Source organism: Stenotrophomonas sp. S49, assembly GCF_016624905.1.
Taxonomy (GTDB): Bacteria; Pseudomonadota; Gammaproteobacteria; order Xanthomonadales; family Xanthomonadaceae; genus Stenotrophomonas.
In genome coordinates, this window is the sequence record NZ_JACVUD010000031.1 from 1 (window position 1) to 42,883 (window position 42,883).

The window sequence follows — 42,883 nt, forward strand, 5'->3', positions numbered from 1 at the left end:
GTGGAAATGCTGACCACGTCCTAGGATCTGTCCCTTGCCCCCCGGGGGGGGGGGGGGGGGGGCGGCCGGGGGCCCCCCACGACCGATGCATTCATCCACGCATGGCGTGGATCTACGGTGGGGTAATGATGCGGTTGCGCCGTTGGCTGTTTACCGCGGCCAGGCGTTGGCGATGGTGCAGAACAGCCGTGCGGTCTGTTCGGTGTCGTACACCGCGCTGTGCGCTTCGTTGGCATCCCAGCCCAGCCCGGCGGCATTGGCCGCGCGTGCCAGCACGGTCTGCCCGTAGGCGATGCCGGCCAGGGTGACGGTGTCGAACACGCTGAAGGGATGGAACGGATTGCGCTTGTGGCCGGTGCGGGCCACCGCGGCGTTGACGAAGCCGAGGTCGAAATGCGCGTTGTGGCCCACCAGGATCGCGCGCTGGCAGCCGTACTTCTTCATGGCTGCGCGCACCGGGGTGAAGATGTGGTCCAGCGCAGCCTTTTCTTCTTTGGCCAGGCGGAACGGGTGATCCAGGATGATGCCGGTCACTTCCAGCGACTTCGGGTCGATCTCCAGGCCTTCGGCCGGGACCACGTGCGCGCTGGCGGTCTGGCCGGGGAAGAGCAGGCCGTTCTCGTCCATCTCGATCGGCACGGCGGCGATTTCCAGCAGCGCATTGCGCTGGCTGTCGAAGCCGCCGGTTTCCACGTCCACCACCACCGGCAGGAAGCCGCGGAAGCGCTGCGACATCGCGCGCTGCGCCGGCGGTGCTACGGAAACAGGGGCGACGTCAGGTGCGGGGGTGGGGTCATTCATGCGCGGATTCTAGCAGAGCGACCCTGAGCGCCCGGCCACGCAGTGCGTGACCGGGACGCTGCGGACAGGTCAGCGACGTGCCAGCACCACGTCGGCGATGACGCCGGTGGCCACGGCAATCAGCACGTAGCGGCCGTCCACCTTGCGCCATTCCTGGCCGCGGGCCGGGGCATGCAGGCCATGGTGGCGGTAATCGCGCACGTACTCGCCACGATGGTCGTGGGCGAGCTTGTGGCCGCGACGCGGCGGATCGCGACGGTCGTCGTGGTGATCCTTGTGGCCATGGTGGTCGTCGCGGCCACCGGCGCCGTAGGGTGCCGCCATGGCGGGCGAGATGGCGGTGGCCAGCAGGGTCAGCGAAAGGGTGGCGGCAATCAGGCGCTTCATGGGGCAACTCCGGGGAAAGGACGTGGTCGTCGAGGCCACGGATCCAGCATCGGATTTTTTTCATGAATAGGCGATTAAATCGGCCGTTTCTGCGGTTTCGGTGCGTATCGGCGTGTAACGTGTGCGACCTGGCCGACCCGGATTCCGGTAGGTGCCAACCTTGGTTGGCACCTACCGATCCGTGGCGCCCCAGCGTGCCATCCACGCATCCAGGCTCAACCGTCCCGCACCGCTGAACAGCAGCGGCAGCAGCATGGCCATGAACAGCACCGGCAGTTTGAAGTTGCCAAAGCCCTGGTCGCTGATCGCATAGCCCATGGCCAGGTCTGCCAGGGAATTCCAGTGCATTGGCCAGTGCACGGCGTAGGTGGCAACCGCGGTCAGCACCAGCAGGCTGACCGCGGCGAAGCGGGTGCCAAGGCCGAACAGCAGGCAGGCCGCGCCGACCAGTTCAAACCAGGTCGCCAGCTGCCAGTTCACGCTGGCCGGCAGCTGGTCGAACGGAAACGGGAAGGCCTGCTGCAGCTCGGCGAACCAGTTCTGGCCCTGCAGCTTCTCGCGGCCGGATTCGAAATACTCCCAGGCCAGCAGCAGGCGCAGGCCCAGCGGGGCCAACCACGGGCCGCAGCGGTCCAGCTGGCCGCGCAGGGCAGCCAGGGGCGAGGCTTTCATCGGGGAATCTCCTTGGGTGGATCAGGCCACGGTGGGCAGGGGGCCGATCACCCCGGCCTGCAGGAACTGCTGCAGCAGATGTGTGCCAGGTTCGATCAATTCACCGGCGTCGAGCTGGTGCAGGCGGGCCAGTTGCTGCAGGTGCTGCTGGCCGGTAGCGCCTGGTGCCTCGGCCATCAGCATCAGCAGATGTGCGGCCAACGGGCTGAGCTGGGCGAAGCGCACCGCACCGTCGGCATCGCGGCGGACCAGCAGCCCGGTGGGTTCGGCGGGCACTTCGGCAGGGGCATCATCGGTACCCAGCCGGTGTACCGGCCAGGCGTACAGCAGCGGCCAGGCCAGCGCGGAGCAGCGCAGCGGCACCCGCATCGGGTCAATGCCGGTGGCCGGTGGCAGCGGCTCGGCCGTGCGCTGGTAAAGCTCGGTTTCCACCCATTCGTAGTGCGCCAGCTCGGCCAGTGCGGGGTGGGGCAGCTGCGGCTGCGCCTGCAGCCATTGCACGAACTCGGCCGCCACCGCGGTGAACAGCGGTGTGCGCGCGTGATGGTGGGCGAAGTAATGCCGCACCAGATCGGCCCAGGCCGGTTCGCCGAGCAGGCGCACGCAGACCGGGAAGCCATTGCCGAGCAGGCCCAGCAGGTTGTTGAACAGCAACCGCTGGTATACCGCTACCCGTCGCGGATCCAGATCGGTGGGCGCGGGCACGTGCTGCGGGTCGCGCAGGTGCGCGGTGAGCGCGTGCTGCTGCGCGCGCAGGGTGGTTGGAGCGTCAGCCATGTGCAGCTCCCGCATGGCGGGACTGCAGGCGGCGGATGGTGTGCAGTTCGCCCAGCAGTTCGGCATAGGGCGGGAAGTTGAAGTCGCGCTCCAGCAGGGTGGGGCGCGGGCCGAAGCGGGCGTAGCTGCGTTCCAGCAGCGCCCACACCGGGTCGATCACCGCGCTGCCGTGGGTATCGATCTTCAGGTCCGGAGCCTCGTCCAGATGACCGGCCACGTGCAGGCAGACGATGCGCTGCGCCGGCAGGCCTGCAATGAACGCGTCGGCATCGTAGCCATGGTTGCAGGCATTGACGTACACGTTGTTGACGTCCAGCAGCAGGTCGCAGTCGGCCTCGGCCAGCACGGCGTTGGTGAAGGCCAGCTCATCCATCGCCGGCTGCGGAGCCAGGTAATAGGACACGTTTTCCACCGCGATGCGGCGGCCCAGAATGTCCTGCACGCGGGCAATGCGGGCGGCGGTATGGCGTACCGCTTCATCGGTGAAGGGGATCGGCAGCAGGTCGTACAACTGGCCCTCGTCGCTGCAGTAGCTCAAGTGCTCGCTGTACAGCGGCACGCGGTGGCGCTCGAGGAAACGGCCGACCTGCTGCAGCAGCTGGGTATCCAGCGCAGCACTGCCACCCAGCGACAAGGACAGGCCGTGGCAGCTCAGTGGATGGCGCCGGGCCAGTTCATCCAACGCCTCGCCGGCAGGGCCGCCCACGTTGATCCAGTTTTCCGGCGCGCACTCCAGGAAATCGAAATCGCCGGCCGGGGCATCGCGCAGGTCCTGCAGCAGCGCCCGCCGCAGGCCCAACCCGACGGCTGCCGCGGGCAGCGGCAACCGTGGGTGGACGACGCTGGCCGCAGCGTCAGTGCTTGCCACCGCACTTGCCTTCGCCGCACTTGCCTTCGGCCGCCTTCTTGCCGGCCTCGGTCTTGGCCTTGCTGTCGGCAGCGGTACCGGCAGCGGCCTTGCCCTTGTCACCGCCGCACTTGCCTTCGGCGCTCTTGCCGTCCGCGCCGCACTTGCCCTCGGCGTGCTTGGCGGCATCGGCCGCCTTGGCGTCGGTGGCCTTGGCATCGCCGGATTTGGCAGCCTGGCCGGCCACCAGATAGCCCTGGGCAAGGTCGGTCATGCTCAGGGCCGAAGCACTGGCAGTCACGCCCAGGCCTGCGGCCAGGGCAGTGGCGGTCAGCAGGGACAGGGTCTTGTTGGAACTGCTCATCGGTCGTACTCCTTGGGTGGTGGGCGGCTGCCCGGGGTGAAACGATGGTGCAGCGATCCTACTCAAGGAATCTTCGCCGAAAGCTAAAATTTTCGTGAGGAGTGGCGTGGATCTACCCGCGCGGGAGGTCGGGGTCGGATCCCTTTCCGCAGGAAAGGGCTCTGACCCCTGATCCACGCATGGCGGGGTGGGGCACGGGGCATCCACGCATGGCGTGGGCGGCGGTAGATCCACGCCATGCGTGGATGGCCGCCCGGAGCAAACCCCAAAGAAAAAGCCGCTGTCACATCGACAGCGGCCCCTTGCACCCCACTTCAGTGTTGCAGTGCGGGATCAGATTGCGTCGGTGCTGGAGGTCTCGTCGCGCTTTTCACGCGGCGGCAGCGGCTGTTCGCCATGCACCAGGAACCACACGTTCTCGGCGATGTTGGTGGCATGGTCGCCCACGCGCTCCAGGTTCTTGGCCATGAACAGCAGGTGCGTGCACGGGGTGATGTTGCGCGGGTCTTCCATCATGTAGGTCAGCAGTTCGCGGAACAGTGCGGTGTACTGCGCGTCCAGGCGGGCATCGTCCTGGCGCAGGGCGATAGCGGCCTCGGCGTCGTTGTCGCGGTAGGCGGCGATGGCGCGGCGCACCTGCTGCGCGGCCAGGCGGCCGAGGGCGCGCAGGCCCTGGATCTGCGGCAGCGGCGGCACCTTGCCCAGCGCGATGGAACGCTTGGCCACGTTCGCGGCGTAGTCACCGATGCGTTCGATGTCGGCCGGGATGCGCAGGCCGGCCAGGATCTCGCGCAGGTCGCGGGCCATCGGGCCACGCAGGGCCAGGCGCATCACATCGTGGCTGATCTGCTGTTCCAGCGCATCGATGGCTTCATCGTTGGCAATGATCCGGTGGGCGGCGTTCTCGTCGCGCTTCTCGATGACGTCCATCGACGCCTCCAGCTGGGCGACGGCCATCTCGCCCATGCGCACGATTTCGGCCACCAGGCGCTGCTGCTCTTCGTCGTAGCTCTTGACGATGTGGTCGTTGGGAAGATTCATGGTTGTTCCACTCTGTAGAGTCGAGCCATGCTCGACTGACGTTGTCCGTAGAGTCGAGCCATGCTCGACTGCCGTTTCAGCCGAAGCGACCGGTGATGTAGTCCTCGGTCTGCCGCTGCGAGGGCTGCGAGAAGATCACTTCGGTACGGTCGTGCTCGATCAGGTCGCCCAGGTACATGAAGGCGGTGTAGTCAGACACGCGCGCGGCCTGCTGCATGTTGTGGGTGACGATGACGATGGTGTACTCGTGCTTGAGTTCTTCCACCAGCTGTTCGATGCGGCTGGTGGAGATCGGGTCCAGCGCCGAGGTCGGTTCGTCCAGCAGCAGCACCGACGGGCGCAGGGCCACGGCACGGGCGATGCACAGACGCTGCTGCTGGCCGCCGGACAGGCCCAGCGCGCTCTGGTTCAGCTTGTCCTTCACTTCGTCCCACAGCGCGCCCTGGCGCAGGGCCTGTTCCACGCGGTCGGCCATGTCGGCCTTGCTCAGCTTTTCGTGGTGGCGGATGCCGTAGGCCACGTTCTCGAAGATGGTCATCGGGAACGGCACCGGCTTCTGGAACACCATGCCGACCTTGCTGCGCAGGCGGTTCATCGGGTACTTCGGCGACAGGATGTTCTCGCCGTCCAGCAGCACTTCACCGCGCGCTTCCAGCTTCGGGTACAGCGCGTAGATGCGGTTGAAGATGCGCAGTAGGGTCGACTTGCCGCAGCCGGAAGGACCGATCAGCGCGGTCACGCGCTTTTCCGGAATTTCCAGGTTGATGCCCTTCAGGGCATGGAACTTGTCGTAGTAGAAGTCCAGTCCGCGCGCGGCAAGCTTGACCGGAGCCGGCGTGTGCAGGCTCTCGTGCGAGGAAGGCACGGCGATGCGCTGCATCGGCACGGCGTTGGAAAGGTCGTTCATGGCGGTATCCACGGAAAGGTCAGTCATGGGAGATGCGGTTGCGCAGCAGGATGCCGCGGGCGGCAAGGCTGACCAGCAAGACGAAGACAGTCAGCACCAGGGCGCCGGCCCAGGCCAGCACCTGCCAGGATTCGTACGGGCTGCCGGCGAACTGGTTCATCACCACCGGCACCGAGGCCATCGGCTGGAATACGTTGCTGTTCCAGTACTGGTTGCCGAAGGCGGTGAACAGCAGCGGCGCGGTTTCGCCGGAAATGCGGGCCAGGGCCAGCAGGATGCCGGTGATGATGCCGGCCGAGGCACTGCGGTACAGCACCTGCACGATCACCTTCCACTGCGGGATGCCCAGCGACAGGGCTGCTTCACGCATCTGCGAAGGCACCAGCCGCAGCATTTCGTCTGTGGTGCGCACCACCACCGGCAGCACGATGAAGGCCAGCGACAGCGCACCTGCGAAGGCGGAGAAGCTGCCGCCGGTCTGCATCACGTACAGGGTGTAGACGAACAGGCCCAGCACGATGGACGGTGCCGACAGCAGGATGTCGTTGACGAAGCGGACCACGGTACCGGCCTTGCGGGCGTTGCCGTACTCAGCCAGCCAGGTGCCGGCCAGCACGCCCAGCGGGGTGCCGATGCCGATCGCCAGCGCACACATCACCGCGCTGCCGAAGAAGGCATTGGCCAGGCCGCCTTCCTGCATGGGCGGCGGGGTCATCTTGGTGAAAAGATCCCAGTTGATGCCGGCCAGGCCCTTGGCGGCCAGGGTGAACAGGATCCAGCCCAGGAAGAACAGGCCGAACAGCGCAGTGGCGCAGGACAGCGCGATGGCAACGACGTTGCCGACGCGGCGGCGCAGGTACAGCGAATCAGCGGTGGTGGACATCAGTTGCCCTCCTTGCGGGACAGGCGCATCAGCATCAGGCGGGCGATGGCCAGCACCACGAAGGTGACGATGAACAGGACGAAGCCGAGCAGCAGCAGCGCAGAGCGGTAGGTTTCAGTGGCTTCGCCGAAGTCATTGGCGATCAGCGCGGCGATGGTGGTGCCCGGTTCCAGCAGCGACGGCGACAGGCGCACGCTGTTGCCGATAACGAAGGCCACGGCCATGGTTTCGCCCAGCGCACGGCCCAGGCCCAGGAAGATGCCGCCGATCACCGCCGAGCGGGTGTAGGGCAGCACGATGTCCCAGCTCACTTCCCACTTGGTGGAACCCAGCGCATAGGCCGATTCCTTCAGGCGGGTGGGCACGGTCAGGAACACTTCGCGCATCACCGACGAGATGAACGGAATGACCATGATCGCCAGCACGAACCCGGCGGTGAGCATGCCGATGCCCAGCGGCGGGCCCTGGAACACCGGGCCGATGATCGGCCACTCGCCCAGGGTTTCATTGAGGAAGGGGGTCACGTACTCGGTCATCACCGGCACCAGCACGAACAGGCCCCACATGCCGTAGATGATCGAGGGAATGCCCGCCAGCAGTTCGATGGCGGTGCCGACCGGGCCGCGCAGCCAGCGCGGTGCGACCTCGGTCAGGAAGAAGGCGATGCCGAAGCTGACCGGTACGGCGATGACCATCGCGATGAGCGCGGTGACCAGGGTGCCGTAGATCGGGGCCAGCGCACCGAACTTGTTTTCGACCGGATTCCAGTCGGAAGAGAAGAAGAAGCTCAGGCCCTGCATCTGCAGGGCGTGGCGACCACCCCACAGCATCGACAGCGCGGCGCAGGCCAGGGCGATCAGGACGAAGATGACGGTGCCGACCAGCACCCATCGGAACAGTTTGTCGTTGCGGGCATCACGCGTGTCACGCGTGGACGGGGCGGCTACAGGCTGGGCGATGGCATTCATGGGGACGGCAGGGCCAGGAAAGGGCGGGGCGGCACGGCGTGGTAGAGACGGTGCCCGCACGCAGCGGGCACCGTCGGGTCCATCACTTCAGCTCGGTGCCCCAGTAGGCCTCGATCTGCTTGACCAGCTCGGCCGGCAGCGGCACGTAGTGCAGCTCGTTGGCCTGGGCCTGGCCGTTTTCGAAGGCCCACTTGAAGAACGCCAGGGCGTCCTGGTTGCGCTTGGCATCCTTGGGCTGCTTCTGCATCAGCATGAAGTTGGTGGCAGTGATCGGCCACGCCTGCTCACCCGGCGCATTGGTGATGACCAGGTTGAAGTCCTTGGCGCTGGCCCAGTCGGCGCTGGCGGCAGCCGCGGCGAAGGTTTCAGCGTTCGGCTGCACCCAGGTGCCGGCTGCGTTCTGCAGGGCGGTGTAGGGCATGGCGTTCTGCAGCGCGTAGGCCAGTTCGACGTAGCCGATCGAACCCTTGATCTGCTTCACGTACGAGGCCACGCCTTCGTTGCCCTTGCCACCCACGCCGTCCGGCCACTGCACCGAGGTGCCTTCGCCGACCTTGGTCTTCCACTCCGGGCTGACCTTGGACAGGTAGTTGGAGAAGTTGAAGGTGGTGCCCGAACCATCCGAACGGTGGACCAGGGTGATCTTGCCGTCCGGCAGGGTCACGCCCGGGTTGGCGGCGGCGATGGCCGGGTCATTCCAGGTCTTCACCTTGCCCAGGAAGATGTCGGCCAGCAGGGCGCCGGTCAGGCGCAGCTTGCCGGCTTCCAGACCTTCGATGTTCACCACCGGCACTACGCCGCCGATGGCCGAGGGGAACTGGGCCAGGCCGGCCTGGGCCAGTTCGTCGCTGGCCAGCGGCTTGTCCGACGAACCGAAGTCGACGGTACCGGCCTTGATCTGGGCGATGCCGCCACCCGAACCGATGGACTGGTAGTTGATCTTCGCGCCGGTGGCGGTGTTGTAGTCAGCCGACCACTTGGACACCAGCGGGAAGATGAACGAGGCGCCGGCGCCGGACACTTCAGCGGTCACCTTGTCGCCAGCAGCGGCCGGGGCGGCGGCGCTGTCGGCGGCCGGCTGCTGCGCGGCCTGCTTGTCGCCACCGCAGGCCGACAGGCCCAGGGCGATGGCCAGGGAAAGGGCGGCAAGGCCGGCCGAGTGCAGTTTCATGGTCACTCCATAGCGGGGTAGAGCCGACACCGTCGGCGGATGCGGCTATGAAATGATGTTTTTGTTACAGCCGTATGACGTCCATGACAGAGGTGTCGGACATCACGTTCTGACGGGGGTTTCACGGGTTGCGCGACCGCCGTGGGAGGGCCAGCGGCCCGCAGATTGCGCGGGCGCGGCCTTTGTAGAGTCGAGCTTGCTCGACTGCCTTTCGCCTTCGTAGAGTCGAGCTTGCTCGACTGAACATCCATGCCAGTCGAGCAAGCTCGACTCTACCCACACCCGGGCCCACAAACAGAAAGGCGCCGGACCCGAAGGTCCAGCGCCCGTTGGGGCCGGCGGGGGAGAGAGGACCCGCCGGCCCCCGTTCCTGCGGGGGAACGCCTTGCTACGCCACTCAGTACTTCAGGTTCTGGATCCAGTAGGTTTCGATCTGCTTGACCAGGGTGTCCGGCAGCGGCACGTAGTCCAGCTGCTTGGCCTGTGCATCACCGTTCTTGTAGACCCAGCGGAAGAATTCCTGGGTGGCCTTGGCGCCGGCCACGTTCTTGGGCTGCTTGCGCACCAGGATGAAGTTGGTGGCGGTGATCGGCCACGCTTCGGCGCCCGGGGCGTTGGTCATGACCAGGTAGAAGTCCTTGGCGCTGGCCCAGTCGGCGCTGGCGGCAGCGGCCGAGAACGAGGCGTCGGACGGCTGCACGATCTTGCCGGCGGCATTCTTCATCGCCGCGTAGGACATCTTGTTCTGCAGCGCGTAGGACAGTTCGACGTAGCCGATGCCGCCCTTGATCTGCTTCACGTAGGCGGCCACGCCTTCGTTGCCCTTGCCGCCGATGCCAGCCGGCCACTGCACCGAGGTGCCTTCACCGACCTTGCTCTTCCACTCCGGGCTGACCTTGGACAGGTAGTTGACGAAGTTGAAGGTGGTGCCCGAGCCGTCCGAACGGTGGACGATGGTGATCTTGGCGTTGGGCAGGGTCAGGCCGCTGTTCAGGGCAGCGATGGCCGGGTCGTTCCAGGTCTTGATCTTGCCCAGGAAGATGTTGGCCAGAGTCGGGCCGTCCAGCTTCAGCGCGCCCGGGGCAACACCGGCCACGTTGATCACCGGCACCACGCCGCCGATCACCGACGGGAACTGGGCCAGGCCAGCGGCCGCCAGTTCTTCCGGCTTCAGCGGGGCATCGGACGAGCCGAAGTCCACGGTGGCTGCCTTGATCTGGGCAATGCCGCCGCCCGAACCGATCGACTGGTAGTTCACCTTCTTGCCGGTGGCGCCGCTGTAGTCGGCCGACCACTTGGACATGACCGGGTAGATGAACGATGCGCCCGCGCCGGTCACATCGGCGGCATTGGCGGCAAACACGGACGATGCGGCCAGGATGGCGACAGCGGCGCGCGACTTGAAGGCGTGGATCACGGGAGAGACTCCTGGGGTGGTCGAAGGGCGGCTGCCCAACGTTTCGGTGCACATTCCATAACGGTTGCGTGACACCCCGGCGTCTGTCACATGACGCATCCATGACAGCGTGGGTGGCGGTGGCGGCAACAAAAAAAGGCACGGCCGAAGCCGTGCCTTGGGTACGCGCAGCGTGGGCGCCGCAGCGCTAGCCGCTTACCAGAAGAACTGGGCGCGGGCTTCCAGGATGTTCGGATCGTCATTGACGAAGCCGCGGGCGCTGGAGCTGTACTTCTTGCTGTCCACCATCACGTAGTTCAGCATCAGCTTGAAGTTCGAACGCCAGTACCAGTTGGCGCCGACGGTCCAGATGTCCATCTTGCCGCCCAGCACGCCATCGACGATCGGCGGACGGCCGGCCACCGGGTTGGCACTCAGGTTGCCGTCGTTCAGATCCATGTGGTCGTAGCGCACGCCCAGCTGCCACTGGCCGCTGGCCGGGTTGTCCGGCAGGCCGGTGCCCGGGGTGCCACCCTTGTAGCTCCAGGTTTCGCCGGTCACGTTCCACACGCCGCTGACGTAGTAGCCGTCGCTGGTGTAGTTGTCGTGGTCATAGCGCTTGGCCTTGCTGCTGTAGTACTCGGCCTGGGCCTTGAACGGGCCCTGGAAGTACATGGCTTCGGCGCCGACGGTGCTGACGCGGTCGGTGTCGGTCATGTTGCCGCTGTCGACCAGGCGCGCAGTGGCCAGGTCGGCGTTGGGACGCGCACGCACGCGCAGGGTGTCGGCGTCGGCGTCGTAGTCCACATAGCTCAGGCCGAAGTGCAGCACCTGGCCCTTGTCGTTGATCGGCGCCCAGGTACCGCGTGCGCCGTAGCCGCTGCCGTGGGCCAGGTTGCGGGTCAGTTCGCGGCCGAAGGCGCTGGCGGTGACCGACCAGTTGTCCTGGCCGTAGCTGTACGCACCACCCAGACGGCGGGCGACGGCGTAGGTGTTGGTCACTGCGGCCTTGGAAATGAAGTCGTTGTTCTTGGTGCTGGACAGTTCTTCCAGGCTGTTGGGCTGCTTGAACTGGCCCAGCTGCAGGAAGTGGCTGCTGTTGCCGGCCAGCTTGTACTTCACGTTGGTGTCGAGGAACTTGTCGGCCTTGGCGTCGTAGCCGACCACCCATTCCACGTTGCCCGGGCCCTTGCCCTTCAGCACCAGCTCGGCGCGGCGCAGTTCGAATTCGCTGTCCTTACCGTTGCCGGCGTCACCGCCGTTGAGGTCCACGACGTCATTGTCGAACCAGTTGCCGTCGGCCTGGACCAGGCCTTCGAAGGTGATTTCCGAACCGCCGATCACATCGATGGCGACTTCAGCGTGGGCAGCCGGCACATACAGCGCAGCAGCCACGGCCACCGTCAGGAGTTGGTGATGCAGTTTCATGGGAAGGAGCCTTGCAGGCAGGTGGGAAGATGCGCGCAGGCTAGAAGGTGAAGATTGCGTAAATGTGACAGTTCACGCACAAGTACACGCCCCGCCACGGCAGGGCCTGCCGATGTAAATGCTTGCGTGTGACGCTGCGGTTGCGCCCCGATTGCAGTAGATCCACGCCATGCGTGGATGCTTTTCGGCGGCGGGTCAGAGCCCTTTCTGCGAAAGGGATCCGACCCTGGCCCTCCCGCCTACGCGGCGGTTTTTTCCTTGAACCGGCACAGATCGGCAATCACGCAGCCCGGGCAGTCCGGTTTGCGTGCCTTGCACACATAGCGCCCGTGCAGGATCAGCCAGTGGTGCGCATCGAGCAGGAACTCGGCCGGAATGGCCTTCACCAGACGGTCCTCGACTTCGCGCACGTTCTTTCCCGGGGCCAGCCCGGTGCGGTTGGCCACGCGGAAGATGTGCGTGTCCACCGCCATCACCGGTTCGCCGAATGCGGTGTTGAGCACCACGTTGGCGGTCTTGCGGCCCACGCCGGGCAGGGCTTCCAGTGCGTCGCGATCGCGCGGCACTTCGCCGCCATGCTGTTCCAGCAGGATCGCGCAGGTGGCGATCACGTTCTTCGCCTTGGCGTTGAACAGACCAATCGTGGCGATGTACTTCTTCAGGCCTTCCTCGCCCAGTGCCAGCATCGCCGCTGGCGTATTGGCCACCGGAAACAGGCGACGCGTGGCCTTGTTCACGCCCACGTCGGTGGCCTGCGCGGACAGCGCCACCGCCACCAGCAGTTCGAAGGGCGTGCTGTATTCCAGCTCGGTCTTCGGGTGCGGATTGAGTTCGCGCAGGCGGGTGAACATTTCCACCACGTCGGCGCGCGGCATCGCGCTGCCGCGGCGCGCCGGTGCGCGCGGGGTCTTCTTCGCGGTGGCCATTACTGTTCCTTGCCTGCCGCGCGGGCCTTGGCCCGGGCCAGGATGGCGGCCGCGGCGGAGGGCAGGGCGGGTTTCACGTCCGGCGCCGGTGCCGGCATGCGCCGGGCATCGCGCTCGGCTTCGCGGCGGGCCAGGCGCACGGCACGGTCGCGATAGCGCTCGCGTGCGGCCCAGGCACGCTGCAGCTGCTGCTGGGCGTGCAGCAGGCGCTGCGCAAGTTCGGGGTGGTCGGGCAACAGGCGCGCATCGTCTGCGCTGGCCACGTAGTCCATCAGGCCTGCCTGCAGGGCGCCATCGAGATCGTCTGCCTGGACCCGGGCAAACAACTGCACGGGGTTGGGTCGGGATGCCATGGCGTCAGCGGTTCTGGAAGGCCGGCGGGCGGCGCTGCAGGAACGCGCTGGTGCCTTCGCGCATGTCCTCGGTGGCGAACAGCAGGCCGAACTGCGCGCTCTCGTATTCCAGGCCGGATTCCAAGCTGCACTCGCCCCCCACGTGTACCGCGTCCAGCAGGCCACGCAGGGCCAGTGGCGCCGACTGCGCCAGTTGCCGCGCCACGGCCTGCACGCGGGCATCCAGCGCATCGGTGGGCACCACTTCGTTGACGATACCCAGCGCCAGCGCACGGGCGGCGTCGATGGGGGTGCCCAGCAGGCACAGTTCCAGGGTGGCGGCGCGGCCGCACAGGCGCAGCAGGCGCTGGCTGCCACCGAAACCGGGAATCAGCCCCAGGTTGATCTCCGGCTGGCCGACCTTGGCGGTATCGGCCGCGATGCGCAGGTGGCAGGCCATGGCCAGTTCCAGCCCGCCGCCCAGTGCGAACCCGTTCACCCGGGCAATCACCGGCTTGGGCATGCGCTCGATCTGCCGCATCAGCTGCTGGCCCAACAGCGAGAAGTCACGTCCCTGAACCGCACTGAGCGTGTTCATTTCCGCAATATCGGCCCCGGCCACGAAGGCCTTGAGGCCGGCCCCGGTCAGCACCACCACCCGCACCGAAGGCTCGGCGGCCGCGGCGCTGAACGCCTGCGCCAGGGCCTGCAGGGTGGCCGCGTTCAGTGCATTGAGCTTCTCCGGGCGCTGCACGGTGAGGGTGCGGATGGCACCGTCGTCGGCCACGGTCACGGGGTGATCGGCGGGGGCTGGGGCCACGGAAGACTCCTGAAACGTTAAAAAAAAGTGAGATTGAACTCTTGAAACGCAGACAGGTCATAGCCTGCGTGGTCAGTGGCGGTTCCACCTTATGGCCGCTATCCTAACCCGTCGCCTCAGGGCGGCGCAGAACGTCCCTGAGTTACCACCCCTGGAGAACTGTTTGATGAAGTTGCGTTCTATCGCGGTCGCCGTCGCGGCCCTGGCCCTGACGGGCAATGCCTTCGCCCAGGACGTTTCGTCCGAAAAGGGCAAGCTGAGCTACTACTTCGGTTACGACTACGGCAACAACCTGGCAGAGCTGACCGCCCGCGGTGAGCAGCTGGACATCAACTCGGTGGTGAAGGGTCTGCAGGACGCCTACGCCAAGAAGCAGCCGGCGATCACCGCCGACCAGCTGAAGCCGGCCGTTGAAGCGTTCCAGAAGCGCGAGCAGGGCCGTGCCCAGGCTGCCAAGGCCGAGTACGAAAAGGCTGCTGCCGAAAACAAGACCAAGAGCGACCAGTTCGTTGCGGCCAACAAGGCCAAGGCGGGCGTGCAGTCGCTGCCGAGCGGTGTGCAGTACCGCGTGATCGAAGCCGGCAAGGGCGCCAAGCCGACCCAGGCCAGCACCGTGCAGCTGGAAGTGGCCGGTCCGTACCCGTTCGGCCAGCGTCCGACCGAAGCGCGTCCGGCTCAGCAGATTCCGTCGATCAAGGTCAGCGAAGTCGAAATGAAGGCCATGCGCGAGACCCTGCTGCAGATGCCGGCAGGCTCGAAGTGGGAAATCACCCTGCCGCCGGACCAGGCGTACGGCGCCGACCCGCGTACCGGCTTCCCGCCGAACGTGGCGGTGCAGTTCGAAGTGAAGCTGGTCAGCGTCAAGTAAATCGAAGTAGTGAACCGAACGCGCCGGTGGCTTCCACCGGCGCGTTTTCATTTGTGCGCCACACGGTGGCCGACGCCGCCCCAAACATGGCCATTCGCGCTACTGTTGCAGGGGTGCAAACTATGGAAGAAACGTCGCGTGTTGTCGCAAGCCCCTGCATCGGCGTGTGCAAGCTGGACCTGGCCCGGCACTGTACCGGTTGCGGGCGGACCCTCGATGAAATCGCGCGGTGGTCGTCGATGAGCGACGCCGAACGCGACCACGTGCTGCATCGGCTGCTGCCGCTGCGCGAACAACTGCAGCACTCCCTGCGGGGCTCGCTGGCCGACCACGAACGCCTGCTGCGCGCGCTGCACCCGCTGGCCGAGCCGCCGCAGGGCGATGGCTGGAACCGCAGCGAACTGATCGATCTGCTGCCGCCGGGCCCGGCGGTGGAGGCGGCCGTGCTGGCCGGCATCGTGCCGCGTGCCAATGGCGCGCAGGTCATCCTGACCCGCCGCACCGAAACCCTGCGCCAGCATGGCGGCCAGGTTGGTTTTCCCGGCGGGCGCACCGAACCGGATGACCGCGACGCACTGGCGGCTGCGCTGCGCGAAAGCCAGGAAGAGATCGCGCTGGCGCCCACCCAGGTGCAGGCGCTGGGCTACCTGGACCCGTTCGTCACCATTACCGGTTACCGGGTCACCCCGGTGGTGGCGGTGATCGATCCGGACTTCGTGCCGGTGGCACAGCCCAGCGAAGTGGCCGAAGTATTCGAAGTGCCGCTGGATTACCTGATGGCGCCGGACAACCTGCACCAGGTCGAAATCAACCATCGTGGGCGCGTGCGCCACGTGCTGGAATACGGCTGGCCCGGGCATCGGATCTGGGGCGCCACGGCCGCCATTCTCTACAACCTGCGCCGCCGCCTGGAGCAAGTGACATGACGCCGAACGACACGACGTGGACCACCCTGGTCGATGTGCCCCGCCTGGCCGCTGCACTGGGCGAATCCATCCGCGTGGTCGATGCCCGCGCCACTGCCAGCACCGCCGTGCGCGTGGTCGATGCACGTGCATCGTTGGCCGACCCGCAGGCCGGGGCAGGGCAGTACGCCGCCGGCCATATTCCCGGTGCGGTGTACGCCGATCTGAACCACGATCTGTCCGACCTGGGCCGCAGCGGCCACGGCCGCCACCCCCTGCCGGACAGCGATGCCTTCGCCGCAACGCTGGGGCAGTGGGGCATCACCCCCGAAACCCAGGTGGTGGTGTACGACGGCAGCGATGGCAGCATGGCTGCCGCGCGCCTGTGGTGGCTGCTTCGCTTGATCGGGCACAGCCGCGTGGCCGTGCTCGACGGCGGCATGGCGGCCTGGCTGGCGGCCGGCCAGCCGGTGGTGACCGGGCGCAGCGAAGTCGCCGCCCAGCCGCCCTATCCGGGACGCTTCGACAGCACCCAGGTGGCCAGCGCTGATGAGATCGCCGCGCGCCTGAAGCACGCCCCTGGCTGGCTGGTGGACGCCCGTGCCGGCGAGCGCTTCCGCGGCGAAGTGGAGCCCTTGGATCCGGTGGCCGGGCATGTGCCCGGTGCGGTCAACCGCCCCTTCGCCTTGAACGTGGCCGACGGTCGCCTGCGCGATGCGCAGGAACTGCGCGCCGAACTGCAGAGCGTGATCGGCAACCAGGACCCGCAGCGGGTGGTGCTGATGTGCGGCTCGGGCGTGACCGCCTGCCACCTGCTGCTGGCGATGGAAAGCGCCGGCCTGAACGGCGCGCGCCTCTACGCCGATTCGTGGAGCGGCTGGGTAAGCGACAGCAGCCGCCCGGTCGCCACCGGCGCGTAACGCCGCGGGGTCGGATCCGTTTCCCGGCGGGAAACGGCTCTGACCCCAGCGCAGCAACGCAGTCGAGCATGGCTCGACTCTACAAGAGTACGTTCCGATCGATTCGACCCCCGTGCCGTTCCGACAGCACGCGGGGAACTGTCGAAGGCGAGGTGGACCCACCTCGCCATTCCATGGAAAGCAGGCTTTTGACGTTGCTTCAGTCGAGCATGGCTCGACTCTACAGGGGGTAGGGCGCAGCCCTGCCAGCTACTCCCCCAACCCCTGCAGCGGCACCTTGGCCAGCACCCGTGCCCAAGGGAACAGCGGGCCGGGATCGCGCTTGCGCGCCACCGTCAGCGTTGGATCATCGCTGGCCGGTACCTGTTCCAGATCCAGCTGGTCATGCCCGGCAATCTGCCGCAGCGACGGATAGCGTGCCACCAGCGCCTGCAGCAGGGCCTCCAGCGCCTGCAGCTGCGCCTCGGTATACGGCTCGTCCATCGCTTGGTGGCGGCTGTCGAACCAGTCCGGGTAACGCCCGGTATTGACCAGTTCGATGCCCACCGTGTCCACGTTCATGCCGCGCACGTGGTGGGCGATGCGTTCGGGCGCCACGTACTGCACCACGCTGCCGTCGCGATCGATGTAGAAATGGCCGCTGTTGCCGGCGCCACTGTCATACAGCACGCGCTCACCGTACTCGCGGGCCATGGTCAGGTCCGGCAGTTCGGTGCAGTGGATGACCACCATGCGCAGGCTGGCCGGGTCACGCAGGGGCAGGCGGTCGTGGTAGGGCAGCGGCTGCAGCTGCAGGCCGGGCAGGAGCGGGTTGGGCATGCGGCGATGCTAGCATTGCACGATGTACCTGCCTTCCCGATCGACCTCGAACCGCCTCGCGGGCGTGCGCGCATGAGCCGCGGCCACTGCATCCTGTCCCACGGCTTCGAGAGCGGCCCGGAGGCGACCAAGGTCACTGCGCTGGCCGAAGTCGCCCAGCGCCTGGGCTGGACCCACGAGCGCCCCGACTACACCGACCTGGACGCCATGAGCGAGGTCAGCCGCGTGGGCGACGTGCGTACCCGCCTGCAGCGCCTGGTGGAACGGGCCGCCGCGGCCGCCGCGCAGGGGCCGGTGGTGCTGGCCGGCTCAAGCCTGGGCGCCTACATCTCCGCCATTGCCTCGCTGCAGGTGCCGGTGGCCGGCCTGTTCCTGATGGTGCCGCCCACCACCATGGGTCCGATGCCGGCGCTGGACGCCGCTGCCGTGCCGACCAGCGTGGTCCAGGCCTGGCACGATGATGTGGTGCCGGCCGCCGGGGTGATCGCCTGGGCGCAGGCGCGCTCGGCGCAGCTGCTGCTGGTGGACGATGGCCACCGCCTGGAACATCACGTGGAGGCCTCCGCACAGGCCTTCGAGCGCCTGCTGCGGCAGCTGTGAAGCCCGGGCGCACGGCGCGCCCGCCCGCATTGACTACAATGGCAGCCCCGGCGCCCCCGGCGCGGGCCTGCTGGCCGTTTCCGCGGCCCTCCCTTCCGAAAGGCCTGGCGCTCGCGCCGCGCCCGTCCACCTGCGAACCGATCCCGTGAAATTCTTCGTCTCCTGCGCCAAGGGCCTGGAATACCTGCTTGCCGACGAACTGTCGGCCCTGGGCCTTGGCAAGGCCACCGCCACCATCGCCGGCGTCAACGCCGAAGGCGAGCTGGCGCAGGCCCTGCGCATCGTGATGTGGTCGCGCCTGGCCAGCCGCGTGCTGTGGCCGATCGACGAGTTCGACTGCCCGGACGAGCAGGCCCTGTATGACGGCGTGCGCGCCCTGCCGTGGCACGAGCACATCAAGCCGGAGATGACCCTGGCGGTGGACGCGCACGTGTCCGGCGACAAGATCACCCACGCGCGCTTTGCCGCGCAGCGGATCAAGGACGCCATCGTCGACCGCATGCGCGATGAGGGCCTGGAACGGCCGTCGGTGAACACCGATCTGCCCGATGTGCGCGTGAACCTGTCGCTGCGCAAGGGCCGTGCGTCGCTGTCGATCGATCTGGGCGGCGGCCCGCTGCACCGCCGTGGCTGGCGCGGTGCCGCCCACGAGGCGCCGCTGAAGGAGAATCTGGCCGCCGCGCTGCTGCTGCGCGCGCAGTGGCCGCGCCTGCATGCCGCAGGTGGTGGCCTGCTGGACCCGATGTGCGGCAGCGGCACGCTGCTGATTGAAGGTGCGCTGATGGCCGCCGACGTCGCCCCCGGCCTGATGCGCCACGGCAGCCTGCCGCCGAGCCGTTGGCTGGGCTTTGACAAGGCGGCTTGGAAAGCCATCCAGACCGAAGCACGTGACCGCGAAGCGGCCGGCCTGGCCGCTTTGAAGCCGGTCATCCACGGCAGCGACATCGACCCGGTAGCTATCCAGGCCGCGCGCGAGAACGCCGAAGTGGCCGGCGTGGCCCACGCGATCCGCTTCACCCGTGCCGACGTGGCCGACCTGGCCGCGCCGGAACAGGAGATCGGCGCGGTGGTCTGCAATCCGCCGTACGACGAGCGCCTGGCCGCCGACCCGGCCCTGTACCGCGCGCTGGGCAACGCCCTGCAGAAGGCGGTGCCGCAGTGGCGCGCCAGCCTGTTGTGTGGCAACGATGAACTGGCCTTCGCCACCGGCCTGCGCGCGTCCAAGAAGTACCAGATGTTCAACGGTGCGCTGGAATGCGCGCTGATCGTCTGCGACCCGATTGCCGTGCCGGGCCGTGACCCGGCGCAGCCGCGCGAGCTGAGCGAAGGCGCGCAGATGGTGGCCAACCGCCTGCGCAAGAACCTGAAGAAGTTCAAGAGCTGGCGCGCGCGCGAGGACATCACCTGCTTCCGCGCCTACGATGCCGACCTGCCGGAATATGCAGCGGCCATCGATGTGTACGAAGAAGATGGTGGCCAGCGCCGCACCTTCCTGCATGTGCAGGAATACGCGGCACCGGCGGCCATTCCGGAAAACGACGTGCGCCGCCGCCGCAACGAACTGCTGGCCGCCGCGCGCGAGGTGTTCGGCGTACCGCCGGAACAGGTGTCGATGAAGTCGCGCGAGCGCGGCAAGGGCGGCAGCAAGTACGGGCGTTTCGAGCAGCGCGATGAGTTCATCGTGGTGCGCGAGAACAACGCGCTGCTGCAGGTGAACCTGTTCGATTACCTCGATACCGGCCTGTTCCTGGACCACCGCCCGCTGCGCCGCATGATGGCCGAGCAGGTGCGTGGCAAGCGCTTCCTCAACCTGTTCTGCTACACCGGCGTGGCCAGCGTACAGGCCGCCGTGGCCGGTGCGGCCAGCACCACCAGCGTGGACCTGTCGGCCACCTACCTGCAGTGGTGCTACGACAACCTGGCGCTGAACGGGCAGGGCGGCAACCAGCACCTGCTGGTGCAGGCCGATGCCATGGCCTGGCTGGAAGGCGATCGTGGCCAGTACGACGTAATCTTCTGTGACCCGCCGACGTTCTCCAACTCGGCCCGCGCCGATGACTTCGACGTGCAGCGCGAGCAGTTGAAGCTGCTGCGTGCGGCCGTGACGCGGCTGGCGCCGGGCGGCGTGCTGTATTTCTCCAACAACTTCCGCCGCTTCAAGCTGGAAGAGAACGCCATCGCCGAATTCGCCCAGTGCCGCGAGATCACCGCGCGCACGATCGGTCCGGACTTCGAGCGCAATGCGCGCATCCACCGTGCGTGGGAACTGAAGCGGGTGGGATGAGCCCCCGCTTGGGGTCGGAGCCCCTGCGCTGCGCGCACGGGATCCGACCCCAGGATGATCGCGGAGCCCATCGGAACCGGCTTCTGTAGAGTCGAGCCTGGCTCGACTGCGCCTTGCAGGGACCCTTGTGGCCAGTAGATCCACGCCATGCGTGGATGGCGCCGTCTATGGGGTCAGAGCCCCCGCGCTGCGCGCGGGGGATCCGACCCTGGGGCGCGGTTACAGCAACGCCACCAGCAGGCCCAGCAGCGGCAGGGCGATGGCCAGCGGTGCGATCCACTGCGGGCGATACGGGTACAGTCCGAAGGCCAGCGGCACGCCGGCCAGGGTCAGCGCACCCAGCCACAGCACCGGGCCCATGGCCCAGCCGTGGTCGACCACGCACAGCACGAACGCCACCACCAGCAGCGCCCAGCCCAGCACGCGCCATTGCGTGCGCCGTGCCGGGGCCGCCGCAGCCTTCCCATGCAGGTCCTGCTGGTGTTTTTCCATCGCCAGCGACAGCGCGGTGAACGCAGCGAAGGACAGGGTCAGGGCCAGCAGCATCATGCGCCGGCCTCCACTTCGGCCGGCGCAACCGGCGCCTTGGTCGCCGCAGCCGCTGCCGCGCGCTTCTTTTTCTCGGCCGCGCTCAACGGCGGCGTCCAGCGCTGCATGCGCCAGCCGCACATCGCCAGCATCGCGCCAAACGCAAGCATCGACAGATCGAACCCGGCCAGCACCCAGTCACCGCTGCGCAGGGTCACGCCCAGGTGCGCGTGGGTAGTCAGGGCATTGACCACCGGCACCAGCGCGAACAGGGCCGCACCCAGGTACAGCTGCCAGGCCCACATCATCCGCTTGGGCCAGATGAAGGCCGCCAGCAGTGCCGCACCCCACGCGTAGAAGAACACGTTGGCTTCGGCGCTGGAGCGTTCGGCCAGGTCCAGCGGCAGCAAGCGGTTGCCCCAGAAATACGCAGCGAAGGCGATCGGCAGGCCAGCCACCGCGCCGATGTTCAGCGCATCCACCAGGCGCAGGCCGAAGCCGATGCGGCCACTCTTGGCATGCTTGGGCCGTTCCTTCACTGCCCACAGCACCACGCCGCTGGCCACCATCAGGCAGCCGGTCAGGCCGGACAGGAAGAACAGGGCGCGCAGGCCCCAATCGGCAAAGCGCGCCAGGTGCAGGCCGTACAGCACGCCGCGGGTAGCCGTGGCACCCCCGGAAGGCGGGCTTTCCTGCAGCAGCGTGCCGTTGACCATGTCGTAGCGCAGCGACGGGGTGTCGATGGACAAGCGCTTGCCATCACGCTGGCGGATGTCGATCACCGCATTGCCCGCACCGGGGTTGGAAATGGTGAAGCCGGCCACCTCCACGCCGTGCCAGTGCGCGCGGGCGCTGTCGAGCAGGCGTGCGATGGCCACCGGTGCGGCCTTGCCCTGGGCCGGCTCGCTCACCTCGGCCATGCCACCGAACGCTTCGGCGAAGAACTTGTCCTCATCCTGCGGGTAGGCCACCTTCACCCCCCACGGCAGGTACATGATCATCAACGTGACGATGCCGGTGTAGGTGATCATGGCGTGGTACGGCAGCGCCATCACCGCGCTCACGTTGTGGAAATCCAGCCATGAGCGCAGGCCCTTGTCCTTGCGGAAGGTGAAGAAGTCCTTGAAGATCTTCTTGTGGGTGATCACCCCGGTGATGATCGCCACCAGCATGAACATGGCGCAGAAGCCGACCAGGTAGCGCGCCCAGGACACCGGAATGTAGTGCAGGTCGAAATGCAGGCGGTAGAAGAAGTCACCGCCGCGGGTTTGGCGTGCCTTCAGTTCGTTGCCGGTGTTCGGGTCCAGGGTGGCATCGCCGAACGCGCCGCGACGGCCCTTGGCCGGGTCGGCCTGGTCGGCAGGCACGCGCCAGAAGGTGCTCATGGCCGGGTTGCGCGGCTGCGGCAGCGTCACGTACCACATCTCGGCATTGCCGGCGTTGGCCTGCAGGAAGTCGACGGCGCGCTGCGCGGCCACGTCGGTGCTGACCCGCGCGCTGGGCAGTTCCGGGCGCATCCAGCGGCTTATTTCTTCGCGGTAGTAGCTGGCGGTGCCGGCCATGAAGATCAGCAGCAGCAGCCAGCCCACCAGCAGGCCGGTCCAGGTGTGCAGCCAGGCCATCGATTGGCGGAATCCGTTCTTCATGCCCAGGCCCCCAGCAGGCGCGCGATCGCGGCCATCAGCAGGATGGGCAGCAGGATGCCGACCCAGGCGCGCAGCGCACTGCGCGTGGCAAATGCCCACAGCGCGGCGCAGGCGGCCATCAGGATGCCCAGCATCATGCCGGTCAGCACGGTCTGCCCGCGCGCGCCGGGCAGGACGACCACGCAGAACACACTGGTGACCGACGCCAGCGCGTAGCCGCCGAAGATGGCGGCCAGCGAACGGGACAGCACTCCCCAGCGTGAGCTGGCGAAGAAGGTGCTGAGGCGGGAGCTGGCAATAGCGGGCGAGCGATCCACGGCAATCCTGCAGGTTGGTTGAAAGAAGGCCGGCGCACCGAAGTGCGCCGGGGGGGCCATCCCTGGCCGGGGGGGGGGGGGGGGGCCCGGCGCCCCCCCCCCCCCCGGGGAGCCCCCCCCCCCCCCCCCCCCCCCCCCCCCCCCCCCGGGGGGGCCATCCCTGGCCGGGTGCCGGTCGCAGAACCGGCACCATCCATCCGGTCATCAGAGCTTCCAGCGCAGGGTCATGGTGACGTTGCGCGGTTCGCCCCAGTACACGCCGTTGTAGAAACCGACGTTGTTGTAATACTTCTTGTCCAGCAGGTTGTTGACGTTCACCTGCGCACTGAAGTTCTCGTTGAAGCGGTAGCCACCGCCCAGGTTCAGCAGATAGAACGCGTCCTGGGTGATGCGTTCGCTCTGCGTGCCACCGGTGGCGACCGGCTTGGTGCTGTTGTTCCAGATGCTGCTCTGCCAGGTCACGCCGCCGCCCAGCCAGAAGCGGCTGTCGGCACCGCCGGGGCGCCAGCTGGCGTTGAGGCGGAAGGTGTCCTGCGGGGTGGTGGTCCGCTGCAGCACGCCGGCGGCGTTGCGGATCTTGGTATGGGCGAAGCCGGCCGACACGTTCCACTGCTCGCCGATGCTGCCCTGGGTTTCGATTTCCCAGCCCTTCACCTTGTTGCCCTGGCCGGTGGAGCGGTAGGCCTGGCCACCATCGGGCAGCGAGTTCAGCGGCACCGAATCATCGATCTCGGCCACGTTGTCCTGCTTGCCTTCAAACACCGCTGCCGAAGCATTGAGCAGGCCGCCGAAGAACTCAGCCTTCACGCCGGCTTCGTACATGTCGCCGACCACCGGCTCCAGGTAGTTGCCGTTGCGGTCGCGGTAGTTCTGCGGCTTGAAGATGTCGGTGTAGCTGACATAGCCGCTGAAGATGTCGTTGAAGTCGTAGACCAGGCCGGCGTACGGGGTCAGGGTGTCATCGGGCTTGTAGCCGGTGCGGGTGGTGCGGTTGCGGTTGCCATTGGCATCGTAGCCGTAGGCCCACTGGCGCGTTTCCCAGCTGCCGTAGCGGGCGCCGACCACGGCCAGCAGCGGGTCGGCCAGGCGCAGGCGCGCGGCCACGTACGCGGCGCGCTGGCGCAGCTCGTTTTCCGAGGCCAGGCGGCCGTAGCGGGTGACCGGCAGCACCGGCACGTCGCCGGTCCAGTGGCGCCAGTCGGCAACCTGCATGTAGCCCGGCGCGCTGGTATCGAACGAGGTCGCCTCCGATTCGCCCTTGCGCACCGCCTGGCCCAGGCCGAACACCAGTTCATGCTCGCGCCCGAACAGCTGGAACGGGCCGCCGACATTCAGGTCGAACACGTCCATGGTGCTGTGTTCGTTGAAGTGCGAGACATAGGCGGTCACGCCGGTGCCGTCCGGGCGCGGATTGCCGGCCGCGCCGTACCAGACGCTGCCGTCGGTATCGCGCACGGCATGGGTCACGTTGCCCTTCAGCGACCAGCCATTGCCCAGCTGCTGTTGCAGGCGGGCGAAGGTGGTCTTTTCCACCATCGGCCAGCTGCTCCAGGACGCCGACAGGTTGGTCGAGCGCGGCAGGTTGGCCGGGTTGCCATCGGCGCCCCAGTACGGCACCACGCCCCAGGTCACGCCGGTGGTGCGCGGCGACTGGTATTCGTAGCCCAGTTCGAACAGCGTGCTGTCGCTCAGGTCGGCCTGCACGATGCCGTAGAACACGTCCTTGTCGAGCTTGTAGACATCGCGGAACGAATCGCTCTGCTGCTTGGCGGCGACCACGCGCGCACGGATGCGGCCGTCCCAGGCGATCGGGCCGCCCAGGTCGACTTCCATGCGCTGGTTGCCCCAGCGGCCCAGGATCAGGTTGGCGCCCATCTGTACGGTGTCGGTCGGGCGCTTGCGCACCATGCTGATGGTGCCCGACGGATCGCCGGCGCCGGTGGTCAGGCCGGTGGCGCCGCGGATCACTTCGATGCGCTCGTAGATCACGTTGTCGGTGTTGGTCTTGATCGAGCCACCGAAGGTGTTGAGCATGCCATCGATCTGGAAGTTCTCGATGGTGTAGCCGCGCGAGACATAGTTGATGCGCTCGCTGTCGGTGACCGACACGGTGACGCCGGTCACCTGGCCCATCACATCGGACAGCGAGAACAGCCCCATGTCGTCCAGGCGCTGGCGGGTGATGACCGTGACCGACTGCGGCGTCTCGCGCAGCGACAGGTCCAGCTTTGTCGCGCTGCGCGTGTTCTTCACCGTGTAGCTGTTCTGGATTTCGCCGTCGGCGGTCACCTTCACCGTGTCCAGCGTGCGTGCATCAGCGTCGGCCGGCACATCGGCGTGGGCCAGCGGCGCGCAGAACAGCATGGCCAGCGCCAGCGCCAATGGGGAAACAACGGGAACGTTCGGTCGGGACATACGGTGCGATTCCATGCAGGAGAAAAACATCAGCGATGGAATCCATGCGTGCGGGCGCCCGCGCGTAATCGCGCGATCCGAGGCATCTCCCATCGCCACGCGCTGACGGCCAGGGCCGTCGGCGCACGAGGAGCCGGGGATGTACACGGGCGGAAGCGCGGTGGGGGCGCCGGGTGGCTGAGCGTACAACCGATCAGTAAATGATAGGCATTCGCATTTCGTTAATCAAGTGTGTATGCGCGCGCCGCGGCGTGGCCGCGCTTCAGCGTGAAGCGCAGCTGCGGGTGACGTCGTCGTTGAGCTGGCGCGCGGGCGTGCGCGAGCCGAACCACTCGGCCAGCTCGCGGCGCGTGCGGGCCTTGTCGCAGGCTTCGGCATTGCTGGCCGCCTCGATTACCGTGCCGGTCACCGGCGCGGCACCACGGCCGGCATTGGCCTGCAGTTCGCGCCGCGCAACGCGCAGCTCGCGGTCCACGCGCTCGGCCTCCTGCCAGCTCAGTTTCGGGTCACGCACGATCGGTCGGGTCACCCCGGTATCCTGCCCGGCCGGGCAGGGCGTGCTCTGGTAGATGGTGCGGCCACCGTCGTTGCACTTGTACACGCGCTGCGCGCATGCGTCACCAGCCGCCAGCAGCAGCGGCAGCAGAACCAACATCCTTTGCATGGATCCCCCCGTGGGCCACCCTGGCCCACATGGCGCGGGAGCATACGGAGTGTGACCCCCGTCGCGCAATACGCCTGCGCCATCCACCACAGCTGGGGTCAGAGCCCGTTGCTGCGCAACGGGATCCGACCCCGTGCCGTTCGGACAGATCGCGGGAAACTGTCGAAGGCGGGGTGGGTCCGGTTGCGGGGGCGTGAGCCGCATGGATGCGGCTACCGAGCTTACATGGGTGAGGGCGCTTTGCTTGCGAAGCACTGCTTCGCAAGCGCCCGAACGCACAGCCGCCAGCGGCTGGGCCGGGCCCCGGAGGGGGACTTGCAGCGTCCCCCGCAACCGGACCCACCCCGCCATCCCACGGAATGCCAGCTTTTGACGTTGCTTCAGTCGAGCATGGCTCGACTCTACAGGGGTACAGGGCGCAGCCCTGTCGCCCTCCCTCAGAACCGGAATACCACCGTCGCGGCATGCAGCAACAACCCGATCAGCCCGCCCACCAGGGTGCCGTTGAAACGGATGAACTGCAGGTCGCGGCCCACGCTCAGTTCCAGCTGTTCCACCAGGTGGCGCTCGTCCCAGCCCTTCACCGTCTGCGCGATGTGGCTGGTCACCCCTTCGCGCAGGCGCCCGGTCAGGCGCTGCGCACCTTCCAGCAGATGCTGGTTCAGCGCATCGCGCAGGGCCGGGTCGGCCTGCAGCGTCTGCCCCAGCGACGCCAGGCTGCGCTGCAGATGCCCCACCAGCGCCGAATCGTCGCGCTGCAGGTCGGCGCGCAGCGTGGCGTGGATGCGCGACCACAGGCCCTGCACGTACTCCTGCAGGGCAGGGTGGTCGATCATTTCCTGCTTCAGCTGTTCGATGCGCTCGGCCAGCGCCGGATCATCGCGCAGGCGCTGTACGTAGTTCTGCAGCCAGGTTTCGTAATCCTGGCGCAGCGGATGCTGCGGCTCGGCCAGTACCTGCTGCAGTTCCTCCAGCACCGCCCGCGCCAAGCGCTCGGCCAGGCTGTCGCCGATCTCGTCGATCGGCTTCACCCAGTTCACCGTGCTGGACAGCGTGGGCCACTCGCGTTGGATGTAGCGCACGATCAGCTGCGAGGCGCGTTCTTTTACTTCCGGCTGTTCCAGCCAGCGGCCCAATCGTTGCAGGCCTTCGTCCAGCACGCGCTGGTGGCGGCCATCGGCGGTCAGCAGGGCCAGCAGTTCGCCGGCAGTGGCCGCCGCGTTCCACTGCCGCAGCTGCTGCACCACGAAGCCATGCAGCTGCCGGCGCACCGCGCCTTCATCGAAGAAATCCAGCGCCTGCAGGGCCCAGCCACGGGCCATGTCGGCCAGCATGCGCGCGCGTTCGGGTTCGGCCAGCCAACTGCCCAAGCGGCTGGCCGGGTCGAACACCTGCAGGCGGGCCAGCAGCACGCCCGGTTCCAGGAACTGGTCGCGCACGAACAGGGCCAGGCTGTCGCCGATGCGTTCCTTGCTGCGCGGAATGATGGCGGTATGCGGAATGGGCAGCCCCATCGGCCGCCGGAACAGCGCGACCACCGCGAACCAGTCTGCAAGTGCGCCCACCGCGGCGGCTTCGCAGAAGGCCGACACCCAGGCCCAGATGCCCCGTTCACCCTGCCAGTGGCTGACCGCGAAACCGGCCAGCATCAGCAGCAGCAGGCCCAGGGCCAGGGCTTTCAGGCGCCGCAGCTGGGCGCGACGCGGATCGATGGCAGAGGTCATGGCCGCAGTCTAACCGGCACCGGATGACGCCAACGCAACGGTGGCGCCGGGCAGGGCCCAGCGCCAGCCGATCACAGGGCTTCGAGCTGCTTTCGCAGTGCGGCCAGCTGCGCGCGCAGGGTGTCGTTCTCGCGGGTCAGCGCCACCACCCGGCGGCGCAGTGTCGGCGCGTCTTCGCCCAACTGCTCCAGCGCCGACAGCACCTCGGCATCGCGGCTGGCCACCTCTTCGTCGCTGGGCTCTTCGAAATCCATCTCGGCCGGTTCGGGCTTCGGCGCGCGCGGCTTGCGCTTGGATTCGCGCACGCGCTTGGCGGCCTGCTTCAGTTCGTCCTTGCCACCGGCCGCAGCCGCGCGCTGCTCTTCTTCCGGCAGGTCGGCCACGGCGGCGGCCGCGCTGATCGAAATCACCCCGGCCTTCACTGCCTCTACCACTTCAGCCGCGGCCTGGGCGTGGATGCGCTCGATCATGCCCACCTGGCTGGTGCTCAGCTTGGCTTCGCGGGCCAGTTCGGCGCGGCTGACCTTCGGTGCCGGTTCCCACGGCGGGCTGTCTTCGCCCGCGTCGTCGGCCGGGTCGGCCGTGCCATCGCTTTCGCGCTGCAGCTGCGCCTGTTCCACCTGCTTGCGTGCGGACAGGATGTCACGCTTGCGCAAGGCCAGCACACCGCGCTGGAAGTCGGACACGCTGCGGCGGCCCAGGTGCTGCTCGATCATCCACAGGTGTACGTCTTCCATGGTCTGGAAGCGGGTGTTCTGCACGGTGTTGAACGGCAGGCCGTGTTTCTGGCAGATGCCAAAGCGGTTGTGGCCGTCCACCAGCACATCGCCCCACAGCACCAGCGCATCGCGGCAGCCTTCGGCCAGGATGCTGCGCTCCAGCGCGTCATGCTCGTCGGCGGTCAGCGGGTCGATGTAGGCCTTCAATTCTTCTTTGACGACGATATCCATAGGCACGGCAACAGGCAGGAGCGGAACCGACCATTGTACCCGCTCGCCCGGTCCGGCCCCGGCTCAGGCGGTGGCCCGGATCATCTCGCCCAGGATGGTGGTGATCTGGTCGATCTGTGGCTTGTCCACGATCAGCGGCGGTGACAGCGCGATGATGTCGCCGGTGCAGCGCACCAGCAGCCGGCCATCGTGGAAGCAGCGCCGGAACACCTCGTAGCCGCGGCTGCCGGGAGCATCGCGGCGCGGCGCCAGTTCCACCGCGCCAACCAGCCCGAAGTTGCGGATGTCGATCACGTTGGGCAGGCCCTGCAGCGCATGCAGGCGTTCCTGCCAGTACTCGCCCAGCTCGATGGCGCGCTCGAACAGCCGCTCTTCGGCGTAGATGTCCAGTGTGGCCAGGGCCGCGGCGCAGGCCAGCGGGTGGCCCGAATACGTATAGCCATGGAACAGTTCGATGGCCTGCGCCGGGCCCTGCATGAAGCTGGCATGCACCGCGTCGCTGACCAGCACCCCGCCCAGCGGCACGGCGCCGTTGCTGGCGCCCTTGGCGAAGGTCAGCAGGTCCGGGGTGACCCCGAAGCGCTGTGCCGCGAAGGGCATGCCGACCCGCCCAAAGCCGGTGATCACTTCGTCGAACACCAGCAGGATGCCGTGCTGGTCGCAGATCTCGCGCAGCCGCTGCAGGTAGCCGGGGGCCGGCAGGATCACCCCGGCCGAGCCGGCCACCGGCTCGACGAACACCGCGGCAATGGTGGACGGGTCGTGCAGTGCGACCAGCCGTTCCAGGTCATCGGCCAGTTCGGCACCCTGCCGCGGCAGGCCCTTGCTGAAGGCGTTGCGCTCCAGGTCCAGGGTGTGCCGCAGGTAGTCCACGCCGCCCAGTTGCAGGCCGAACTGTTTGCGGTTGTTGGGCAGTCCGCCCAGCGCCATGCCGCCGAAACCCACCCCGTGGTAGCCCTTTTCGCGGCTGATGAAGCGGGTGCGCTGGCCTTCGCCGCGCAGGCGATGGTGGGCCAGCACGATCTTCATCGCGGTATCCACCGCTTCCGAGCCGGAACTGGTCAGGAACACATGGTTCAGGCTGGCCGGGGCCAGTGCGGCCAGGCGCTGGGCCAGGGCGAAGGCCGGCGGCGAACCCATCTGGAAACCGGGCGCGTAGTCCAGCGTGGCGGCCTGGTCGGCGATGGCCTTGATGATGCCGGGACGGGCGTGGCCGGCATTGCAGCACCACAGGCCGGCCGTGCCATCGAGGATGCTGCGCCCATCCACATCTTCGTAGTGCATGCCGGCGGCGCGCACCAGCATGCGTGGCGCACCCTTGTATTGGCGGTTGGCGGTGAACGGCATCCAGTACGCATCGAGCGATTCGGGGCGCTGGGTCGCCAGCGCGTGCGGGTCGATCGCGGGATTCTTCATGCCGCCTCCGTCGGGTCCGTTGCGCTGACTGTAGCGCAGCCGGTGGGCGCGATGCCCGCTCACGGGCGGAATGCGGGCGTGGCGGTATAACCGGGGCAGTTCTCCACCCGGAACCGGACATGGCCGACTTCCCCGACCGCAGCCATTGGCAGGCACTGGCCGGCCAACTGGCCCTGCCATCGCAGGCCTTCATCGATGGCCGCTACGTGGACGCAGCCAGCGGCGCCCGCTTCGACTGCATCAGTCCCATCGATGGGCGCGTGCTGGGGCAGGTGGCCGACTGCGATGCACACGACGTGGACCGTGCGGTACTGGCCGCGCGCCGCGCGTTCGATGCGGGCCACTGGTCGCAGGCCAGCCCGTCCCATCGCAAGCGCGTGCTGCAGGCGCTTGCCGCGCTGGTGGAACACCATGCCGACGAACTGGCGCTGCTGGAAACGTTGGACATGGGCAAGCCGGTGCGCGATGCGCGGCGCATCGACCTGCCCGGCGTGGTGCGCTGCCTGGGCTGGACGGCCGAGGCGGTGGACAAGCTGTACGGCGGGATAGCGCCCACCGGGCCGCACGAACTGGGCCTGGTCAGTCGCGAGCCTGCCGGCGTGGTGGGCGCCATCGTGCCGTGGAATTTCCCACTGCTGATGGCCTGCTGGAAGATCGCGCCGGCACTGGCGATGGGCAATTCGGTGGTGCTGAAGCCGTCCGAGCGCTCACCGTTGAGCGCGCTGCGGCTGGCCGCGCTGGCCGCCGAAGCCGGGCTGCCGGACGGTGTGCTGAACGTGCTGCCGGGCCATGGCGAACGCGTGGGCGAACCGCTGGCCCTGCACATGGACGTGGACGTGCTGGCCTTCACCGGTTCCACCGCCACCGGCGCCCGGCTGCTGCAGTACGCCGGTCGTTCCAATCTGAAGCGGGTCTGGCTGGAGTGCGGTGGCAAGAGCCCGCACCTGGTCTTTGCCGATGCACCGGATCTGGATGCTGCGGCCAAGGGCGTGGCGCAGGGCATCTTTTTCAATCAGGGTGAGGTCTGCACGGCGGGCTCGCGCCTGTTGGTGGAGCGCTCGATCCGTGATGATTTCGTGCACCAGGTGCTGGCGTACGCGCGGCACATGCAGCCGCGGCACCCGCTGGAAGCGGACGCGCCGATGGGCGCGCTGGTGGATGCGGCGCACGTGGAAAAAGTGCTGGCCGATATCGCCCGCGGCGAGGCCGACGGTGCGCGCCTGCTGCTGGGTGGGCAACGCGCGCAGGTCGAGGCGGGCGGATGCTACGTGCAGCCCACCGTGTTCGACCAGGTGCGGCCGGAACAGGCGCTGGCCCGCGAAGAAGTGTTCGGGCCGGTGCTGGCAGTGTTGGGTTTCGACGGCGAAGCCGAGGCCGTTCGCCTGGCCAATGACAGTCGCTATGGATTGGCCGCCGGACTGTGGACGCGCGATCTGGGCCGCGCCCACCGCGTGGCCCGCCAGTTGCGCGCGGGCAGCGTGTGGGTGAACGGCTGGGATGGCGGAGACATGACCGCGCCGTTTGGCGGCTACAAGCAGTCGGGTAATGGCCGCGACAAATCGCTGCAGGCCTTCGACAAGTACAGCGAGATCAAGGCCACCTGGATCCAGTTGTAGAGTCGAGCTTGCTCGACTGCTCTTCGCTTTCTGTAGAGTCGAGCTTGCTCGACTGCTCTTCGCGAACGGCAGTCGAGCAAGCTCGACTCTACAACGGCCGGGCCGTCGAGCAGGCTCGACGCTACCGGCAACGTGCGCTGACCACGGCCACGGCGTCACGCAGTGCCTGCCGGTCCACGTCCTTCACCGCGCCCTGGAAATAGGCCATGTCCTGCTTCCCCAGTTCGCATGGATCGATCATGTAGCCCGGCGGCCACAGCCCCAGCAGTTGCGCCACGCCCTGCACGATCTGCTCGGGCGACATCTGCGGGCGCATGTGGAAGTAGTTCCGGCGCGGGGCGAATGCCGCGTGTACTTCGCGGCGACCCAGCAGCCTGGGGGCTACCCCGGCGGCAGTGATGCCATCACCTCCCTCGATGCCGCCGGCTGGCAGGCCCAGCGACAGCGGTGCCGTCGTTGGCGCCTCGTCGCGCTCCATGGCGACAACGCGCGGCGCTGCGGAGGGCGGACGCTGCTGCATGGCAGGCCGTGCCGTGGATGCCGCAACAGGTTCAGCGCGCAGCGGCACGGGCGGTGGCAATGCCGGCGCCGCTGGCAGCCAGCGCAGATTGATGCGTGCTTCATCGGCAGGCGGCGGGTCGATGCGGCCGCTGTGCCACAGCCAGGCACCCAGCAGCGCATGCAGCAGCACCACCAGCAGGCAGGCCACGCCGCGCGGCAGCAGTGGCGAATCGGACCAGCGCAACACCACAACAGGGGCCATCGGCAGCGCATCCATGCAGTAACCGGTGGCGCAGCGTAACGCGCGGTCAGAAAAATTCCGTTGTCTTGGTGTCGGCTGAAACCATCGTCCCGTCAGGCCGTCCGCGCGTGGCAGAATCGGTCGATCCACCTTCCACGCCTCGCCGATGTCCACGCTCTCCGCTGCCGCTGCCCCCGTGAATTCGCCCCGTCGTGTGCTGCTGGCCAGCCTGATCGGCACCACCATCGAATTCTTCGACTTCTACATCTACGCCACCGCGGCGGTGCTGGTGTTCCCGCACCTGTTTTTCCCGGAAAGCAGCGACCAGGCGGCCCTGCTGCAATCCCTGGCGACTTTCGCGGTGGCCTTCATCGCGCGGCCGGTGGGCTCGGCGGTGTTCGGCCACTTCGGTGACCGCATCGGTCGCAAGGCCACGCTGGTGGCGGCCCTGCTCACCATGGGTCTGTCCACTGTCGCGATCGGCCTGCTGCCGACCCATGCGCAGATCGGCCTGTGGGCGCCGGCGCTACTAGCCCTGTGCCGTTTCGGGCAAGGGCTGGGGCTGGGCGGCGAATGGGGCGGGGCGGTGCTGCTGGCTACCGAAAACGCACCGCCGGGCAAGCGCGCCTGGTACGGCATGTTCCCGCAGCTGGGGGCACCCTTGGGCTTCCTGTTGTCGGCCGGCATCTTCCTGCTGCTCGGCCGCTGGCTCAGCCAGCAGGATTTCCTGCAGTGGGGCTGGCGCATTCCGTTCGTGGCCAGTGCGCTGCTGGTCACCCTCGGCCTGTGGGTGCGCTTGAACATCCACGAAACACCGGATTTCCAGAAAGCGCTGGACCGCAAGGCGCCGGTGCGCCTGCCGATGTGGACGGTGCTGCGCCACCACGCGCTGCCCATGCTGCTGGGCACGCTGGGCGCCTTTGCCACCTTCGTGCTGTTCTACCTGATGACGGTGTTCAGCCTGGGCCATGGCACCGCGGTGCTGGGCTACAGCCGCGAGCAGTTCCTGCTGATGCAGATGGTGGCGATGCTGTTCTTCGCCGTTGGCATTCCCTTGTCGGCACGCTACGGCGACCGTTGGGGCACGCGGCGCACGATGATCATCGCCAGCGTACTGATCCTCGGCTTCGGCGTACTCTTCGCGCCGCTGTTCCAGGCCAACAGCCCGTGGCTGGTGCTGGTCTTCCTGTGCCTGGGCCTGTTCCTGATGGGCCTGACCTACGGCCCCTGCGGCACCTTCCTGGCCGAAATCTACCCGGTGGAGGTGCGCTATACCGGCGCCTCGCTGTCGTTCAACCTGGCCGGCATCCTCGGTGCCGCACCGGCGCCGTACTTGGCCACCTGGCTGGCCGAACGCTTCGGCCTGGTGGCTGTCGGCTACTACCTGTGCCTGACCGCGGTGGCCACGCTGTGCGCGCTGGTGGCGCTGCACCGGCGCGGCCGTTGATGGCCTTCAGCCGAAGATGCGCTTGAGCGTGCGGCCCAGCCAGCCGCCGCTCTGATGCTCGCGGGTGAACTGGTTCAAGTGCGCCTTCACCTGCTCGGCATAGGCCTGGTCGTCGCCACGGATGTGGTTGAACAACCAGCGCGACAGCATGGTGCGCAGCTCGTCGCTGACATCCTCGCCGGCCTGGAAACGCAACCGGTACTCGGCCACGCGCTTGATGAAGATTTCATGCACGCGCTTGTGCGCCGCGCAGAACGGATAGCCCGCTTCCTCCATCAACTCCTCTTCGAACGCGAAGTGGGACATGGTGTAGTCCACCACCTCGTCGATCACCTCGGCCACCGCCACGCGCTGCAGGCTGGACTGTGCCACGTGCAGGTGGTTGAGCATTTCCACGATGCGCCGATGCTGCTGGTCGATCACATCGATGCCCGTGTTCAGATCGTCCTGCCAGAGCAGTAGTGCCATCCTTGCGCCCCCTTCATGCTGATGTCGGGTGCGACTGTAGGCGCGCGCCCAGCAGGCGGCGTTGATCTGGATCAAAGCATGCGTGTCAGGATAAAGCAGGCTCACGCGCGCGCTGTGGCGCGGCCACGGTGGTGCTGCTGACCCGGTTGCGGCCGCCGGCCTTGGCCAGGTACAACTGCCGATCCGCTTCGGAAATCAGCCGGTGCAGCGAATCGCGCTGCGGCTGCAGGCAGCACAGGCCAATGCTGACCGTCATGCGCAGGGTGGCCGTGCCGATGTCCACCTCCAGCGCGGCGATGCGCTGGCGCAGGTCTTCGAAGTACTGCAGCGCTTCGTCCTGCCCCATGTCCGGCACCAGCAGGCAGAATTCCTCGCCGCCGAAGCGCGCGATCAGGTCCTGGCTGCGCGCATGGTCGCCCACCGCGCGGGCGACGGCGCGCAGGGCATCGTCGCCGGCTTCGTGGCCGTAGGTATCGTTGATGTGCTTGAAGTGGTCGATGTCGATCATCGCCACCGCCACGCTCTGGCCATGCAGCTGCAGCTGCGGCAGCTGGCGCTGGCTCTGTTCCAGGAAACAGCGGCGGTTGGGCAGGCCGGTGAGGAAATCGCGGGTGGCCAGATCCTGCAGGGTACCGATCAGTTCCAGCTGGTCCACGTTCTGCGAGACGCGGCAGAAGAATTCTTCGCGCGAGAATGGCTTGCGCAGGAAATCGTTGGCGCCGTTCTTCAGGAAGCGCGGAATCAACGAGGCGTCGGTGTTGCCGGAAATGCCGATCACCGCCACCTTGTCGCGCGAGCGCAGGGTGCGCAGGCGGCGGGTGAATTCCACGCCCTGCATGCCCGGCATTTCCTGGTCCACCACCGCCAGGCGGATGGCCGGATGGGCCTCGATGGCCGCCAGACCTTCGCTGCCGTCGGCCGCTTCGTACACTTCATGGCCGTACATGCGCAGCAGCGCGGCCGCATAGCCACGTGCGGACGGCGAATCGTCCACTACCAGCGCGGCGATGCGCCGGTTGCGTTCCAGCCGCTGTACCAGCCATACCAGGTAATCGATGCTGCCCGGGGTGTTCTTCAGCACATAGTCGATGATCTGCTGCTGCAATACGCGCTTGCGCAGATCTTCGTCATACACGCCGCTGACCACCACGGTCGGCAGATCGCGCTTCAGGAAGAACTCGACCACCGCATCGCGGTCACCATCGGCCAGCACCAGTCCGGTCAGCACCAGGAACCAGCCGTCTTCCTCGCTCAGTAGGCGGCCGGCTTCGGCCAGGGTGGATGCCACCACCACAGGCAACTCCAGGCGCTGTTCGATCGCCTCGCGCAGCATGCCGGTGAACGCACGTGAATTTTCCACCAGCAGGATCCGCTGCGGCAGGGGATCGGCCAGGTCGCCATCGACAACGACCTGCGGCAGGACGGGCATGGTGCGGTGGCTCACGTGGGAGGGCTTGGCCGGGGTAGCGGCCGTTGCAGCCGAAACTTTAGCCCAGGGTGGCCGGTGGCAGCGGGGGGCGGCACATGGCTGCGCTGGCCCCGGACCGGTATGCTCGGTGCCGCTACCCGACCGTCCTGGCCGGGGGCCCTCGGAGTTCCTGGGCACCGCCGGTGCCCGCGCCGATGCACACCGGTTGTGCCAGGCGAACGCGGCAGTGCCTGGCCGCCCATCAACATTCAATCCACAAGGGGGTTGCCCGTGCGTTTTTCCCGTATGCGTATCGCAATTGCAGCGGCTGCGCTGCTGTCCACGCCGATGATTGCTGCAGCCGCCTGCTGCCCCAGCGACGGCAATGGTATCCAGCTGGCCAAGAGTGGTCTGGGCGAAGCGCTGCCCGCCGCACTGAACCTGAGCCAGGATCCGGCCTGGCAGGTCTATGGGTTCCAGCGCGATGGCATCACCTATTTCCAGGTGAATGACCTGACCGGCCAGGTGAAGTTGATCGTCGGCACGCTGGACAACGTGTTCTGGACCCTGCCGGCCGGCAAGTCGCCGGCCAAGACCTCGCTGCCCTCGCAGCGTCTGGTGATTCCGGCCAACGCATCGCGCCAGGTGGTGTACCGCCGCGCCGAGTTCTCGCTGGTGGTCTACGGCAAGGGCGCCGATGCGATCTGGTCGGTGGAACTGCCGGGCGAAGGCCAGTAAGCACGGTGCATGACCGGCCCTGCTGCATGCGGGGCCGGTCGTTGCTGCGCTCAGCCCAGGCCGTGTGGCGCCAGCCGTGCCCGCAGCGGGGCGTCCTGTTCCACCTGCGCCGGTGAATCCAGCAGCAGCATGCGGATGCGGTTGCCACGGCAGTCCACGCGGCCGCCGTAGGCGATGGCCCGCGCGCTCAACCGGCGCCGCGCCAGCGCCATGGTTTCCTCAGACAGCGTACGGTGGCGGTCCAGCAGACCCACCGTTACTACGATTCCGCGCTGCGCGCCGCGTCGACCGCAGCGTGCGCGCACCTGGATCTGCCCACGCTCGCCGTTCAGCAGCAGTGACACGGCCTCGGCCAGGGTGCGGTAGGTGGCCAACTGCAGGCCCAGGTTCAACTGGCAGGGGTCGCCCTGCAGCTGGTGACGGCCCAGGCGATCTGTCGCGTCCCAGGCCTGGTGGATGCCGCTGGCCTGCAGGGCCAGGTACAGCCCCAGCTGCTCCAGCTCGGCCGGGTAGACCATGCTGGTCAGCTCGCGGAACTGTCGTGAATGGCTCGTCGCTGTGCCCAGCAGTTGCCGCGCGGGTTCGTGGTGGCCGTGCAGCTTCAGCAGTTCGGCGGTCTTGCCCAGCGATGCTTCAATGTCATCGGCAATCCGGCGCAGCGCCAACGCACGCTGGCGCAGGTCCATTTCGTTGGCGATGTGCGCGTTGCGGGAAAAGTCGGCGGCCTGCCGACCGGCCTGGTCGTGGTGCGCGTACTGGTGGTAGTGCTGGCTGATGCGCGAGCCCAGCGCCAGCAGCGCGGTACCGGCTACTGCCACGATCTGCACGGTCATGAAGGTGCGCTCGTCGAACGAGCCGGGCAGGCCACTGCTGGGCGTGCCCACGCTGATCAGCATGTTCAGCAGCGGCACGGCCACCGCCGCGCCACGCCAGCCGTGCATGCAGGTCAGAGCCACTGCAGGCAGGGCCATCAGCAGCTGCAGGCTGGTCTTGGCCGGATCGGAACTGGCGCCGGCCCAGATTGCCGCGCCGCCCAGCAGCAGCATGGCTGCCAGCGATGCCAGCGTCGGCCACTGCCGCCAGCTGGACCAGTCATGGCCCGCACTGCGCTGCGACCACAGCAGAGCCAGCGGGACCACGGTGATGATGGCGATGTAGTCGCCCAGCACGTAGCGCACGGCGGTGCCCAGCACCGGATCGGACGGCGGGGTGGGCCACAGCAGATGGGCCAGGCCCAGCTTCAGTACCACGGTGGCCAGCGCGGCCCACGCGGCGATGGACAGTACCCAGCCTTCACCGGCCGTGGCCAGGCGACGACGGTGCAGGCCCACCACCAGGGCGACCGCCGGTATCAGGCAGGCCGATGCCAGCACCACCCACGGCAGGCCATAGCGGTCGACCATGGGGTAGCGCATCTGCGCGAAGTAGGCGTATTCGCCCAGGATCAGATAGCCCCACAGCCGGGGCGGGCACAGCAGCAGCGCGGCCACGCGGATGCCGGCCGGCAGGTAGAACTGGTCCAGCGAAATCTGCCGGGTGGCCCAGCAGGCAAGCGCATACAGCGCCGCCAGAGCAAGCCCCGCCGGCCGGATACGCACATCCAGGCGAATTCCATTCGTCCACCAGTTCAATCGCAAGCCTCCCTTGCTGCTGCGCGTAAGCGCCACCCAGGCATCGCACCTGGCCCCAGTCCGCGACAGTATCGGCTGACGCGGATGCTTGCAATTGCCTGCAACCGGCGTGCCGCGGCGGCCGGTGCCCACCGCGGGACGCAGGTGCTGACCGGGTTCACACTTTCACATCAGGCGGTTACCACAGGGCGTCGCGCAGCTTGTACCAGGACATGGCCGCCACCAGCAGCGGGGTCCGCAGCAGGCGCCCGCCCGGGAAGGGGGCGTGGTGCAGGCGCTGGTAGACGTCCAGGCGTTCGCTCTGGCCGGCGATCGCCGCGGCGATCACTTCGCCGGCCAGCCCGGCCGCGGCCACGCCGTGGCCGGAAAAGCCCTGCGCGAAGTACAGGGTGGGGTCCAGCCGGCCCCAGTGCGGGGCGCGGTTGCGGGTGATGTCCACGAAGCCGCCCCAGACCTGTTCCAGGCCTACATCGGCCAGCTGTGGGAAGACCTGCTGCATGCGCCGCTGCATCACCCGGCGCAGGCCCGGCGGCGGCAGCGCCGAATAGCTGGCGCGGCCGCCGAACAGCAGGCGGTGGTCGTGGCTGAGGCGGAAGTAGTCCAGCGCCCAGGCGGTGTCTGCCACCGCCATGTTGTTGGCGATCAATGCGCGCGCGCGTTCGGCGCCCAGCGGTGCGCTGGCGCCCACGTAGGTGCCGACCGGCATGATGCGGCGCTCCAGGTCGGGCAACAGGCCCTGCAGCAGCGCGTTGCCCGCCACCACCAGATGGCGGGCGTGCACGCTGCCGGCGGCCGTGTGCAGGGCCGGCGCCGAACCGCGCTGCAGCCGCACCACCGGTGAGCGTTCGTGGATGACCACCCCGGCCGCACGCGCCGCGTCGGCCAGGCCGCGTGCGTAGGCCAGCGGGTGCAGGTGGGCACTGAGTGGGTCGAACATGGCCGCGCGGTAGCGCGGGCTGTCCAGCTGGGCGGCAAGGGTGGGGCGGTCCCACCATTGCATGGGGTAGTCGTAGTGGCGCTGCAGGTGTTCGCAATGCCCCAGCAGCTCGCGCTCGTGGCGGGCGCGGATGGCCACGCTGGCGTGACCTTCCACCCAGTGGCAATCAATGGCATGGCGATCGATGCGCCGGCGCATTGCCTGCACGGCCTCGCGTGACCAGTCGAACAGAAGGCGGGCGTCGGCGCGGCCGACCTCGCGCTCCAGCGTGTCCACTTCGCAGCCGTAGCCCACCAGCGCCTGGCCGCCGTTGCGGCCCGACGCTCCCCAGCCGATCCGCTGCGCTTCCAGCACCACCACCCGGTAGCCGCGTGCGGCCAGTTCCAGCGCGGCGGTCAGGCCGGTGTAGCCGGCGCCCAGCACCGCCACGTCGGCCTGCACCTGGCCTTGCAGGGGTGGCAGTGGCGACGGCTCGGGCAAGCTGGCCGCGTACCAGCTGGGCGGGAAGGCCGCGCTCACAGAGGCCCTCGCAGGCGTACGGTGGGCGGTTCGGACGGGGCAGGGGAGGCGCTGTTCACCCGCGTAGTTTCGCCCAGCGGCGTGCCCGTGGACGTGATGGCGACGGCTTGCCGCCCTGGCCACGGCGCAGGTACCGTGCAGGCACGCCAAGGAGTCCTGCATGCGCCGCCTGCCCGCGGTGGGCCTGCCCACCGACAGCACCGTCATGGGCCACCATCGTTTCGCGGTGGCTGGCGAAAAGTACGTCCGCGCACTGGTGGACGCCGCCGAGGTGACGCCGTGGCTGCTCCCCAGCCTGCAACCGCCGTTGCCTGCCGCAGACTGGCTGCAGGATCTGGACGGGCTGCTGCTGACCGGCGCGGTCAGCAACATCGAGCCGCAGCACTACGAAGGCGGGCGCACCTGGCCGGGAAACCCGCATGACCCGGCGCGCGATGCCAACGCGTTCGCGCTGCTGCAGGTCGCCCTTGCGCTGGACCTGCCGGTGCTGGCGGTCTGCCGTGGCTTCCAGGAACTGAATGTCAGCCTGGGCGGCAGCCTGCACCCGCAGGTACATGCCGTGCCGGGCCTGGCCGACCATCGTGAAGATCCGCAGGCCGCGGTCGAGGTGCAGTACGGGCCGGCGCACAGCGTGCAACTGGTCGCCGGCGGCTGGCTTTCACAGTGGCACGGCGGCGACACGGCGCAGGTCAATTCGGTGCACGGGCAGGGCATTGCGCGGCTGGCACCGGCGCTGCAGGTCGAGGCCACCGCCAGCGATGGTCTGGTCGAAGCCGCACGCAGTGGCCACCACCGCTTCGTGCTGGGCGTACAGTGGCACCCGGAGTGGCGTGTCACGCAGACGCCGTTCTATCACGCTATTTTCCGTGCTTTCGGCCAAGCTTGCCGTCAGTACCAACAGAAACGACTGGATGCCCGATGAGTTCCCGACCGCGCCCGCGCAAGACGGCCACGCCCCACGAGCCGCAGGAAAGCAGCCTGCTGCGCTGGCTGAAGGAACGGCGCATCACCGAAGTGGAATGCCTGGTGCCGGACATCACCGGCAACGCGCGCGGCAAGATCATTCCCGCCGACAAGTTCTCGCACGACTACGGCACGCGCCTGCCCGAGGGCATCTTCGCCACCACCGTCACCGGCGAATTTCCCGATGACTACTACGACCTGACCTCGCCGTCGGACTCGGACATGATGCTGCGCCCGGACCCGGACACGGTGCGCATGGTGCCGTGGGCGGCCGATGCCACCGCGCAGGTCATCCATGACTGTTACACCAAGAGCGGCGAGCCGCACGAGCTGGCCCCGCGCAACGTACTGCGCCGCGTGCTGGCCGCCTATGCCGAACTGGGCCTGCGCCCGGTGGTGGCACCGGAACTGGAATTCTTCCTGGTGCAGAAGAACACCGACCCGGACTTCCCGCTGCTGCCGCCGGCCGGCCGCTCCGGGCGCCCGGAAACGGCGCGGCAGTCGTACTCGATCGATGCGGTGAACGAATTCGATCCCATCCTTGACCTGATGTACGACTACGCCGATGCCATGAAGCTGGACGTGGACACCTTGATCCACGAATCCGGCGCGGCGCAGCTGGAGGTCAACTTCACCCATGCCGATGCGATGGACCTGGCCGACCAGGTATTCCTGTTCAAGCGCACCATGCGCGAGGCGGCCATGCGCCACGGCGTGTACGCCACCTTCCTGGCCAAGCCGATGGAAAACGAACCGGGCAGTGCCATGCACATCCACCAGAGCCTGGTGCGGGTGAGCGACGGCAGCAACGTGTTCGCCGGCGAAACCCACGCCGAAGGTGAGTTCAGCCCGGTATTCGGCCACTACCTGGGCGGCCTGCAGAAATACGTGCCGCAGGCGATGGCCTTCTTCGCCCCCAACGTCAATTCCTACCGTCGCCTGGTGTTCGGCGAAGTCTCGCCCAGCAATGTGCACTGGGGCTATGACAACCGCACCTGCGGTCTGCGCGTGCCGCTGGACACGCCGGAAAACATGCGGGTGGAAAGCCGCTTCGCCGGTTCCGATGCCAACCCCTACCTGGCGATGGCCGCGACCCTGGCCTGCGGCCTGCTCGGTATCCGCGAGCGGCTGGCCCCGGACGCGCCGGTGACCGGCAGCGCCAAGGAGCTGGGCTACAACCTGCCGCGCTCGCTGGGCGAAGCGCTTGATGGGCTGGAACAGTGCAGTGAGCTGCAGGCCCTGCTGGGCGAGCGCTTCTGCCGCGCCTACATCTCGGTCAAGCGCAAGGAATACGAGACCTTTTTCCGGGTGATCAGCTCCTGGGAGCGTGAGTTCCTGCTGTTGAACGTGTGAAGACCCGCAATTGATGAATGAGCCGCCGGGGGGTAGGCTGGCACCCGTCGCCGGCCCGGCCGGCCCCCCACCCGCATTCTGGAGCACCCGATGAAGCTGCGTATCCTCACGCTCGGCCTGGCCTCCGCCTTGCTCGCCGCCTGTGGCGGCGGTGGCAACGGTGGCGCGCAGGACAGCAAGGTCCTGAACGTCTACAACTACAGCGACTACATCGCCGAAGACACCATCCCCAACTTCGAGAAGGAGAGCGGGACGAAGGTCACCTACGATGTGTTCGACAGCGACGAGATGGTCGAAACCAAGCTGCTGGCCGGCAACAGCGGCTATGACGTGGTGGTGCCCACGCTGAACTTCTTCGGCCGCCAGATCCAGGCCGGCGTGTTCCTGCCGTTGGACAAGAGCAAGATTCCGAACCTGGCCAACCTGGACCCGTCGGTGATGCAGCGCATCGCCACCCAGGACCCGGACAACAAGTACGGCGTGCCGTACATGATCGGCACCACCGGCATCGGCTACAACGTGGACATGCTGAAGGAGCGTTTCGGCGGCAGCGCCGACATCGCCAACAGCTGGGACCTCATCTTCAAGCCGGAAAACATCGCGAAGATGAAGGACTGCGGCGTGACCATCCTGGACACGCCGGCCGACATGATCCCGATCGCCCTGCATTACCTGGGCCTGGACCCGCACAGCGGCGACCCGGCCGAACTGCAGAAGGCCGCCGACCTGCTGAAGTCGATCCGCCCGTACGTGCAGAACTTCCACTCCTCGCAGTACGTGGGCTCGCTGGCCAACGGCGGCACCTGCCTGGTGGTGGGCTGGTCGGGTGACATCATCCAGGCCCGCGACCGCGCCGAAGAAGCCAGCAACGGCGTGCACGTGGCTTATTCGATCCCCAAGGAAGGCGCCCCGCAGTGGTTCGACATGCTGGCCATCCCCAAGGACGCCAAGCACCCCGAAGCCGCCTACGCCTTCATCAACTACCTGCTGGAACCGAAGGTTGCCGCAGCCAACACCAACTTCATCCACTACGCCAACCCGGTGACCGCCGCCACCCCGCTGGTGGACGAAGCGATCCGCACCGACCCGACCATCTACCCCCCGGCCGACGTCGCCGCGAAGATGTTCACCTACTCGATCAACACCCCGGAAACCGACAAGCTCTACACCCGCCTGTGGACCGAAGTGAAGACCGGCAAGTAGGTGCCAACCGTTGGTCGGCACGCTTTCCAGGAGGGCCGCCCAACGGTCGGCCCCCCCCAGATAAAGAAAAGGGAGGGCAAGG

At 67.7% G+C, this 42,883-nt stretch carries 41 protein-coding genes; 11 read left to right on the forward strand and 30 right to left on the reverse strand.

Annotated elements, in window-relative coordinates:
- Positions 1 to 150: 150 nt before the first annotated feature.
- The 16 genes from rnt to IAE58_RS08990 all read right to left on the reverse strand — a co-directional run bounded on the left by rnt (position 151) and on the right by IAE58_RS08990 (position 13,720).
- Positions 151 to 735, reverse strand: a complete 585-nt coding sequence (gene rnt, locus IAE58_RS08915; RefSeq protein WP_199933629.1) for a ribonuclease T — start codon at positions 733 to 735, stop codon at positions 151 to 153.
- Positions 736 to 870: 135 nt separating this feature from the next.
- Positions 871 to 1,188 carry an RcnB family protein gene (locus IAE58_RS08920; RefSeq protein WP_108752627.1) on the reverse strand — a complete coding sequence of 106 codons (318 nt, stop codon included), beginning with the start codon at positions 1,186 to 1,188 and terminating at the stop codon, positions 871 to 873.
- Between the two features lie 171 nt (positions 1,189 to 1,359).
- Positions 1,360 to 1,860 carry a DoxX family protein gene (locus tag IAE58_RS08925; RefSeq protein ID WP_199933624.1) on the reverse strand — a complete coding sequence of 167 codons (501 nt, stop codon included), beginning with the start codon at positions 1,858 to 1,860 and terminating at the stop codon, positions 1,360 to 1,362.
- A 21-nt stretch (positions 1,861 to 1,881) separates the two neighbouring features.
- Complete coding sequence (locus IAE58_RS08930; RefSeq protein WP_199933623.1) at positions 1,882 to 2,637, reverse strand: putative DNA-binding domain-containing protein; 756 nt, start codon at positions 2,635 to 2,637, stop codon at positions 1,882 to 1,884.
- Positions 2,630 to 3,505 carry a DUF692 domain-containing protein gene (locus tag IAE58_RS08935; protein WP_199933622.1) on the reverse strand — a complete coding sequence of 292 codons (876 nt, stop codon included), beginning with the start codon at positions 3,503 to 3,505 and terminating at the stop codon, positions 2,630 to 2,632. Before IAE58_RS08935 ends, IAE58_RS08930 begins: the two co-directional genes overlap by 8 nt.
- Complete coding sequence (locus IAE58_RS08940; RefSeq protein WP_108761637.1) at positions 3,492 to 3,848, reverse strand: hypothetical protein; 357 nt, start codon at positions 3,846 to 3,848, stop codon at positions 3,492 to 3,494. Before IAE58_RS08940 ends, IAE58_RS08935 begins: the two co-directional genes overlap by 14 nt.
- A 333-nt stretch (positions 3,849 to 4,181) precedes the next feature.
- Positions 4,182 to 4,889 (reverse strand): phosphate signaling complex protein PhoU, encoded by a 708-nt coding sequence (gene phoU / locus IAE58_RS08945; protein ID WP_199933621.1) that lies wholly within the window; start codon positions 4,887 to 4,889, stop codon positions 4,182 to 4,184.
- A 76-nt stretch (positions 4,890 to 4,965) separates the two neighbouring features.
- Positions 4,966 to 5,796 carry a phosphate ABC transporter ATP-binding protein PstB gene (pstB, locus tag IAE58_RS08950; RefSeq protein ID WP_108757682.1) on the reverse strand — a complete coding sequence of 277 codons (831 nt, stop codon included), beginning with the start codon at positions 5,794 to 5,796 and terminating at the stop codon, positions 4,966 to 4,968.
- A 19-nt stretch (positions 5,797 to 5,815) separates the two neighbouring features.
- The gene (pstA, locus tag IAE58_RS08955) at positions 5,816 to 6,679 is read right to left on the reverse strand and encodes a phosphate ABC transporter permease PstA (protein ID WP_108755802.1); all 864 of its coding nucleotides are present in this window, start codon (positions 6,677 to 6,679) and stop codon (positions 5,816 to 5,818) included.
- Positions 6,679 to 7,647: a phosphate ABC transporter permease subunit PstC gene (gene pstC / locus IAE58_RS08960; protein WP_108749106.1), complete on the reverse strand. Its 969-nt coding sequence runs from the start codon at positions 7,645 to 7,647 to the stop codon at positions 6,679 to 6,681. Before pstC ends, pstA begins: the two co-directional genes overlap by 1 nt.
- 82 nt (positions 7,648 to 7,729) lie before the next feature.
- Positions 7,730 to 8,818 carry a phosphate ABC transporter substrate-binding protein PstS gene (gene pstS, locus IAE58_RS08965; protein ID WP_108755803.1) on the reverse strand — a complete coding sequence of 363 codons (1,089 nt, stop codon included), beginning with the start codon at positions 8,816 to 8,818 and terminating at the stop codon, positions 7,730 to 7,732.
- Positions 8,819 to 9,215: 397 nt separating this feature from the next.
- Positions 9,216 to 10,235 carry a phosphate ABC transporter substrate-binding protein PstS gene (gene pstS / locus IAE58_RS08970; RefSeq protein ID WP_199933620.1) on the reverse strand — a complete coding sequence of 340 codons (1,020 nt, stop codon included), beginning with the start codon at positions 10,233 to 10,235 and terminating at the stop codon, positions 9,216 to 9,218.
- Positions 10,236 to 10,430: 195 nt separating this feature from the next.
- The gene (locus tag IAE58_RS08975) at positions 10,431 to 11,642 is read right to left on the reverse strand and encodes an OprO/OprP family phosphate-selective porin (RefSeq protein WP_108755804.1); all 1,212 of its coding nucleotides are present in this window, start codon (positions 11,640 to 11,642) and stop codon (positions 10,431 to 10,433) included.
- Between the two features lie 239 nt (positions 11,643 to 11,881).
- Positions 11,882 to 12,568, reverse strand: a complete 687-nt coding sequence (gene nth, locus IAE58_RS08980) for an endonuclease III (protein ID WP_199933619.1) — start codon at positions 12,566 to 12,568, stop codon at positions 11,882 to 11,884.
- A complete protein-coding gene (locus IAE58_RS08985; RefSeq protein WP_108761642.1) occupies positions 12,568 to 12,921 on the reverse strand; it encodes a hypothetical protein in 354 nt (117 codons plus the stop codon). The genes nth and IAE58_RS08985 overlap by 1 nt, the downstream gene beginning before the upstream one ends.
- A gap of 4 nt (positions 12,922 to 12,925) precedes the next feature.
- Positions 12,926 to 13,720, reverse strand: a complete 795-nt coding sequence (locus tag IAE58_RS08990; protein ID WP_199933618.1) for an enoyl-CoA hydratase-related protein — start codon at positions 13,718 to 13,720, stop codon at positions 12,926 to 12,928.
- A gap of 166 nt (positions 13,721 to 13,886) precedes the next feature.
- On the opposite strand from IAE58_RS08990, the gene IAE58_RS08995 reads away from it, so the two are divergent.
- The 3 genes from IAE58_RS08995 (at position 13,887) to IAE58_RS09005 (ending at position 16,413) form a co-directional block, all read left to right on the forward strand.
- On the forward strand, positions 13,887 to 14,588 hold the full coding sequence (locus IAE58_RS08995) for an FKBP-type peptidyl-prolyl cis-trans isomerase N-terminal domain-containing protein (protein ID WP_108752639.1): 702 nt from the start codon (positions 13,887 to 13,889) through the stop codon (positions 14,586 to 14,588).
- A gap of 122 nt (positions 14,589 to 14,710) precedes the next feature.
- A complete protein-coding gene (locus IAE58_RS09000; protein WP_108752640.1) occupies positions 14,711 to 15,514 on the forward strand; it encodes a CoA pyrophosphatase in 804 nt (267 codons plus the stop codon).
- Entirely contained in the window at positions 15,511 to 16,413 is a 903-nt protein-coding gene (locus IAE58_RS09005; protein WP_199933617.1) for a sulfurtransferase, read from the forward strand. The genes IAE58_RS09000 and IAE58_RS09005 overlap by 4 nt, the downstream gene beginning before the upstream one ends.
- Positions 16,414 to 16,662: 249 nt before the next feature.
- On the opposite strand, the gene IAE58_RS09010 is transcribed toward IAE58_RS09005, so the two are convergent.
- Positions 16,663 to 17,232, reverse strand: a complete 570-nt coding sequence (locus tag IAE58_RS09010; protein ID WP_199933616.1) for an N-acetylmuramoyl-L-alanine amidase — start codon at positions 17,230 to 17,232, stop codon at positions 16,663 to 16,665.
- 72 nt (positions 17,233 to 17,304) lie between these two features.
- Here IAE58_RS09010 and IAE58_RS09015 point away from each other — a divergent pair, with 72 nt between their 5' ends.
- Positions 17,305 to 17,832: a hypothetical protein gene (locus IAE58_RS09015; RefSeq protein WP_108763373.1), complete on the forward strand. Its 528-nt coding sequence runs from the start codon at positions 17,305 to 17,307 to the stop codon at positions 17,830 to 17,832.
- Between the two features lie 145 nt (positions 17,833 to 17,977).
- Positions 17,978 to 20,116, forward strand: coding sequence for a bifunctional 23S rRNA (guanine(2069)-N(7))-methyltransferase RlmK/23S rRNA (guanine(2445)-N(2))-methyltransferase RlmL (gene rlmKL / locus IAE58_RS09020; protein WP_199933615.1), 2,139 nt, complete (start codon positions 17,978 to 17,980; stop codon positions 20,114 to 20,116).
- A 219-nt stretch (positions 20,117 to 20,335) separates the two neighbouring features.
- On the opposite strand, the gene IAE58_RS09025 is transcribed toward rlmKL, so the two are convergent.
- The 8 genes from IAE58_RS09025 to IAE58_RS09060 form a co-directional block, all read right to left on the reverse strand.
- Positions 20,336 to 20,665, reverse strand: coding sequence for a DUF3325 domain-containing protein (locus IAE58_RS09025; RefSeq protein WP_199933614.1), 330 nt, complete (start codon positions 20,663 to 20,665; stop codon positions 20,336 to 20,338).
- Positions 20,662 to 22,290, reverse strand: coding sequence for a PepSY-associated TM helix domain-containing protein (locus IAE58_RS09030; RefSeq protein WP_199933613.1), 1,629 nt, complete (start codon positions 22,288 to 22,290; stop codon positions 20,662 to 20,664). Before IAE58_RS09030 ends, IAE58_RS09025 begins: the two co-directional genes overlap by 4 nt.
- On the reverse strand, positions 22,287 to 22,607 hold the full coding sequence (locus IAE58_RS09035) for a DUF3649 domain-containing protein (RefSeq protein ID WP_199933612.1): 321 nt from the start codon (positions 22,605 to 22,607) through the stop codon (positions 22,287 to 22,289). The genes IAE58_RS09030 and IAE58_RS09035 overlap by 4 nt, the downstream gene beginning before the upstream one ends.
- A 204-nt stretch (positions 22,608 to 22,811) precedes the next feature.
- Positions 22,812 to 25,022 carry a TonB-dependent siderophore receptor gene (locus tag IAE58_RS09040; RefSeq protein WP_199933964.1) on the reverse strand — a complete coding sequence of 737 codons (2,211 nt, stop codon included), beginning with the start codon at positions 25,020 to 25,022 and terminating at the stop codon, positions 22,812 to 22,814.
- A 262-nt stretch (positions 25,023 to 25,284) separates the two neighbouring features.
- Complete coding sequence (locus IAE58_RS09045) at positions 25,285 to 25,677, reverse strand: DUF4124 domain-containing protein (RefSeq protein ID WP_199933963.1); 393 nt, start codon at positions 25,675 to 25,677, stop codon at positions 25,285 to 25,287.
- A gap of 446 nt (positions 25,678 to 26,123) precedes the next feature.
- Positions 26,124 to 27,410, reverse strand: coding sequence for a DUF445 family protein (locus tag IAE58_RS09050; RefSeq protein ID WP_199933962.1), 1,287 nt, complete (start codon positions 27,408 to 27,410; stop codon positions 26,124 to 26,126).
- A gap of 71 nt (positions 27,411 to 27,481) precedes the next feature.
- Positions 27,482 to 28,360 carry a plasmid replication/partition related protein gene (locus IAE58_RS09055; RefSeq protein ID WP_199933961.1) on the reverse strand — a complete coding sequence of 293 codons (879 nt, stop codon included), beginning with the start codon at positions 28,358 to 28,360 and terminating at the stop codon, positions 27,482 to 27,484.
- A gap of 63 nt (positions 28,361 to 28,423) precedes the next feature.
- A complete protein-coding gene (locus IAE58_RS09060) occupies positions 28,424 to 29,776 on the reverse strand; it encodes an aspartate aminotransferase family protein (RefSeq protein ID WP_199933960.1) in 1,353 nt (450 codons plus the stop codon).
- Positions 29,777 to 29,895: 119 nt separating this feature from the next.
- On the opposite strand from IAE58_RS09060, the gene IAE58_RS09065 reads away from it, so the two are divergent.
- On the forward strand, positions 29,896 to 31,392 hold the full coding sequence (locus tag IAE58_RS09065; protein WP_199933959.1) for an aldehyde dehydrogenase: 1,497 nt from the start codon (positions 29,896 to 29,898) through the stop codon (positions 31,390 to 31,392).
- A 121-nt stretch (positions 31,393 to 31,513) separates the two neighbouring features.
- Here IAE58_RS09065 and IAE58_RS09070 read toward each other — a convergent pair whose 3' ends face one another.
- A complete protein-coding gene (locus tag IAE58_RS09070; protein ID WP_233614948.1) occupies positions 31,514 to 32,155 on the reverse strand; it encodes a hypothetical protein in 642 nt (213 codons plus the stop codon).
- A gap of 145 nt (positions 32,156 to 32,300) precedes the next feature.
- Between IAE58_RS09070 and IAE58_RS09075 the strand changes: the two genes are divergently transcribed.
- Positions 32,301 to 33,581 (forward strand): MFS transporter, encoded by a 1,281-nt coding sequence (locus IAE58_RS09075; RefSeq protein ID WP_199933957.1) that lies wholly within the window; start codon positions 32,301 to 32,303, stop codon positions 33,579 to 33,581.
- 6 nt (positions 33,582 to 33,587) lie between these two features.
- On the opposite strand, the gene IAE58_RS09080 is transcribed toward IAE58_RS09075, so the two are convergent.
- The gene (locus IAE58_RS09080) at positions 33,588 to 34,049 is read right to left on the reverse strand and encodes a bacteriohemerythrin (protein WP_108749130.1); all 462 of its coding nucleotides are present in this window, start codon (positions 34,047 to 34,049) and stop codon (positions 33,588 to 33,590) included.
- An 85-nt stretch (positions 34,050 to 34,134) separates the two neighbouring features.
- Positions 34,135 to 35,478, reverse strand: a complete 1,344-nt coding sequence (locus tag IAE58_RS09085; RefSeq protein ID WP_199933956.1) for a diguanylate cyclase — start codon at positions 35,476 to 35,478, stop codon at positions 34,135 to 34,137.
- Between the two features lie 285 nt (positions 35,479 to 35,763).
- Here IAE58_RS09085 and IAE58_RS09090 point away from each other — a divergent pair, with 285 nt between their 5' ends.
- On the forward strand, positions 35,764 to 36,195 hold the full coding sequence (locus IAE58_RS09090) for a hypothetical protein (protein ID WP_108749131.1): 432 nt from the start codon (positions 35,764 to 35,766) through the stop codon (positions 36,193 to 36,195).
- 50 nt (positions 36,196 to 36,245) lie between these two features.
- Here the strand turns inward: IAE58_RS09090 and IAE58_RS09095 are convergent, their stop codons facing one another.
- Complete coding sequence (locus IAE58_RS09095; protein WP_233614947.1) at positions 36,246 to 37,826, reverse strand: MASE1 domain-containing protein; 1,581 nt, start codon at positions 37,824 to 37,826, stop codon at positions 36,246 to 36,248.
- 178 nt (positions 37,827 to 38,004) lie between these two features.
- Positions 38,005 to 39,243, reverse strand: coding sequence for an FAD-binding oxidoreductase (locus IAE58_RS09100; RefSeq protein ID WP_233614949.1), 1,239 nt, complete (start codon positions 39,241 to 39,243; stop codon positions 38,005 to 38,007).
- A gap of 199 nt (positions 39,244 to 39,442) precedes the next feature.
- Between IAE58_RS09100 and IAE58_RS09105 the strand changes: the two genes are divergently transcribed.
- The 3 genes from IAE58_RS09105 to IAE58_RS09115 all read left to right on the forward strand — a co-directional run bounded on the left by IAE58_RS09105 (position 39,443) and on the right by IAE58_RS09115 (position 42,801).
- Positions 39,443 to 40,204 carry a gamma-glutamyl-gamma-aminobutyrate hydrolase family protein gene (locus IAE58_RS09105; RefSeq protein ID WP_199933953.1) on the forward strand — a complete coding sequence of 254 codons (762 nt, stop codon included), beginning with the start codon at positions 39,443 to 39,445 and terminating at the stop codon, positions 40,202 to 40,204.
- Positions 40,201 to 41,598, forward strand: coding sequence for a glutamine synthetase family protein (locus tag IAE58_RS09110; RefSeq protein WP_199933952.1), 1,398 nt, complete (start codon positions 40,201 to 40,203; stop codon positions 41,596 to 41,598). The genes IAE58_RS09105 and IAE58_RS09110 overlap by 4 nt, the downstream gene beginning before the upstream one ends.
- A 90-nt stretch (positions 41,599 to 41,688) precedes the next feature.
- Entirely contained in the window at positions 41,689 to 42,801 is a 1,113-nt protein-coding gene (locus IAE58_RS09115; protein WP_108761659.1) for a polyamine ABC transporter substrate-binding protein, read from the forward strand.
- The last annotated feature ends 82 nt before the right edge of the window (positions 42,802 to 42,883 follow it).

Coding starts and splice junctions, on each gene's coding strand:
- rnt (WP_199933629.1), bottom strand. CDS start 735: ATGTCGCAGCGCTTCCGCGGCTTCCTGCCGGTGGTGGTGGACGTGGAA.
- IAE58_RS08920 (WP_108752627.1), bottom strand. CDS start 1,188: ATGAAGCGCCTGATTGCCGCCACCCTTTCGCTGACCCTGCTGGCCACC.
- IAE58_RS08925 (WP_199933624.1), bottom strand. CDS start 1,860: ATGAAAGCCTCGCCCCTGGCTGCCCTGCGCGGCCAGCTGGACCGCTGC.
- IAE58_RS08930 (WP_199933623.1), bottom strand. CDS start 2,637: ATGGCTGACGCTCCAACCACCCTGCGCGCGCAGCAGCACGCGCTCACC.
- IAE58_RS08940 (WP_108761637.1), bottom strand. CDS start 3,848: ATGAGCAGTTCCAACAAGACCCTGTCCCTGCTGACCGCCACTGCCCTG.
- phoU (WP_199933621.1), bottom strand. CDS start 4,889: ATGAATCTTCCCAACGACCACATCGTCAAGAGCTACGACGAAGAGCAG.
- pstB (WP_108757682.1), bottom strand. CDS start 5,796: ATGAACGACCTTTCCAACGCCGTGCCGATGCAGCGCATCGCCGTGCCT.
- pstA (WP_108755802.1), bottom strand. CDS start 6,679: ATGTCCACCACCGCTGATTCGCTGTACCTGCGCCGCCGCGTCGGCAAC.
- pstC (WP_108749106.1), bottom strand. CDS start 7,647: ATGAATGCCATCGCCCAGCCTGTAGCCGCCCCGTCCACGCGTGACACG.
- pstS (WP_108755803.1), bottom strand. CDS start 8,818: ATGAAACTGCACTCGGCCGGCCTTGCCGCCCTTTCCCTGGCCATCGCC.
- IAE58_RS08975 (WP_108755804.1), bottom strand. CDS start 11,642: ATGAAACTGCATCACCAACTCCTGACGGTGGCCGTGGCTGCTGCGCTG.
- nth (WP_199933619.1), bottom strand. CDS start 12,568: ATGGCCACCGCGAAGAAGACCCCGCGCGCACCGGCGCGCCGCGGCAGC.
- IAE58_RS08985 (WP_108761642.1), bottom strand. CDS start 12,921: ATGGCATCCCGACCCAACCCCGTGCAGTTGTTTGCCCGGGTCCAGGCA.
- IAE58_RS08995 (WP_108752639.1), top strand. CDS start 13,887: ATGAAGTTGCGTTCTATCGCGGTCGCCGTCGCGGCCCTGGCCCTGACG.
- IAE58_RS09000 (WP_108752640.1), top strand. CDS start 14,711: ATGGAAGAAACGTCGCGTGTTGTCGCAAGCCCCTGCATCGGCGTGTGC.
- IAE58_RS09005 (WP_199933617.1), top strand. CDS start 15,511: ATGACGCCGAACGACACGACGTGGACCACCCTGGTCGATGTGCCCCGC.
- IAE58_RS09010 (WP_199933616.1), bottom strand. CDS start 17,232: ATGCCCAACCCGCTCCTGCCCGGCCTGCAGCTGCAGCCGCTGCCCTAC.
- IAE58_RS09015 (WP_108763373.1), top strand. CDS start 17,305: ATGAGCCGCGGCCACTGCATCCTGTCCCACGGCTTCGAGAGCGGCCCG.
- IAE58_RS09025 (WP_199933614.1), bottom strand. CDS start 20,665: ATGATGCTGCTGGCCCTGACCCTGTCCTTCGCTGCGTTCACCGCGCTG.
- IAE58_RS09030 (WP_199933613.1), bottom strand. CDS start 22,290: ATGAAGAACGGATTCCGCCAATCGATGGCCTGGCTGCACACCTGGACC.
- IAE58_RS09040 (WP_199933964.1), bottom strand. CDS start 25,022: ATGTCCCGACCGAACGTTCCCGTTGTTTCCCCATTGGCGCTGGCGCTG.
- IAE58_RS09045 (WP_199933963.1), bottom strand. CDS start 25,677: ATGTTGGTTCTGCTGCCGCTGCTGCTGGCGGCTGGTGACGCATGCGCG.
- IAE58_RS09050 (WP_199933962.1), bottom strand. CDS start 27,410: ATGACCTCTGCCATCGATCCGCGTCGCGCCCAGCTGCGGCGCCTGAAA.
- IAE58_RS09055 (WP_199933961.1), bottom strand. CDS start 28,360: ATGGATATCGTCGTCAAAGAAGAATTGAAGGCCTACATCGACCCGCTG.
- IAE58_RS09060 (WP_199933960.1), bottom strand. CDS start 29,776: ATGAAGAATCCCGCGATCGACCCGCACGCGCTGGCGACCCAGCGCCCC.
- IAE58_RS09065 (WP_199933959.1), top strand. CDS start 29,896: ATGGCCGACTTCCCCGACCGCAGCCATTGGCAGGCACTGGCCGGCCAA.
- IAE58_RS09070 (WP_233614948.1), bottom strand. CDS start 32,155: ATGGCCCCTGTTGTGGTGTTGCGCTGGTCCGATTCGCCACTGCTGCCG.
- IAE58_RS09075 (WP_199933957.1), top strand. CDS start 32,301: ATGTCCACGCTCTCCGCTGCCGCTGCCCCCGTGAATTCGCCCCGTCGT.
- IAE58_RS09080 (WP_108749130.1), bottom strand. CDS start 34,049: ATGGCACTACTGCTCTGGCAGGACGATCTGAACACGGGCATCGATGTG.
- IAE58_RS09085 (WP_199933956.1), bottom strand. CDS start 35,478: ATGCCCGTCCTGCCGCAGGTCGTTGTCGATGGCGACCTGGCCGATCCC.
- IAE58_RS09090 (WP_108749131.1), top strand. CDS start 35,764: ATGCGTATCGCAATTGCAGCGGCTGCGCTGCTGTCCACGCCGATGATT.
- IAE58_RS09105 (WP_199933953.1), top strand. CDS start 39,443: ATGCGCCGCCTGCCCGCGGTGGGCCTGCCCACCGACAGCACCGTCATG.
- IAE58_RS09110 (WP_199933952.1), top strand. CDS start 40,201: ATGAGTTCCCGACCGCGCCCGCGCAAGACGGCCACGCCCCACGAGCCG.
- IAE58_RS09115 (WP_108761659.1), top strand. CDS start 41,689: ATGAAGCTGCGTATCCTCACGCTCGGCCTGGCCTCCGCCTTGCTCGCC.